General features: G+C 47.8%; 50 protein-coding genes (2 of these 50 cut by a window edge). 36 read left to right on the forward strand and 14 right to left on the reverse strand.

Annotation, left to right across the window (positions count from 1 at the left end):
- From OB236_RS05745 to OB236_RS05790, 10 genes are all read left to right on the forward strand, one after another.
- Positions 1-1,040, forward strand: the 3' portion of a protein-coding gene (locus OB236_RS05745; RefSeq protein WP_262683159.1) for an extracellular solute-binding protein. Its footprint begins 601 nt before the window's first position; 1,040 of the gene's 1,641 nt are visible here — the last part of the coding sequence; the start codon falls outside the window, past its left edge; its stop codon occupies positions 1,038-1,040.
- A 72-nt stretch (positions 1,041-1,112) separates the two neighbouring features.
- Positions 1,113-2,201 (forward strand): sialidase family protein, encoded by a 1,089-nt coding sequence (locus tag OB236_RS05750; protein ID WP_262683160.1) that lies wholly within the window; start codon positions 1,113-1,115, stop codon positions 2,199-2,201.
- 215 nt (positions 2,202-2,416) lie between these two features.
- Complete coding sequence (locus OB236_RS05755) at positions 2,417-2,551, forward strand: hypothetical protein (protein WP_262683161.1); 135 nt, start codon at positions 2,417-2,419, stop codon at positions 2,549-2,551.
- Complete coding sequence (locus OB236_RS05760; RefSeq protein ID WP_262683162.1) at positions 2,548-3,120, forward strand: xanthine phosphoribosyltransferase; 573 nt, start codon at positions 2,548-2,550, stop codon at positions 3,118-3,120. The genes OB236_RS05755 and OB236_RS05760 overlap by 4 nt, the downstream gene beginning before the upstream one ends.
- Positions 3,121-3,133: 13 nt before the next feature.
- The gene (locus OB236_RS05765; RefSeq protein WP_262683163.1) at positions 3,134-4,861 is read left to right on the forward strand and encodes a sensor histidine kinase; all 1,728 of its coding nucleotides are present in this window, start codon (positions 3,134-3,136) and stop codon (positions 4,859-4,861) included.
- 19 nt (positions 4,862-4,880) lie between these two features.
- Positions 4,881-6,440: a response regulator gene (locus OB236_RS05770; protein ID WP_262683164.1), complete on the forward strand. Its 1,560-nt coding sequence runs from the start codon at positions 4,881-4,883 to the stop codon at positions 6,438-6,440.
- Positions 6,441-6,609: 169 nt separating this feature from the next.
- The gene (locus OB236_RS05775) at positions 6,610-7,794 is read left to right on the forward strand and encodes an acyl-CoA dehydrogenase family protein (RefSeq protein ID WP_262683165.1); all 1,185 of its coding nucleotides are present in this window, start codon (positions 6,610-6,612) and stop codon (positions 7,792-7,794) included.
- 38 nt (positions 7,795-7,832) lie between these two features.
- Complete coding sequence (locus OB236_RS05780) at positions 7,833-9,182, forward strand: ABC transporter substrate-binding protein (protein WP_262683166.1); 1,350 nt, start codon at positions 7,833-7,835, stop codon at positions 9,180-9,182.
- Positions 9,183-9,302: 120 nt separating this feature from the next.
- The gene (locus tag OB236_RS05785) at positions 9,303-10,223 is read left to right on the forward strand and encodes a carbohydrate ABC transporter permease (protein WP_076230427.1); all 921 of its coding nucleotides are present in this window, start codon (positions 9,303-9,305) and stop codon (positions 10,221-10,223) included.
- 3 nt (positions 10,224-10,226) lie between these two features.
- Positions 10,227-11,081, forward strand: a complete 855-nt coding sequence (locus tag OB236_RS05790) for a carbohydrate ABC transporter permease (protein ID WP_262683167.1) — start codon at positions 10,227-10,229, stop codon at positions 11,079-11,081.
- A gap of 114 nt (positions 11,082-11,195) precedes the next feature.
- Here the strand turns inward: OB236_RS05790 and OB236_RS05795 are convergent, their stop codons facing one another.
- Genes OB236_RS05795 through OB236_RS05805 form a run of 3 tightly spaced genes read right to left on the reverse strand, consistent with a single transcriptional unit; the run spans position 11,196 to position 12,935 of the window.
- Positions 11,196-11,603, reverse strand: coding sequence for a DoxX family protein (locus OB236_RS05795; protein WP_262683168.1), 408 nt, complete (start codon positions 11,601-11,603; stop codon positions 11,196-11,198).
- A 58-nt stretch (positions 11,604-11,661) separates the two neighbouring features.
- The gene (locus OB236_RS05800) at positions 11,662-12,513 is read right to left on the reverse strand and encodes a M56 family metallopeptidase (RefSeq protein ID WP_262683169.1); all 852 of its coding nucleotides are present in this window, start codon (positions 12,511-12,513) and stop codon (positions 11,662-11,664) included.
- Between the two features lie 2 nt (positions 12,514-12,515).
- The gene (locus OB236_RS05805) at positions 12,516-12,935 is read right to left on the reverse strand and encodes a BlaI/MecI/CopY family transcriptional regulator (protein ID WP_076230423.1); all 420 of its coding nucleotides are present in this window, start codon (positions 12,933-12,935) and stop codon (positions 12,516-12,518) included.
- A 201-nt stretch (positions 12,936-13,136) separates the two neighbouring features.
- Between OB236_RS05805 and OB236_RS05810 the strand changes: the two genes are divergently transcribed.
- The 3 genes from OB236_RS05810 (at position 13,137) to OB236_RS05820 (ending at position 16,240) form a co-directional block, all read left to right on the forward strand.
- The gene (locus tag OB236_RS05810) at positions 13,137-13,982 is read left to right on the forward strand and encodes an SDR family oxidoreductase (protein WP_262683170.1); all 846 of its coding nucleotides are present in this window, start codon (positions 13,137-13,139) and stop codon (positions 13,980-13,982) included.
- Between the two features lie 73 nt (positions 13,983-14,055).
- Positions 14,056-14,478 carry a YkvA family protein gene (locus tag OB236_RS05815; protein ID WP_262683171.1) on the forward strand — a complete coding sequence of 141 codons (423 nt, stop codon included), beginning with the start codon at positions 14,056-14,058 and terminating at the stop codon, positions 14,476-14,478.
- A 307-nt stretch (positions 14,479-14,785) separates the two neighbouring features.
- Complete coding sequence (locus OB236_RS05820; RefSeq protein WP_262683172.1) at positions 14,786-16,240, forward strand: HD-GYP domain-containing protein; 1,455 nt, start codon at positions 14,786-14,788, stop codon at positions 16,238-16,240.
- Positions 16,241-16,371: 131 nt separating this feature from the next.
- On the opposite strand, the gene OB236_RS05825 is transcribed toward OB236_RS05820, so the two are convergent.
- Positions 16,372-17,241, reverse strand: a complete 870-nt coding sequence (locus OB236_RS05825) for an ABC transporter ATP-binding protein (RefSeq protein WP_076230420.1) — start codon at positions 17,239-17,241, stop codon at positions 16,372-16,374.
- Positions 17,242-17,511: 270 nt separating this feature from the next.
- On the opposite strand from OB236_RS05825, the gene corA reads away from it, so the two are divergent.
- The 3 genes from corA (at position 17,512) to OB236_RS05840 (ending at position 20,747) form a co-directional block, all read left to right on the forward strand.
- Positions 17,512-18,462: a magnesium/cobalt transporter CorA gene (gene corA / locus OB236_RS05830; protein WP_076230419.1), complete on the forward strand. Its 951-nt coding sequence runs from the start codon at positions 17,512-17,514 to the stop codon at positions 18,460-18,462.
- Between the two features lie 36 nt (positions 18,463-18,498).
- Entirely contained in the window at positions 18,499-19,722 is a 1,224-nt protein-coding gene (locus tag OB236_RS05835) for a GIY-YIG nuclease family protein (RefSeq protein WP_262683173.1), read from the forward strand.
- Positions 19,723-19,940: 218 nt separating this feature from the next.
- The gene (locus OB236_RS05840) at positions 19,941-20,747 is read left to right on the forward strand and encodes an NAD-dependent epimerase/dehydratase family protein (RefSeq protein ID WP_262683174.1); all 807 of its coding nucleotides are present in this window, start codon (positions 19,941-19,943) and stop codon (positions 20,745-20,747) included.
- 123 nt (positions 20,748-20,870) lie between these two features.
- On the opposite strand, the gene xylA is transcribed toward OB236_RS05840, so the two are convergent.
- On the reverse strand, positions 20,871-22,187 hold the full coding sequence (gene xylA, locus OB236_RS05845; protein WP_262683175.1) for a xylose isomerase: 1,317 nt from the start codon (positions 22,185-22,187) through the stop codon (positions 20,871-20,873).
- 236 nt (positions 22,188-22,423) lie between these two features.
- Between xylA and OB236_RS05850 the strand changes: the two genes are divergently transcribed.
- Complete coding sequence (locus OB236_RS05850; RefSeq protein WP_076230415.1) at positions 22,424-23,596, forward strand: ROK family transcriptional regulator; 1,173 nt, start codon at positions 22,424-22,426, stop codon at positions 23,594-23,596.
- 29 nt (positions 23,597-23,625) lie between these two features.
- Here OB236_RS05850 and OB236_RS05855 read toward each other — a convergent pair whose 3' ends face one another.
- Positions 23,626-25,083, reverse strand: coding sequence for a glycosyl hydrolase (locus OB236_RS05855; RefSeq protein ID WP_262683176.1), 1,458 nt, complete (start codon positions 25,081-25,083; stop codon positions 23,626-23,628).
- 360 nt (positions 25,084-25,443) lie between these two features.
- On the opposite strand from OB236_RS05855, the gene OB236_RS05860 reads away from it, so the two are divergent.
- Positions 25,444-25,647, forward strand: coding sequence for a cold-shock protein (locus OB236_RS05860; RefSeq protein ID WP_076230413.1), 204 nt, complete (start codon positions 25,444-25,446; stop codon positions 25,645-25,647).
- Between the two features lie 78 nt (positions 25,648-25,725).
- On the opposite strand, the gene OB236_RS05865 is transcribed toward OB236_RS05860, so the two are convergent.
- A complete protein-coding gene (locus OB236_RS05865; RefSeq protein ID WP_076230412.1) occupies positions 25,726-26,304 on the reverse strand; it encodes a guanylate kinase in 579 nt (192 codons plus the stop codon).
- A gap of 236 nt (positions 26,305-26,540) precedes the next feature.
- Here OB236_RS05865 and OB236_RS05870 point away from each other — a divergent pair, with 236 nt between their 5' ends.
- Entirely contained in the window at positions 26,541-26,957 is a 417-nt protein-coding gene (locus tag OB236_RS05870) for an HIT family protein (protein WP_262683177.1), read from the forward strand.
- A 45-nt stretch (positions 26,958-27,002) separates the two neighbouring features.
- Here OB236_RS05870 and OB236_RS05875 read toward each other — a convergent pair whose 3' ends face one another.
- From OB236_RS05875 to OB236_RS05890, 4 genes are all read right to left on the reverse strand, one after another.
- Positions 27,003-27,761: a YwmB family TATA-box binding protein gene (locus OB236_RS05875; protein WP_262683178.1), complete on the reverse strand. Its 759-nt coding sequence runs from the start codon at positions 27,759-27,761 to the stop codon at positions 27,003-27,005.
- Between the two features lie 171 nt (positions 27,762-27,932).
- Positions 27,933-28,133 carry a cold-shock protein gene (locus tag OB236_RS05880; RefSeq protein ID WP_076230409.1) on the reverse strand — a complete coding sequence of 67 codons (201 nt, stop codon included), beginning with the start codon at positions 28,131-28,133 and terminating at the stop codon, positions 27,933-27,935.
- A 113-nt stretch (positions 28,134-28,246) separates the two neighbouring features.
- A complete protein-coding gene (locus tag OB236_RS05885) occupies positions 28,247-28,447 on the reverse strand; it encodes a cold-shock protein (RefSeq protein WP_028549128.1) in 201 nt (66 codons plus the stop codon).
- Positions 28,448-28,726: 279 nt separating this feature from the next.
- Entirely contained in the window at positions 28,727-29,188 is a 462-nt protein-coding gene (locus OB236_RS05890) for a MarR family winged helix-turn-helix transcriptional regulator (RefSeq protein WP_262683179.1), read from the reverse strand.
- 332 nt (positions 29,189-29,520) lie between these two features.
- Between OB236_RS05890 and OB236_RS05895 the strand changes: the two genes are divergently transcribed.
- The 17 genes from OB236_RS05895 (at position 29,521) to OB236_RS05970 (ending at position 55,634) form a co-directional block, all read left to right on the forward strand.
- On the forward strand, positions 29,521-31,797 hold the full coding sequence (locus OB236_RS05895) for an AAA family ATPase (RefSeq protein ID WP_262683180.1): 2,277 nt from the start codon (positions 29,521-29,523) through the stop codon (positions 31,795-31,797).
- Positions 31,798-32,138: 341 nt separating this feature from the next.
- Positions 32,139-32,690, forward strand: a complete 552-nt coding sequence (locus tag OB236_RS05900) for a DUF4255 domain-containing protein (protein WP_262683199.1) — start codon at positions 32,139-32,141, stop codon at positions 32,688-32,690.
- Between the two features lie 9 nt (positions 32,691-32,699).
- Positions 32,700-33,536: a hypothetical protein gene (locus tag OB236_RS05905; protein WP_262683181.1), complete on the forward strand. Its 837-nt coding sequence runs from the start codon at positions 32,700-32,702 to the stop codon at positions 33,534-33,536.
- Between the two features lie 133 nt (positions 33,537-33,669).
- Complete coding sequence (locus OB236_RS05910; protein WP_076230406.1) at positions 33,670-35,424, forward strand: phage tail sheath family protein; 1,755 nt, start codon at positions 33,670-33,672, stop codon at positions 35,422-35,424.
- A gap of 61 nt (positions 35,425-35,485) precedes the next feature.
- Positions 35,486-35,920: a phage tail protein gene (locus OB236_RS05915; RefSeq protein WP_076230405.1), complete on the forward strand. Its 435-nt coding sequence runs from the start codon at positions 35,486-35,488 to the stop codon at positions 35,918-35,920.
- A 160-nt stretch (positions 35,921-36,080) separates the two neighbouring features.
- Positions 36,081-36,458, forward strand: coding sequence for a phage tail assembly protein (locus OB236_RS05920; RefSeq protein WP_240418012.1), 378 nt, complete (start codon positions 36,081-36,083; stop codon positions 36,456-36,458).
- 20 nt (positions 36,459-36,478) lie between these two features.
- Positions 36,479-36,652, forward strand: coding sequence for a DUF6760 family protein (locus OB236_RS39765; protein WP_317259322.1), 174 nt, complete (start codon positions 36,479-36,481; stop codon positions 36,650-36,652).
- Positions 36,653-36,659: 7 nt separating this feature from the next.
- On the forward strand, positions 36,660-37,109 hold the full coding sequence (locus OB236_RS05925; RefSeq protein ID WP_076230402.1) for a phage tail protein: 450 nt from the start codon (positions 36,660-36,662) through the stop codon (positions 37,107-37,109).
- A gap of 18 nt (positions 37,110-37,127) precedes the next feature.
- The gene (locus tag OB236_RS05930) at positions 37,128-43,232 is read left to right on the forward strand and encodes a hypothetical protein (RefSeq protein ID WP_262683182.1); all 6,105 of its coding nucleotides are present in this window, start codon (positions 37,128-37,130) and stop codon (positions 43,230-43,232) included.
- Positions 43,233-43,334: 102 nt separating this feature from the next.
- Positions 43,335-43,961 (forward strand): CIS tube protein, encoded by a 627-nt coding sequence (locus tag OB236_RS05935; RefSeq protein ID WP_076230661.1) that lies wholly within the window; start codon positions 43,335-43,337, stop codon positions 43,959-43,961.
- A gap of 6 nt (positions 43,962-43,967) precedes the next feature.
- Entirely contained in the window at positions 43,968-45,062 is a 1,095-nt protein-coding gene (locus OB236_RS05940; RefSeq protein WP_076230400.1) for a phage late control D family protein, read from the forward strand.
- Positions 45,062-45,784, forward strand: coding sequence for a phage baseplate assembly protein V (locus OB236_RS05945; RefSeq protein WP_076230399.1), 723 nt, complete (start codon positions 45,062-45,064; stop codon positions 45,782-45,784). Before OB236_RS05940 ends, OB236_RS05945 begins: the two co-directional genes overlap by 1 nt.
- Positions 45,785-45,812: 28 nt before the next feature.
- A complete protein-coding gene (locus OB236_RS05950) occupies positions 45,813-46,214 on the forward strand; it encodes a GPW/gp25 family protein (RefSeq protein WP_076230398.1) in 402 nt (133 codons plus the stop codon).
- Between the two features lie 61 nt (positions 46,215-46,275).
- Positions 46,276-49,353, forward strand: coding sequence for a putative baseplate assembly protein (locus tag OB236_RS05955; RefSeq protein ID WP_262683183.1), 3,078 nt, complete (start codon positions 46,276-46,278; stop codon positions 49,351-49,353).
- Between the two features lie 66 nt (positions 49,354-49,419).
- Positions 49,420-51,660 (forward strand): putative baseplate assembly protein, encoded by a 2,241-nt coding sequence (locus OB236_RS05960; RefSeq protein ID WP_262683184.1) that lies wholly within the window; start codon positions 49,420-49,422, stop codon positions 51,658-51,660.
- Positions 51,661-51,804: 144 nt separating this feature from the next.
- Entirely contained in the window at positions 51,805-53,913 is a 2,109-nt protein-coding gene (locus OB236_RS05965; protein WP_262683185.1) for a phage tail protein, read from the forward strand.
- 53 nt (positions 53,914-53,966) lie between these two features.
- The gene (locus OB236_RS05970; protein ID WP_262683186.1) at positions 53,967-55,634 is read left to right on the forward strand and encodes a hypothetical protein; all 1,668 of its coding nucleotides are present in this window, start codon (positions 53,967-53,969) and stop codon (positions 55,632-55,634) included.
- Between the two features lie 95 nt (positions 55,635-55,729).
- On the opposite strand, the gene OB236_RS05975 is transcribed toward OB236_RS05970, so the two are convergent.
- The 3 genes from OB236_RS05975 to OB236_RS05985 all read right to left on the reverse strand — a co-directional run.
- Positions 55,730-56,146, reverse strand: coding sequence for a GNAT family N-acetyltransferase (locus OB236_RS05975; RefSeq protein ID WP_262683187.1), 417 nt, complete (start codon positions 56,144-56,146; stop codon positions 55,730-55,732).
- 82 nt (positions 56,147-56,228) lie between these two features.
- On the reverse strand, positions 56,229-57,140 hold the full coding sequence (locus OB236_RS05980; protein WP_262683188.1) for a sugar phosphate isomerase/epimerase: 912 nt from the start codon (positions 57,138-57,140) through the stop codon (positions 56,229-56,231).
- A 93-nt stretch (positions 57,141-57,233) separates the two neighbouring features.
- Positions 57,234-57,671, reverse strand: partial view of an MORN repeat-containing protein gene (locus OB236_RS05985; RefSeq protein ID WP_262683189.1) — the 3' portion only. It continues 1,347 nt past the right edge of the window; the window shows 438 of its 1,785 coding nt (coding positions 1,348-1,785); its start codon lies beyond the right edge, outside the window — the gene reads right to left on this strand; the stop codon is at positions 57,234-57,236.

Here is a 57,671-nt window from a genome sequence, read left to right on the forward strand (position 1 = left end):
CATTTCGCGATAATGACCTGGATGGGAACGGCAAAAAGGATACAATTGCTTATGATATGGGCGGTCGTTCTCAGGCGATCCTTGACAGTATGTTCGGGAATGTAGGTTGGACATTAGAGAAAGATCAGCTCGTTCGCAATTGGGACCGGGCCAAGGCAGCAGCCGCATTCAAAAAACAATTGTACGATCAAGGACTTATCGACAAGGATTATTTAACGAAAAAAGGCTCGGGCTATATGGGTCTGGATGCAGAAGGTATCATTGCCGGTAAAATTGGGATGTGGGGAAGCACAAGCGGCAATACTTCGGATTTTGATACGTATAAGGCTTTAAAGAAGGCTGATCCCAAGGCGGAAGTAACCGTTATTGCGCTGCCGGCAAGCGAATTTGGGCAGTTCAGCCCCATATTGGCTAATCCTGTACAAATCACTGGAATGATTAACGCCGAATCCAAAAATGCAGAAGCGGTCATGAAATACGTTGATTTTATGGCGATGAAGGAAACCGGCCAGACAATAAAGTACGGGCTAAAGGGTGAGGACTGGAAGGAAGGCGCCAACGGCTGCCAAGCCTTTATCGACAAGGACAAGACAGCGCCGAAGATTAAATACACGCCATCCTATACAATGCTCTTTTCACCGATTCTTGAAGGCTCCTGCGGCCAAGTACAGTCCAATTTAAACATCAATGATCCCATTGAAAAAGACGGCTATAATCATATTAAACAAGCATATGAGCTATATTTGGACCCTAAGCGTCCAATGCCCGATCTTACGCATCCCGAGCATATGCCAGCCCTACCGGGTGAGCTGCAAATATCGAATAACAACCTGACCAAAACATTAAGCGATATTTGGACGAAGTATATCCTCTCCGGAAACTCCTCCTCCCTGGATAAGGCATTGGACGATGCCAAAAAAGCATGGGAGACCAACAATGGCAAAAAAATCGAGGAATGGTACGCCAAATGGTACCAGGACAATAAAACAAAGGCGTTCCTTACCAAAGACTATTATGAATTTGTACTAAGTTTTAATTAATGAACAACCCATTAAACAAGAACAATAATCAACCCTACGGGTCATCAATCATTCAATATTGGAGGTCAAGCAATGTCGGGAAGACACATGGAGTACAGTCGGGTGGCTGAATCCGGAATCGGTAATCCTCGCAACGATACAGGGAGCATCCTGGAACTAACGGACGGACGCTTGCTTGCCGTCTGGCACAAATACGAGGCGGGCCCTGAAGGTGGCAGCGATTTCGGACTGTGCCACATATACGCCAAATACTCCAAGGATGGTGGCAGGACGTGGGAGAATGAAGCTCTGCTGGTACCCACTGTACCAGGAGACAACAACGTGCAGGCACCGGGTTTATCCCGGCTCACCTCCGGTGAGCTGCTGCTGCACTGCCTCCGTGGACATCAGGGAGGCATCAGCTCGACCTTGTGTGTGTTCCGGTCCGCAGATGAAGGTCTGACATGGACCGAAGGTACGAGTATTTGGGAGAGAAGTGAGGGCCAGTGGCTGCAGGGAGGTGCTAATCAGCTGAATGTGCTGGCATCCGGTCGTTTGCTGCTGCCTTACCATTATGGCACGGGACATCAAGGCAGCCAGCATAATACGGTTAGCTGTTATTTGAGTGATGATGGGGGACAACGGTGGCGGCGGGCAAGTGGTACGGTGGATCTGCCCATGCGGGGCGCCATGGAGGCGTCTGTAGCAGAGCTCAGCTCCGGCAAGCTTATTATGTCGCTGCGAACCCAACTGGGGGCCGTCTTCTTATCATATTCGGACGATCAGGGCGAGACTTGGTCGCTTCCCCAGACCTCGGGCTTGAAAGCACCCGAATCGTGCACCTGCCTGAGAGTCATCCCTGCTACTGGCGATTTGGTCTTGTTCTATAATGATAGCGACTATGACCCGACAAGACATCATTATGGGCTGCGGACTCCTTTATCCGCGGCATGCTCGCAGGACGGAGGAGCCACCTGGCGCAAGGCGGGGAATATCGAAACGGGACCCTATGAATTCATGAATTTGAACTGTACGTTTACGAGGTCGGGTGCAGCACTCTTAACCTACACGAAAGTGGAAGACCCGCAAATCTTAGAGGTGGATAGATCGCTCCCCTTCAAACGGACAGATATGGACCTGTGCCTGGCGGCTATCGACTGGCAATGGTTTTATCGTAGTTAACCTTACCGATACACATAGAAACTGAACATACGATGTGCTGCTACAAGATCCAAGCCGGAGCGGACTCCTTGAAGCGAAAGCATGCATGACAAGGCGAATAAGAGAGATGGCGTGTACACGGCTATCCCTCTTATTCGCCTATTTACTATTTTTCGTTTAGATGAAGCCTGGTGGTCACGGTATAGAGCTTCGCGGATCATAGCAGGAATATATGCATGAATGTCGAATATTCGAGTGAAATGTTGAAAATAGATCAAACGGGACTTTTGCAAAAGCAAATTTCTATAGAGGTAACAAGACGCATTCAGCACAGCGAAATTCATGAACAAGAGGGGGCATCCGACGAATGAAAGCATTGCAGGATAAGATCAGACAGGATGGCATCGTACTGAGCGATCAAGTATTAAAGGTAGATTCGTTTCTGAACCATATGGTCGATCCGCAGCTCATGCTGGAGGTCGGTCAGGAATTTGTAAGGCGATTTGAAGGGGTTACGTTCGACAAGGTACTTACGCTGGAATCGTCCGGTATCGCGCCCGCAGTCATGACTGCCTTGACGCTGCAGGTGCCTTTGGTATTTGCGCGCAAGCATAAATCATTAACACTTAAGGACGATCTTTATGTGGAGACCGTGTACTCCTTTACCAAGCAGGTGCATAATGAAATTACGATTTCCCGTAAATTTTTGGCGCCAGGTGAGCGCATATTGATTATTGATGACTTTTTGGCCTATGGCGAAGCGACCTTTGGAATGGCACGGATCATTGAGTCGGCAGGAGCGACGGTTGCGGGTGTCGGTATCGTGATCGAGAAATCCTTCCAGGACGGTGCCCGCAGGCTGAAGGAAGCCGGATATCGCGTTGAGTCGTTGGCCCGCATTGCTTCGCTCGGTGAACAGAAAGTGACGTTTTTACCTTAAACGTGGTGGATGAATGAGAAATTTAAAAATCAAGCATAAGCTGTTTATATTCATATCGCTCGGGGCACTTCTGACAAGTCTCCTTGGATGGCTGTTTGTTCAGCAGTCGCAAACGTTGTACGAACAGCTTATTTATCGGGAAACGGTCGATAAGTTCCATTTATTTTCGCAGCGGATTGAAGAGAAATTCAAGGAAATTGATAAGTTGTCGCTGTCTGTGATGGCGGATTCCGACGTGCAGCGGTATTTGAAGGTGATCAAGACCGAACCGGATACGTACGAAGCGTTCGATGCGGCCAATAAATTGAAGCAAAAGCTGTTAACCTTCCATTTGTACGATTATTCGGTATCGTCCATTGTGATCATCGACAGAAATTCCAATTCACATAGTGTTGGGGTCAACGTGGATCGTATGAACTATGCGAATATGGATGAAATTCGGGAGCTGGCTTATGCGCAGGAAGGGGCCAGTATATGGGTTGGCGGCAGGCTGCAGGAGGATGCTTTTTTTTCGGTGCGTGATATTAGAGAAATTCCCGAATTGAATTTGCAGTCACTGGGCACCTTGTTCATTCGTATTCAGGCTGACAAGGCCATCTATGGCTCCGCAGCGGAAAAAAGTACAACCTACGATTCCTCGCTGATGATCGTATCGGGTAACGACATTATATATCCCGGCAACACCCAATTGAAGCTGTCTGACCTGCCTATAGATAAATCGAAAGATTACAGCGTCATTACGATCGACAACAATTCTTATCTGGCCGCGCAGTTTACACTCGGTTATACCGGCTGGACCTTTATCCACCTGATTCCGTACGGCTCGATTTTCAAAAATGTCATGATCATGAAAACGGTGCTGCTCGTCTTGTATGCTGTCACCTTGCTGCTGCTGCTGTGGAGTGGTCTGCGATTTTCGAAAAGCATTACGAAGCCGCTTGAAGCTTTGACCCAGAAAATGGTGAATGTGGAAAAGGGGCAGTTTGCCATTGATAAGGCAGAATTTCCGGTAAACCGAGATGAGGTTGGCCTGCTGAACCATAATTTCGATAAAATGACCGAGAAGCTGGATAAGCTGATCAACGAGAACTATATCAAGCAAATTATGCTGAAGGAAGCGGAATACGAAACCTTGAAGGCTCAGGTGAATCCGCATTTTTTGTATAACACGCTGGAATCGATCAATTGGCTGGCCAAAATGAATGGACAACCGGAGATATCCGGTATGGTCAAAGCGCTTGGGGATATGATGAGGGCAGCAGTGAGCAAGAAGGAATTTGTGACGCTGCAGGAAGAAATAGCGAATCTGAATAATTACATCCACATCCAGCAATTTCGCTTTGAGGAGCGATTGGCCTGCCGTATTGAAATTTCGTCGCAGCTGTATGCCCTCTATATACCAAGTCTGATTTTGCAGCCCATCGTTGAAAATTGTATCAAATACGGGATCGAGGCTGCGACGGACCAATGTGATATTACGATTCACGCTGAAAAGCGAGAGCTTCCAGATCGTCTCGTCCTGACGATTCAGGATACGGGACCCGGTATGGATACGGAATATTTGGAAAAGTTAAAGCACAATGAAACGACTGCTGCAGGCACAGGGATAGGCTTGCACAGCATTGACCAGCGTCTCAAAATATTGTTTGGCGACAGCAATGGTGTTGAAATCGAGACCGGACCCGAGCAGGGGACGATCATCTCTATAACCATCCCTTATCTGACCGATATCCCAATCTAATCCTTAATGAGGTGGACGTATGAGTGAATTCACGGTGTATTTAGCAGATGATGAGCGGGTGATCAGAGAAGGCATCGCGATGCTGATCCCTTGGCCGGAATTAGGTCTCAAGTTTATCGGGTCCGCACCAGACGGTATTCAAGCCTATGAGGAAATTATTCGACTGCGGCCGAATCTGGTCATTACCGATATCAAGATGCCCAAGCTGAACGGACTCGAGCTTATTAAGCGTGTGAAGACACAGCTGCCGGATACTCTTTTTATCGTACTGTCGGGGTATGGTGAATTTGAATTTGCAACGCAAGCGATGCAGTACGGTGTTAAGCATTACCTGCTGAAGCCGTGCAATGAACAGGAGATTATTCACGTATTACGTGAGGTAATCCAGGAAATGGAAGATCAGCAAAAGCAGGGCGATCTGCTTGCATCCATGCAGCGGCAGTTAACAGAAGCGATGCCCAAGGTTCGGGAGCAGTTTTTGCGGGATTGCCTGTTGAACCGTACCTATATACAGCAGGAAATGGAGCAGTACAAGCTGCTGCTGCAGCTCGAGCATGAGCAGGTTCGGCTGCTTTTATTTGAGCTGGAAGGCCGCTTTGAATATATCGAGCTGTATACACTGAAGACGATTTCCGAGAAGCAGGGGGCAGTCGGCCAGATTGTGTTGAGCACGATTGTCGGCAACCAGCTGCTGGTGCTGATAGAGGACGGGGAGCTGTCGGCTGCAGTCGCTTTGACAAGCCGTATTCAGCAGGCTTTCCGGCAGATGTATCCATTGAATGTCACATTGGCAATCAGTGATTCAGGACGTATTGAGGACATTGCCAAGCTGTATAAAGAGGTTCAAAAATATGTGAAATATAAGTTTTATCTCGGAGAAAACGGGATTATTACGAGCGAATTCGATATGCACGCGCCACTGTCTTCGATAGAAACGGTAAGCTATGCCTACGATTCTATCGTGCTGGCTGTGAAAATTGGTGAAGCGGACGACGTTCGCAAGGAGCTGCAGGCTTTCTTCGATCATTTGCATGAAGCTCGTGTAGAAATCAATGTAGCGATCAGCTTGTGCATTGAATTGATCACCGTAATTGTCAGAGAGACGTTATTATCACCAATGAACGAGCCATTTAAAAAGATTGTGCCGATCCTAAGCATGTCTACCCTTGATGACATTCACCATTATATTGAAAAGCTCTCTCTGGCCACGGCCAAGGAGCATTTTGAGGCCTACTCGGATAAAAAGCATATGCTGATGACACGGATGACGCAGCTCATTCAGGAGCATTTGGCTAACGAGCAGCTGTCGCTGCAATGGCTGGCCAAAAACTTCTTTTTTATGAATGCCGATTATTTGGGCAAATTATTTCGCAAAGAAATGAAAGATAAATTTTCCCCGTATATTACGAGGCTCAGAATCGAGCGAGCCAAAGCTCTAATTACCGATAAACCGGATATCAAAATGTATGAGGTCGCCGAGCAGTCGGGATTTGGCAGTGACCAGCAATATTTTGGCAATGTGTTCAAAAGACATACGGGACAATCCCCTCTGGAATTCAAAAAAACGCTCAATCGCTAAGCAGCGGACAGAAATATGCTCATCTTTCTTATTCGTCTTCACCTGTATAAACACTGTTTTTCACAAAAAAGTATCCGTTTTTTACATACTTTTTTATACGTAAAGGGAGTAAACTTAATTTAATTCCTACTATCCCCATAAGATTTAGGAGCGAGGAGCAGAACTGACGATGACCAAACCTAATGTATCGGATAGCTTCATCCGCAATGAGCGGGAAGCGGAAATTGCCAAGCGAGCCGACCAACTGGCAGTGAAGCTGGCCGAAAGAGCACCTAAGCATGATGAAGAGGGCTCATTTCCATTTGAAAATTTTGCGGACTTACATCAGGCCGGATATTTGAAGCAGACCGTGCCCAAGCAGTATGGAGGAGACGAAATTTCCTTGTATGAATTGGTGCTGGCCCAGGAACGATTAGCCCGCGGCGATGGTTCAACCGCGTTGGCTGTTGGCTGGCATATGGGTACGATGCTTCAACACCGGAATACCCGCCCTTGGCCAGAAGCGTTATATGAATGGTTTTGCAGGGAGGTCGTAGAAAACGGAGCCATGATCAACCATTTTGCGAGTGAGCGCGCGACTGGCAGCCCAAGCAGAGGCGGAAAGCCCGAAACGACTGCAGTCAAAACTCCAGACGGCTGGCTGATTACTGGCCGGAAAACGTTCAGTACCTTAAGCCCGATCCTGGAATACTTCACCGTATCTGCCAGTATTGCGGACACGGATGAGGTCGGTGAGTTTTTTGTTCGCAAGACTTCAGGGGTCCACATAGAGGAAACATGGAACACGCTTGGCATGAGAGCAACAGGCAGCCATGATCTGATTCTGCAGGATGTGTTCGTCCCTGACGACAAGCTGATCAGCAGATCGGGTTCAATACCGGACAAGAAGCGGATTGACGATGGCAACGGCTGGCTGCTGCACATCCCCGCCTGCTACATAGGCATCGCCCATGCAGCCCGTGATTTTGCGATCCAGTTTGCTCGCAGCTACAGACCGAACAGCTTGCCGGGGCCGATCTCCGAGCTGCCGAATATTCAGCAGCAAATCGGGCAGATCGAAGCGGACCTGATTACGGCGCGTACGCTGCTGTATACGGTAGCTGACCGTTGGGACCGGTATCCGGAAGGACGAATTGCTTTGAAGCGGGATCTGGGATTAGCCAAGTACATCGCAACGAATCATGCTTTGCGAATTGTCGATCAGGCCATGCGGATTGTCGGGGGAACCAGCTTGTCGCGCAGGCTGCCCTTGGAACGAATGTACCGCGATGTTCGTGCTGGTCTGCACAATCCACCGATGGACGATGTCGTATTGCGCAACCTGGCGCAGCGCGCCTTAACCGAAGAACGCTAGAGTCCAAGATGTACCAATAAAAAAAGGGATGTGTATGTATGCGTAAATCGATGAAACTTAAATTCACCTCCACCTTGCTGATCCTGGCAGCTCTTGCGGGCTGCTCGCAGCCAGCAGCAACCAGCACACCGGCGGCTGGCGGTAAAGCCGCAGAACCCGCAGCGGCCAGTACACCTTCAGCAGCCAAGAAAGACCCTGTAACCTTGAGAATTACCTACTGGGCCGGCTCGCAGCTGACGGTTGATAAGACCAATGCGGTAGTGGAGCTGTTCCAAAAAGCCTATCCGCATATCAAGGTCGAGTCCGAATATTACGCAGGTGATGCCTATTGGGATAAGCTGAACGTGCAGGCTGCTTCCAACAGCATGCCGGACGTAGTGCGGATGGATTACTCCAAGATCACGAACTATGTGAATAAAAATTTGCTTCTGCCCTTGGACGACTACATCCAGAAGAAAACGATCAACATGGAAGGTGTTAATCCGATCCATATCGACGGTGCCAAGTTTAACAATAAAGTATACGGAATTAACATCGGAAACAATGCACTGGTATCCTTTTATGATCCAGATGTTTTTGCCAAAGCGGGTGTGACACCACCTACTCCTAACTACACATGGGAGCAGTACGAGAAGGATTTGAGAACGTTCAAGGATAAGCTGGGCATTTACGGCGATACGCATATGAGCCAAACCCATTTTGCCGTATGGCTCAGACAGCAAGGCAAGAAAATGTACAACACCGCCCAGGATGGACTTGGCTATGAAGACGATAAAGTGTTTGTCGATTTCTTCGAGCAGCAGCTTCGTTGGCAGAAGGAGGGTCTGATCTCACCGCTGGGTGTTGAGCTGGAAGTGAGAGGCCTGGAGGATGGTCCATTCCCTAAAGGACAGGCGGCCTACGGCAGCTTGAGCTACTGGAGCAACCACGTCGATATCATGGAAACGCAGCTGAAGAAAAAAGTAGGAATGGCGATGTATCCGGGCTCTGGAGATGGTAAAGGCATGTACATCAAGCCTTCGTTCTTCCATTCCATTGCCAAAAGCTCCAAGCATCCTGAAGAAGCGGCCTTGTTCATTGAATTTTTCACGAACAATATCGATGCTGCCAAATCGTTAAATGCATATTTTGGAATGCCGTATCACCCGGCTGTGCTTGAAGGCATGAAGAGCTCCTTCTCGGATACACAGAAGAGAGTTGCCGAATACCTCGCGACTGTTGAGAAGCATTCAAGCCTGATTGATCCTCCCGATCCGACGGCTGCTGTAGAAGTAGGCAAAGTGTTTAAGAACGTCAGTGACGAAATCTTCTTCGAGAAAACGACGCCTAAGCAAGGTGCGGAGAAATTCAGAAAAGAAGCGAATGCGATTTTGGCGAAAAAGAAATAAACAGATAAGCACAAGCCTGCGATGGTAACCGCAGCATATAGGTAAAGTGAGCAAATGCACGACAACGTGAAGAGATAAGCGCGGTTAGCTTATCTCTTTATGTCTAATGGAAAGTGAGGTGTGTACAAGTTGAAGGTCCTACCCAAAAAACGTTGGTGGAGTTCCGATAACATATCGGGGTATGTGTTTATATCTCCGTGGCTGTTCGGATTTCTTGTGTTCTCACTGCTGCCTATTCTGGCCTCGTTATATCTGGCCTTTACGAAATATGATATTTTGTCCGAACCGGAGTGGGTGGGCTTCGATAATTTTACAGAGATGTTCACCGCAGATCCGAGGTATTGGAAATCAGTCCAGGCAACGCTGATTTTCGTATTTGTCGCTGTACCATTACGTCTGTGCTTCGCATTGGTGATCGCGATGCTGCTGAATACGAAGCTGAAGCTGCTCGGATTTTTCAGAGCCGCCTACTATTTGCCCACCCTGATCGGGGGCAGTGTGGCTGTTGCTGTTATGTGGCGGCAGCTGTTCGGAGCTGCGGGAGCTTTCAATTCGTTCCTGACCGCAGTATTCGGTATTGTGGCCAAAATATCCTGGATCACCCAGCCGTCCACGGCGCTGCTGACCCTGGTACTCTTGTCCGTATGGCAATTCGGATCATCAATGCTTATCTTTCTGGCTGGTCTCAAGCAGGTTCCAGCGGAGCTGTATGAAGCAGCTACGGTGGACGGGGCAGGGGGCTGGCAGAAATTCAAACGCATTACACTGCCGCTCTTGACTCCGGTTATTTTTTTCAATTTGGTGATGGGTGTCATCAACGGTTTCAAGGTATTTACCGAGGGTATGATTGTGACCGGCGGAGGACCGCTCGATACGACGTTATTTTATGCGCTGTATTTGTACGAAAAGTCGTTCCGTTATTATGAAATGGGCTATGGCTCAGCGATGGCGTGGGTGCTGCTGCTGACGATTGGTTTTTTGACGGCGATCCTGTTTGCCAGCTCCAAAAAATGGGTTTATTACGAATCGAAGGGGGACTAAAGGATGGTGGGCCAACAGCGTCAACTACAACGGCTGCGCAGTGTAATCCTGCACCTCTTCGTATTCGGCTTCGCTTTGATCATGATCTATCCGCTGGCGTGGATGCTGTCCAGCTCGCTCAAGGATAATTCGGAAATTTTCATCAATGCGCACCAACTGCTTCCCTCACATTTTAATTTTAATAACTATATCAATGGCTTCAAGGGGTTTGCGGGCACCTCATTTATCGTATTTTTTAAAAACTCGCTGATTATCACCTTGTTTTCCGTGATCGGAACCGTCATTTCCTCAACGATGGTAGCCTACGGCTTCGCCAGAATTCGGTTTCGCGGCTCGCGCTTCTGGTTTGCGTGCATGATGCTGACGATGATGCTGCCGTCCGAGGTATTGACGATTCCCCAATATATCTTTTTTCAAAAAATAGACTGGATTAATACGTTTCTGCCGCTCATTGTGCCGTCCTTTTTTGGTGGGGCGTTCTTTATTTTCCTGATCATTCAATTCCTGCGCGGCATTCCGAAGGAGCTGGACGAATCGGCTACGATCGATGGCTGCGGAAGGTATCGAATCTTTATGCAGATCCTGGTCCCGCTGCTCGTCCCGCCGATCATCACTGTATCCATATTCAAATTTTACTGGACCTGGGACGACTTCTTCAGCCCGCTGCTGTATCTCAATTCACCGAAGCTGGCTACGGTATCGCTCGCTATCAAGAATATGTCCGACCCGACGGCACAAACCGATTGGGGGGCGATGTTCGCGATGTCCGTGTTGTCGCTGCTTCCGATTGTGGCCGTGTTCATTGCCTTTCAAAAGTATATTGTCGAGGGTATCAGTACAACCGGATTAAAAGGCTAAAAAAACAAAGAACTGCACATTCCCGGACGGGTAAGGCAGTTCTTTGTCTATTAAGAGGCAAGACCGAGTACAGTAAGGCCGTATGCGGTCGGTATAATTAAACGGTTGGAATCGTTATGCGGTAGGTATGTGAGATGCAGCCTGATTCGTGAATATGCGGTCCAACGCCAGAAGCCTGCTGCCAGCCAACAACAAGTGAATCGACATCACAAGTAACGCAAGCTCAAATTCAAAGCCACCGGCAAATCCCATAGCATACTTGGCTGAGATAATAGCTGTAATCATAATCACGCTGAAAATCGCTGCAAAAATACGTGTTCCCAAACCAATAATCGCACAAACACCTCCAATAATTTCGAACGCTCCCACAGGATAGGCCAGATAGCCAGGAATGCCCAACTGCTCGAAAAATCCTATCGTGTTGTCGATACCTCCCTGGTACTTCATCAGACCATGGACAAGAAATATAATGCCGACAGTAACTCTGGAAATCAGGATTCCTATTTCTGCTTTGGTATTCATATGAACGCCTCCTTTTATTATTAGCACTATATGATGTAGTGTTACACGTTAAAAAAAATTAAAATAAATTGAAAACAAACAAAATAGAAATCAGTACGATAATCTGCAGCGAGATTAGAGTCGAAGTGATCGGCGGTTTAAAGGAAATCTTCGCTTGTGGGTCGAGAATTTGGTTAATTCTATAGTTTACCGATGTATCGGCAAAGGAGGCATAGGTAAAGGGCATTGTGAACACCGTACCTCTTTTTACCAATTTAAGCAAAGCACTGCCCAGCTCTACAGAAGAACCCAGCTGTTGAATCGCATATTGGTCTGCCACAATCTCTCTGGCAATCTTATAGTGGTGAAGCATCCATTTCAATAGAGGGATATACCAGAATACCGACGCACACAAAGACAGGATCAACGTTTTTAACGGGTCTGCGCTTTGTTGGTGCTGCCTTTCATGATAGATGACAGCTTGGATCTCATTCTTGTCCAGCAGCTGCAATAAACCCGTAGTCATGAAAATTCGCGGCTTTAGATAGCCCATCGTAAATGCCATAGGCTTGGTGCTGGAGACCAGATGAATATCGGCAGCTCCTGGAACGTCAAGCTTATACATCGGTTGAACGGAGCTCAAGTTAGTTTGATCACGAAGCAGCTTGCGATACATGTGTTGAGACAGGAACAACTGCTTGCCGAGCAGCCATACGCACATCGCGAACGTATATAGGACCAGCCCACCAAGAAAATAGCTCGTCTTTAAAAAGCCCAATGATCTGAGCCAGCTGTTGCATAGCTGAAGGATATTAAAGCTGAGTTCTCGTCCGAACAGAAGATGCAGGGCGTACATGCCCATTTGTGTAAGGATAAGGCCAGCAATCAGAAGACACGAAACAAAGATAAGTCGGGATCGGTTTGTCCACATGGTTAGTTGTCCTTTTTGAGCGCCTTAATTTTTTGTTCCAGCTTGGCGATTAAATCTGCATCGACTTCTTCCAGCGCATCCAGCATATGATTGACTACAAGCGGCCCAAACTCCTCGATCAGCTCATGGGTTAATTCCTTGGATTGGTTCTCCAGAAAATGATCTCTGCTTACCATAGGCTGATACAAGCCGGTTCTTCCTTCTGTTCGCTTGGTCAGAAAGCCTTTATCAACCAAACGATTCATAACGGTCATGACGGTATTAAAATTAAGGGGCTTGGTCTGGTCCTGATCCAATTTGGCTTGAACGTCTTTAATGGCTAATTCGGAGCTATCCCACAGTATATTCATGATTTTCGCTTCCAAAGGTCCAAAAAATCGATTTAAACCCCTCTCATGATATTTAAAATTTTGTATCTTCACTTTACAACACCTCACACTACTTATTGTAGTTACCTGAAAACCAACTGTCAACTTCTCTGATCTGCTGTTGTGACAATGCCATCACTACGTGTGATTATGTATGTGACAAGGTTTATCATGGGTATGATTGGGGTATGAGAATGTAAGGAGTTAGAAGCACGGTTATCTGAATTTCAATCCGGCAGGTGAAGGAGAGCTTCCATGGCCAGTTATCAACCTATCATAATCGTTACAGGTGCCAACTCGGGTATGGGCTTGGCCACTACAATTGCACTGGCTAAGCAGGGCTGTAGAGTCATTATGGCATGCAGGAGTCCAGAGCGTGGCGAACGAGCACTGCAGGAGGCGATAAAGCAGAGCGGTTCCCAAGATATCGAGCTGATGCGCTGTGACTTGGCTTCCTTGGATAGTATTCGTCAGTTTGCAGCCACCTTTCTAGCGAAATACACACAGTTGGACGCACTGATCAATAATGCGGGCGTATTTGCCTTAAAGCGGCAGGTGACCGAGGATGGTTTCGAAATGCAGCTCGGTGTGAATCATCTGGGACACTTCCTGCTGACAGAGCTGCTGCTGGATTCACTGATTCGTGCCCGGCAGGGCAGGATCGTGGTTGTGTCCTCAGGTGCTCATAAGGTGGGCTCCATCTACTGGGAGGACCCCTTTTTCACCAAGAGCTACAGCTTCTGGAAAGGCTACGCACAATCGAAGCTGGCTAATATACTGTTTACCCAAGAACTTGCCAGACGGTTGAAGGGAACCCGTGTAACCGTCAATTGCGTACACCCCGGAGCGGTGGGCACGCGCCTTGGCGTTGATCGCAATACGGGCTTTGGCAAATCCGTGCTGGCATTGTTGAGTCTGTTTTTTCTCACACCTGAGGAAGGGATGCAGACCGCGCTGTATTTGGCAACAAGTGAAGATGTGAGAGGAATCTCGGGTGAGTACTTTTATAAGAAGAGAATAGCGCCAGTTTCCGCAAAAGCAAAGGATGCAGAGCTGGCCCGAAAATTATGGATATGGAGCGAGCAGCAGGTTAGCTCATGATTCGTTTCCCGTATTTGTCGTTAATAAGGGGTAGAGGGACAATCTTTCTACCAATCTTGAAGGAGATGCGCCGATGGACAATTCCAAATACGAGAAGCATTATTCGGAGGACGATTTTTGGGGGAAGCTGAAGAAGGCCGCCAAAGACGCGGGACTGAAAGTGGTTTACGCAGGATTACTCCTTTATTATGCACTGCAAAGTCCGAAGACACCGATGAAAGCAAAAATACAAATTTACGGGGCGCTCGGCTATTTGATTTTTCCATTTGATATTATACCAGACATGATTCCGGTTGTTGGGTATTTGGACGATTTGGGTGCGCTCATGCTGGCGGTAGGTGCCGTGGCGATGAGTATCGATAAAGAAGTGAAGCATAAAGCCAGGATCAAGCTGGTTGATTTTTTTGGAGCGGATGCGGCTCGTAATCAGGACATTATTGACGTAGATGCTCATCTGGTAAAGGATGAGGTTAGCGTAAGCCTTTCCAAGGAATAACGACATAATTTCAAACCAAGATCCTGGGATTCAGTGTAAAGCCTGAGTTTCAGGATTTTTGGTGTAGGGACCGATGCAGGCAGCAATATGAGCTCTTTTTTATAACATTAGAATTTATAAGTTTTCAGCAGAGCTGATGGATTCTTATGTTTCAAGAAAACCTACCTTTGAACCGCGGTCGCTCATCTTTGAAAGGCCACGATAGAGGTTTTCTTATAAAAATTTGATTAAGCAAGTACCTTAAATTAACAGTAGGTCTTATGTTACAATAACAGCGTGATAGCAAGTGTAAAGGGGACAACAACGGATGAAATTTCGAGAATTGACAGGCCCATTGGTAGCGATTACATTACCTTTTCTTGTATTCAACTTGTTAAAATTCAATCCTTTGCTTGATGTCCGGTTTGCGGTACCCCGCGGGCATTTTTATATTGTCAGCTCTGTTGCCTTGCTTGCGAGTATTATTGCGATTGCTGTAGGCATCTCGGGGAGTCGCGTGCGCAATATCAAAATCAGCTTTTTGGCGATGGCCTTTATTTCCTTGGCGGAGATTTTTTCCGTTCATGGCTTGTCCACACCCAATATGCTTATTCATATGTCTCATTTGCCCGGAGTGGCCGCACAGGGGAGTGTGCTGCTAGCCTCCTTCTGGTTATGGTTATCTTCGGTTTCATCTGATAATGGTTTCATTGTGCGCTTGTCCAAATGGAGACAATGGTTAGTGCCGGTATGGACGGTTGGCTTGGGCTTGATCGGAGTTGCTGCTCTTTCCTTTTCTCATCTGATAGAGTGGATACCGCTCGACGGGCTTGTCTCCAAGTGGCTGTCGACAGGAGCGGTCATGGTCCTGAATGGAATGACGATGTATCGTTACCATCAATCGTACCGCTATTCCCGTTTCCCGCTTCAGGCTGCGATTGTCTACAGCTGCTGCTGGATGATTAATGCGCAGTTGATTATGGTGTTAGGTGAAACCTGGCTTCTTAGCTGGTGGCTGTATCATTTTCTGTTGTTGGCGTCCATGATGGTCATGCTGTACGGATTATTCAAGCAGTATGCGGCTAATCAATCGATGACCCTGGTGATCCGCTCCTTATTCACTAATGATCCGGTTGAACGTATAACGAGCTGTCTGTCTCCAAGCGTGAAAGAGCTGGTGCTGGCTACGGAGATTAAGGACATGTATACAGCAGGCCATAATTTCAGGGTAACCATGTACGCCTTAAGGCTTGCCGAAGAAATGCTGTTGAAGCCGGAGCAGCTCCGTGCTCTCTCACAGGGAGCGATTGTTCATGATGTCGGCAAGAACACGATTCCTGATGCGATATTGAACAAGCCCGGGCGCCTTACGACGGAGGAACGTATCATTATTGAAACACATCCGGTGAAAGGCTATGAAATGTGCAGGAATCTGGGGTTTATGAAAGAAGAGCTTGATATTATCCGATCTCACCATGAAAAATGGGACGGGACCGGATACCCGGATCGTCTGCAGGGGGAAGAGATTCCCCTATTGGCGAGAATTGTTGCAGTCGCTGATGTGTATGACGCGTTGACCTCAACCCGATCCTACCGGAAGGCTTGGTCGCATGAGGAAGCCATATCCTTTTTGAAGGAGCACAGCGGCAGTCATTTTGATCCGCTATGTGTACAAGCCTGGGTTAATGTAAGCAACAGAGACCCTGAAGTGTACCGATTGCCCTCTAGCCTGACCAGTCCGTTATCGACGAGTGTCCCTTCTAGCCATAAAGGGGCGTTCTGATACCCGGTTCATAAAGCAGGCTTACTCGGTAATGTCTATTCGACACGAAGTCATGATGCCATTCATACGAACGCTAAAGCAATAAAAAAACCTCGAACCGCCTGGCTCGAGGTTTTACTGGTGGAGTTCGACTACCTGCCCACAGATGCAGGCTCTTTGTGGCTGGTTGGCTCGCTTCCGGCTGCTCCCGCTGGGTAAGAGGGCTGTTGGTGAGCTTCGTGAGCCAATCCATATGGCAGGCAAAGTGGAACGCCTGTACGTGGATCAGGGATAATATCCGCTTCGATGCCAAACACCTCACGGAGTACATCGAGGTTCATGACTTCAGCCGGGGTACCGTTGCTGATGACGCGTCCCTTTTGGATGGCAACCATATGGTGGGCGTAGCGAGCCGCGTGGTTGAGATCATGAACGACCATTACAATTGTACGACCTTCTTCGTCGTTCAGCTTCTGCAGCAGCTTAAGTACTTCAAGCTGATGGGCCATATCCAGAAAGGTCGTCGGCTCATCCAAAAACAAAATGTCGGTTCCTTGTGCCAAGGCCATGGCGATCCAGGCACGCTGCCGCTGTCCACCGGATAGCTGGTCTACAGGACGATCATAAAATTCGTTCATCCCTGTCATTTCAATCGCCCAGCGTACGGCTTCCTTATCTTCCTTGGTCAGGGAGCCGAAGCCCTTCTGATGAGGGAAGCGACCATAGGTGACAAGCTCGGATACCGTCAGTCCATCTGGCGCAATCGGGTTTTGCGGCAATATCGCCAGCTGCTTGGCGACCTCCTTCGTAGCTTGACGATGAATCGACTTGCCGTCCAGAAATACGGTTCCCCCTGTTGGTTTCAGCATGCGGGCCATCGCTTTAAGAATCGTTGATTTGCCCGATCCATTCGCACCGACAAGCGCCGTGATTTGTCCCGAAGGGATGCTAATATTTAAATGCTCGACTATGCTAATGTCTCCGTAAGCAATATCTAATTGTTCCGTGTATAAGCGTCCCATCTGTATCCGCTCCTTATGATGATACCGATTCTCATTATCAATAAGATTATATCTAATTCCGAGTACAAATGACAACCCTCAATTTCATCAGATATTCATTTAATTCAACATTATGTACCGTTTAGGCATCTATTTGTCCAAATTGTCGCCTGATACAAGCGTATGAGGTAACCTATATCTCTCAGGCTGGACGGTTGCTAAGCGGAACACGCAAGGAGTATAGTGGAAGAGACAGGCAGCTGCAGCAATTAAGGCGAGGAGCAAGTGGTTATGATACGAATAATGGCTGTTGATCATCAATTTCAAGTGATTCCTCAGGCTGGCTTAAAAGACCTGTCGAGTCCGAATGTAGGCTGGTATTGGGTGGATTTTGACATCCCTACAGATGAAGAGGCACTAATGCTGGATACCCACTTTCATTTTCACCCGTTAGCAATCGAAGACTGCTATCATCTCTTGCAGCGCCCAAAGCTGGATCATTACGAGACCGTCAATTTTCTGGTGCTTCATGCCGTGAACGCGGTGACCTTGGCTGCGGAAGAGGTCGATATATTCTGGGGCGATAACTTCATTGTTACGTTCCACCTGTCGCCATCATGGGAAATCGACGAGGCTTGGAGCCGGGTCGAGCAGCAGGAGGCCATCCGTCTTAAGGGGCATGCTTATGCGGCCTATCTGGTGATGGACAATATGGTCGACGAATATTTTCCCTCCGTATATCAAATTGAGGACCAGCTTAATGAAATCGAAATCAAAGGCAGAAGCGCCACTAATCATCTGCTAATGAACGAAATATTTGAAATCCGAACGAAGCTGTTGAAGCTGCGCCGAACGATCGTACCGATGCGGGATCTACTGTATCGGATGGTCAGCTCGGATAAAATAGACGGGATCAAGGAGCAACTGATTTATTTTACGGATATTTATGATCATCTATTGAAGCTGTCGGAAATTATTGAGGCGACCCGTGACATGACCGCTGATATGCGGGACAGTTATGTATCGCTGAATTCAACCAGGATGAACACGATTATGAAAACCTTAACGGTCATCACGACGATTTTTATGCCTTTGACCTTTATTGCTGGCATATACGGGATGAATTTTGCTTATATGCCTGAATTAACGTGGCACTGGGGTTATTTTATGATTCTGCTTGTGATGTTCGGAATTGGGTTTGCCATGTTTCTATGGTTTTATCGCAAGGGCTGGTTCAAATAGCTTTAATCCAGTTCACTAACAGGAGGACTTCTATCGATGTCATTCGTGTTCCATGCCGGGGAATATCCGGAGGCTCCAGGGTGTTATTTGATGAAAAATGCCGCTGGCCGGATCATTTATGTCGGCAAATCGAAAAACCTGCGCAGCCGTCTGCGTTCCTACTTTCAACAGCGCAAGCATCACAAGAAGATTGTGCAGCTCGTTCAGGAAATTGCCGCGATTGAAGTGGTGCTGGTCAACAATGAGCCGGAAAGCCTGCTGCTGGAAAATAATTTAATCAAAATTCATAAGCCCTACTACAACAGGGCGCTTAAAAAAGATAACAGCGGCTACGCGTACCTGCAGCTGACAGCAGAGCCTGTTCCGCGATTGGACGTCTTTTACCGAAACCGCAAGTCAACCCCGGATCATATGGATACACCTCAGCGTTATCCACTGCATTCAAGGAAACAGCAGAAGCGTATGGTCTCCCTATCCGCTGGATCAACTGCACGTGAACTGCCACATCTACCCACAGTAATGAAACAGGCTGCCGGTCCGTCAGCAGTATCCCTGAATCAGCAGCGCTTTGGTCCTTATCCGAGCTCCCGCTTTCGGAATGCTGTGCTGGAATTTGTCACCGATCATTTTCGTCTGCGTACTTGTCGGACTTTGCCAAAGCGAGCGTGTCTGCTGTACCATATTGGCAAATGCAGCGGTGTTTGCGAAGGCTGGATCTCCGAGGAAGCCTACCGCGATACGGCATCCCAGGCAGCAGAGCTGCTTGTTAACAACGGGGAGGCGCTGATAGCGGCGATGTACAGCAAAATGGGCGATTATGCCGAGCGTCTTGAATTTGAAAAGGCAGAGAACATGCTTCGCCATATTCGTATTCTCGAAAGACTGCCCGTCAAGCAAATTGTCGACCGCGAGGTGATCGTCAATCAGGATGTGCTTTACTTCGGAGAGGGCCAGGTAATGATCGCCAAGGTGCAGGAAGGGATGCTGCGCGATTTTTATATGCAGGAGCTGACCGGGGCTGATCAGGAAACGGGCGCGGCTTGTGACAGCTTTCTGATCTCGCATTATCGTACCGAACGGCCGGACGAGCTTATCGTGAACCGGGTTGTCGATCCCCGCAAGGTACGTGCGTCGCTGCGGGCAGCAGGGAGCAAGCCTTTGCTCATCACCCAGCCGAAGCACGGATTGAAATACGATCTGCTCAAGTTGTGTAAGGACAATTACGAGTATCGGATGCAGCGGGATCAATATCATTCTTAAGATCGAATTGTAAAAGTTCATAAGGTTAAGTGCATTCTGCTGCAATCATCTACTATATACGAATTGAGGGGCTGCCAGTAGCAGCTCCTTTTTGCTGTCGGATGAAGGGGTTACCTTACCTCTGAATTGCAGATATCATAACGCAAACCTGGTGGGAATTGGGTAATACTATGCATGAGGCTACAACAGGTCAAGGCGTATCGATCAAATAGGAGAGGATGATATCGATGAAGAAATTGTTGATTACCGGAGCAAACGGCAAGTTGGGGGAGAGTCTGCTGCAAGGACTAAGGGAGCAAGGGAAATATGACATCGTGGCTGCAGATTTGCAGCCTGACCCTGATCAAGGGATCGTGAAGCTTGACGTCACCGATGCCAACAGGCTTCAGGAGCTGATGCAGGGAGTAGACGTCGTGCTGCATTTTGCCTGGGCTCAGGATGAGGAAGACTTTCTTGGCAAGGTGCTGCCAATCAATGTGACGGGTGCCTATCATGTATATGAAGCGGCGCGTGCCCATGGTGTGAAGCGGGTGATCTTTGCAAGCTCGAACCATGCAACCGGATTCTACAAGGTAGGTGAAACGGTAGAGCCTGATGAGCCTTATCGGCCCGACAGCTTTTATGGACTAAGTAAATGTTATATTGAATTGCTGGGGCGGTTCTATGCGGACAAATACGGTATTTCCTCATTTAATATACGAATTGGCAATTTTCCGGGTGACGACAGGCCGCACTCCGCGCGCTCGGCACACATCTGGATATCGAGCCGGGATATGGTTCAACTGGCCGCCTGCTGCATTGAAGCCGACAGCTCGATCGATTTTCTCAGTCTGTACGGAACTTCTGACAATAGCGATAATTATTACGATATCGGGTATTTGGAGAAGTTGATCGGTTATAAGCCGCAGGATGATGCCAGCGAGCTGCTTGCTGAGTCACGGCACAGCCATGAGACAATCGCCCAGGATGAGACCGCTTTTCAAGGTGGAGGTTTTGTGGAGAAGGAACAGCCTGCTAAATCATAGGAGCAGCTGTTTGAGCTCACCCTCAAAAATAGCCATCAAAAAAAGGAACGTATCAGGCTGTACTCAGCTCGATACGTTCCTTTAAGTATTGTTATGCTATGCATGGATAAGAACAAAATTAACTTATACGTTAATGATGTATTGGTTAAGAACGGAGCGAAGCAGCTCGACACGACCGGATTTGTTCGTGATCGGGTTATTTTGCAAGGCATAAGCTTCCAGCGTATGGAAGTTTGCTTTACCGGATACGATATCGGCGCCTATGCCATTTGTGAAGGAAGCGTAACGCTCTTCAATGACATTTTCGAAAGCACGATCTTCGATCAGCTTGGCAGCTACCTGCAGCCCACGCGCGAATGCGTCCATACCGTTGATGTGCGCGTACACGACATCGATAGGCTCGAATGAGGTACGACGTACCTTGGCGTCAAAGTTGACACCACCGCGGCCGATGCCACCTTCGTTTTGCAAAATTTCATACATGGCCAGTGTCGAAGCGTAGAGATCTGTCGGGAATTCGTCCGTATCCCAGCCCAGCAGCAGGTCGCCTTGGTTAGCGTCTATTGAGCCCAGAGCACCATTAATACGGGCAACGCGCAGCTCGTGCTCGAAGGTGTGTCCTGCCAGTGTAGCATGGTTAGCTTCCAGGTTCAGCTTGAAATGCTTCGCCAGGTCATATTTTTGCAGGAATTGCAGCGTGGTTGCCGCGTCAAAATCATACTGGTGCTTGGATGGCTCCTTCGGTTTTGGTTCGATCAGGAACTGAGCATCAAAGCCGATTTCCTTCGCGTAATCAACAGCCAATTGCAGGAAGCGCGCCAGATTATCGAGCTCCAGACCAAGGTCCGTGTTCAACAATGACTCATAGCCCTCACGGCCGCCCCAGAATACGTAGTTTTCCGCGCCCAGCTCTTTACCGTGATCCAAGGCTTTCTTCACTTGTGCAGCAGCATAAGCAAATACATCAGCGTTGGAAGTTGTTGCAGCGCCGTGCACGAAGCGTGGATTGGTGAACATGTTGGCTGTATTCCACAGCAGCTTTTTGCCGCTGGATTGCATGTGTTGTTTAATCAAAGCGACGATTTCATCCAGATTGCGATTTGTTTCCTGCAGGGTGTCGCCTTCCGGTGCGATATCACGGTCATGGAAGCAGAAATAATCGACATCAAGAATGTTCAACAGCTCGAAGCAAGCTTCAACGCGTGCCTTGGCCAGCTCCATACCGGATAATTCGTTCCAGCCGCGAAGTGCAGTACCTGCACCAAAAGGATCGGAGCCATTGCCTGTAAAGGAGTGCCAGTAAGCCACACCAAAGCGCAGGTGCTCACGCATTGTTTTACCCAAAATAACTTCTTCAGGGTTGTAAAATTTAAATGCAAGCGGATTTGTCGAGGATTTCCCTTCAAACTTCACAGTACCTACATGATCAAAATAGCCCATTGTTTTTACCTCCAGATATGAATTGATAAGGAACGGCAGCAGCGTACAAATACACAGAAACACATAGATGGATATCAACCTGAATACCCGTCAAGAGTATGGCTCTGTGCAAGAACGCTTTCAAAACCATCATAGCATTCTCCACATAGTTTGTAAATCCATTAAACAAACTTAGTGTGTGCACATCGTTTACTTTCATGCTAAAATAATGCCAAACCATCCAGATGGGGGCTATCATGAAACAAACCGGAGATTTGAACCTGGTCAAAAAGATTAACAAGTCTATCGTACTTCACTATATACGCAACTATTCACCTATATCACGAGCACGAATCGCTGAACAAACGGGACTTACGAAAGCGACGGTTTCCAGTCTGGTCAACGAGCTGCTGGAAAGCAGTCTTGCCAATGAAATCGGTACGGGCGAATCGAGCGGCGGACGTAAGCCGATGATGCTGCTCTTTAATCGTACAGCCGGTTATGCGCTCGGCATCGACCTGGGTGTGAATTATATACGTGCTGTGCTAACTGATCTGGAGGGCACGATTGTAGAGCAATATAAGGTGCAGCATGATAACACAGTGTTGGAGCTGGCTTTGGTTGAGCTGAAAGCTTGCATCCGCGAGATGATTCGGCGTGTTCCACAGAGTGTCTATGGTATCGTCGGCATAGGTATTGGAATCCCGGGAATCAGTAACGGGCAGGGTGATGTATTATTTGCGCCTAATCTGGGCTGGACCGATGTCCCCCTGCAGCGTATCATCGAAGAGGAATTTGGCATAGCCGTCGTGATCGATAACGAAGCTAATGCGGGAGCGGTCGGAGAAAAGGAATTTGGAGCAGGCCGTGATGCAGCCGATCTTGTATACATTAGCGTCGGTATAGGAATTGGCGCCGGTATTATTATCAAAGGTGAGCTGTTTCGAGGCTCTTCCGGATTTTCCGGAGAGATCGGGCATATGTCGATCCAGCACGATGGCAAGCCATGCCGCTGCGGGAACGCGGGCTGTTGGGAAATGTATGCATCGGAAAATGCATTATATGAAGCAGCGAGACATGTATTGAATACTCCATCAATCGATATGGAAACTTTGCTGTCGCTTGCGGAAAAGGGTGAGTCTTCCGTCATCAAGCTGTTTGAACGGGTAGGTCACTTTCTCGGTGTAGGCGTGGTGAACATTATTAACGGATTTAACCCTGAGCTGATTATTATCGGGGGGCGCCTCGCAGAGGCGGGCCAGTGGCTGCGTCCGACCATGCTGCAATCACTGGAAGGGCGTTCGCTGCCTTATCCGCGTGAACGGCTGCAGATCGAATTTTCCCAGCTTGGGAGCAGGTCGGCGGTGCTCGGGGCGTGCTCATTTGCGATTAGCAAGTTTTTTGCATCGACGAAAGTATCGGTGGAGTAACAGGATAAGAGTTCAACCCCAGCTCATCTTTATTTGAATGGGGTTGGAAGGGCTGGAGTAGCGGGCGGAAAAGGGTAGGGTAGTGGACGTTTGCCATAAATCGCTTCCGAGGGCAGCTTGTCCAAGGTAATGACATAAGGATGGTTGTATACCATACGCAGGTGATAATCGGAATTGATTTTACCATCCATCAAAAATTTTTCGTGCCACGTATTAAAGTACATCCATCCGACCTTGTTTCTTTTGAGCTGACGAGGGTCTGGAATCGGTCCATTTTCCGTATAAGCAACGAGTTTTTTCCCATCTCCCATTGCGACGACAGTATCATACACACTCATCAGAGTGCTGTAATCCCCAGCTTTAATGTAACGATCGATTCCTAAAATATCCACGTATTTATTTCCCGGATACCAGTCCTTGGAATATTTGGTGTCAGACGTCGTCCAGACCCAGATGAGATTATTAAGCCCATGAAACGTAGTAAACCGTTCAAACATGATAGCATAGAGCTGTTTGGCTATTTCGGGTCCTTTTGAACCCCACCAGAACCAACCGCCTTCAGCTTCATGCAGCGGACGCCACAAGATCGGGATTTTGGCATCTTTAAAGCGTTTTAAGGTTTGCGCCATTTGATCCAGGTCCTTCAGCAACGCATTATGCTCAGGAGTGCCGGGCTGAACGGCTTTGGCGGCATCAAAGCTTGTGTTGGAGGTCATAAATTCGCGTTCATTCATCGGGGCAGACCAGTGCCACTCCACGGAAACGAGGCCACCGTATTTGGCCCATTCTATCGCATTGTCCCCAAAATCGGTAGCTGTAAAACCTGCGACCGCAGGCAGCTTGCCTGTTTGCTTATAGATGTAGTTGGCTTCATTCGATGAGCTGCGCTGCTGCCCGGCAAGAATACTTTTTCCATATTGAGAAGTCAAATAATTCATTAAGGCTTGAGCTTCAATCGATGGCTGAGGGCTAACCAGCTTGTTCGATACAGGGGCAATGGCAGGGCGTTCCTGCAAGGGACCGATACGGATATAATCGACATCAAAGTAGCCCCAATACGTAGTGATTTCCACGATATTGTCACCCTCATCGAGATAAATCTGACCAAACTCGATATCTGTAAATACCTCGGATTGGGGAAACATTTTTTCACCGGCAGTGCTGCCGTTGATTTCAATATTGTTGGTTTTATCACCACTTGGAGCAGCATATCGGATATCCAGAGGGTAGAAGCCTTCTTGATCAACATGTATGGTAAATTGCAGAGAATCGCCTGCGACTTCAAAGCCGGTTACGTAGCCGCTGCCTGAATAATCAGGTAGCTCCTGGGAAACGATAGTTCCAATCCGTAACGCATCCTCTGCTTCGTATACCGTATAGGAGGCAGGATCTTCGAACTCGGCGTATGCTGTACTCCAGGCTATACATAGTAAAATAAGGGTGATCCCCCCGAACTTACGTAGCGAAGTCAATGTAAAAACGTGCATGGTCCGTCTCTCCTGTTCGTAAAGTCTCTTAATGGAAGTGGTTTGGGATGAGGAGACATCGGCTGTAGTGAGCTTGTCCATATTTTCCCTTAGTTTACTTGGAAATAGTCAGTAAATCAATTAAATCAGGCGATTTTCGACAGGCGCCAATCACGTTTGAAAAATTACATATATTTCATAAAGCGCTTGCTTTTTAAATCGGGTCATGATATTATAAAAACATTGAAATAGATGGAACCTTAATTCAGATATTGTAAAGGGTTTTCATTTCTATAATGGAACTTTTCACAATGTGTGAATTTTTATTTTTTTAAAGAAATAAAAAAAGATCATGTTAAATATTTTTTGGAGGTAATACACATGGCACAAACAGGTACAGTAAAATGGTTTAACGCAGAAAAAGGTTTCGGTTTTATCGAAGTTGAAGGCGGAAACGACGTATTTGTACATTTCAGCGCAATCGTTGGCGACGGCTTCAAATCTTTAGACGAAGGCCAACGCGTTGAGTTCAACGTGGTACAAGGCAACCGTGGACCACAAGCGGAAAACGTTGTTAAACTGTAATTCAAATAAAAATGCTCTCAACTTCGGTTGAGGGCATTTTTTTCGTTCTCATTTTATTATGATTTCAGCGTCCCTTATTTAACTTGTGGTTGCTGGTATGTGCGATAAGATGGCGTCCTTCACCTGCTGCGTGGTAGCGGCTAGCTCAAGATTTTCAAAAACATGCTCACATTCCTTGCGATACGAAACCTCCTCAATATAATGATTCAGATAGTGACTAATAACCTCATCAGATACATTACGGGCCTCAAGTCTTTCCAGGATCAATTGTTTGTTCGCATAAATGAATAGACGAATTGCTCGATCTTTGAATTCATATTTGAATTTGTTGGCTCCTGATCGATTGACGATTACATAGGCGACAGAATGATTGGCGAATGCAGCTTCCACATCGGATCTTTTGATCCCATAAAAATGATTATCGATTTCGGCAGTCTGTATGAATTCACCGCGAATATCGGCATCGATAAATTCTCTGCGGGTGGTGAAGTAGTACGCCTGACCATTACTTTCGTGAGGTCGTGGTTCACGGGTGGTATGAGAAATAATGTACTGCAGCCCAAGCTCCTTGCCTAGTTGATGTGCAATGGTTTTCCTGCCGGCTCCGCTAGTTCCTACAAAAACCAATATTGTACCCTGCTCGATTCCGATACTCATACAATGACCTCCCAAAAATCATTTTTCGAAGAGGATGCCTTGTTTCAGTTGCCCAGGATGCTATTTCCTTCTACTTTTATTATAGTACAAATATTCAGAAAATTAAATAAATAGTTTACGCTTTCATAGCTTATGAGACTTGGTATGGACAAATGATGGGACGAAACGTAGTATGGTGAATAGGGTCTGCAACATGACCTGCTCCGAAAATTTAATCGAGGCTGGAGAGATGACAAATGTCCATAAATTGTATTTATTGTAACCGTGATGAACGTATTGATAATCTAATGATCGAGATTGGGCAAATGCGCGTGTCTACGCTATTTTTGTTCAAGGAGCAGACTCATAAGGGTCGTTGTGTCGTGGCGCTTAATGAGCATCAGCAGGAGTTTTTCCATCTTTCCCAGGAGAAACAGGATGCTTATATGCGCGATGTTGCCCAGGCTGCCAAGGCGATTGAGTCGGCTTTCGCACCGGGTAAAATCAATTATGGTGCATTCGGTGATACAATGCCGCACGTGCATTTCCACGTCGTACCGAAATATGAGAACGGAGCCGCATGGGGCAAAATGTTTGAAATGAACCCTGGGGAAACGTATTTGACAGACGATGAATATAAGGAAGTCATCAATAAGCTGAAGGCTGCCCTATAAGGGGGTGTTCAAAAAGCCATCTTTTGATCACGTACTATAAATGCTCTAATAGGCGATCGAAATGGCAGGAGTTGCTATGGTGATACGCTGTTGACCGGTAATGGAATCCCGATGAACCGCCACCTGGAGGTTCATTTTTTGTTGTGTGTCGGCCGCCGATTCCTCAACTATTGTGGAATGGTAGGAAATGCTCAAGCTGTTGGCGTCCTGATAACGGGCCAGTTCCTGGGCATGAAGGCTATTGGTTACGTTCAGTTGTAGAGAAGGGCTTAACCCGGGCTGTTGGGAAGATGTATCAGCATCTATATTTCCTTGAATCATCACGTTCCAGTTGGACTGAATTCCGAGGGCTTGCAGCTGAGTATTCCATTGCTGTTGCAGATCGTGCAGGGTGTTAATTCCGTCTGATTGTAGCGTTTCGGCAGTCAGGCTTAATTGTGTGCTTCCATCAGGAAAGCCGATCCACAGCAGGGTAGCCTGAGTTGTAGCCGTATCCTTTAGCGTGAATCTGTAGAGTAGTACGTCCTGCTTGCGTATCGGGTTCAATGGCGCTGTAAGCTTAAATATGGTGCTTATGTTCTGGGCCGTTTGGGCAAAATCACGCTCGTCCTTGTAGGGAAGATAGGCACTCGTGTGTTTTACGATTACCTTTTTATCTGAAATGATGACGGATTCAGCCAATGGGAGCAAGCGCTGCAGATCTCCATCCGAGTGCGGGCGCAATGTCCAGCCTTGAGCTGCTGCTTCAAGTGTCAGTACGAGGGTAATTAATACTATGAATGTCCAAATGATGGTTGCTCTCATGGCTCTGTCCTTTCGATTGCAATCTATCACTCTATGAAAAAGGGATTCTAGTAAAAGGATAGGCAATAGTGAACAAAAATATACATGATAGATAGGGTTGCATACAAAAAAGGCACCTCCTCCATTGGAGGGGTGCCTTTCGGTTATGAGCGAATCTTCATTCGCGCCGTATTAGTTTACTTTGTGGTGATTGTTGAGTAAAGGGAGCATTTTCGAATTTTTGACCATCTCTGATTTGCATATAGGGCAAAGCGGGCTTTTTTGCAAAGAAAAGTTTTCTCGCATCCAGCACGAGCATCCTTCTTTACTGCACACCCAAACGGATGTCTGCTCTTCTTGAACCGGTTCCATGTTTTTCTTGGAGAAATACAATGTAGAACCCCTCCTTCAGTTTGTGCGCTGCATTCCAACATGAGAACTATGGATGGTCGTGAACTGAAAAAGAACTGCCCACGTCCGAGCAGTTCCCCCCTCATCATGAAACCTTACAGTTTCACTACGTTTTCTGCTTGAGGTCCACGGTTGCCTTGAACAACGTTAAATTGTACGCGTTGTCCTTCATCAAGGGATTTATAGCCATCCCCTGTAATAGCACTAAAATGTACGAATACATCTTTGCCGCCTTCAACTTCGATAAAACCGAAGCCTTTTTCAGCATTAAACCATTTCACTGTTCCTGTTTCCATCTTCTTAAAAACCTCCAATAAATGTTTACTCTTATTTGCATGAATAAGAAAATTCACACATTATAAAGATTACCCCAAAATTTACTGTAATAATCTTTATAAGATGTGAATTTAACAGATACAATATTGTGAATGTTCTGATTATACCATAATTTCAGTACCATCACAACCAAATACTGTTCATTATACTTCGGTTGGAACATGCTGGGGGGGAGCTGTCCATACTTTATTGTATCCAGATTTGTCCAAATCATTCCACTTTTTTTAGTCGTCTGCTGGCTAGGGTGACGGGTTAACCGATTTCGGAATTTTGCCGGCAATTTGCTCAAAAATATCCAGAAATACGGTCAGCTTATCCGCATCCAGATCGTTTAAATAGCTGCCGATAATTTCTCTGCGCAGCTGCTGAAGCTGCTCCAAAACTTCATGTCCACGATCGGTCATGTCGATGAATACGACCCTGCGATCCTTATCGTCATGACGACGCTGCACGACCCCTTGAGCGATCAATCGGTCGATCATAACAGTAATGGCACTTGGTTTGACTTCCATTCTGCCGGCGAGATCGGTCACTTTACAGGGACCTGTTTTGGAAATGAAATGCAGCATGACGAACTGTTGTCCGGTTAGCTTTAGACTGGTATGTGATGTGAGCTCAGGTCCGAGCCTGCGTACGATCGTCCAAAGAGCGGTTTCAAACCGCTCGGTCTGACTAGTCTTGGTTTCATGGCCGGAATCCATTGTATGGGTAGCACCTCCGTGAACTATTAATGATGTCGGCGAAAAACTGTTGGCTCTCCCGGGACTTGTTAATCTGGCTGCTGCTCTGCTTACGATTACTATATCATGCGAGTCATTATTATGTAATCAAATTACAGTTAAATCCAGGCTTCGTCAAGTTGAAGCAGTGGGTTCAATCCTTTCACGATATTAGCTGGCTGTGCCTCCCGTGTCATCCGGATAAGTCGGGTGTATTCCTGTAGTCAACCCTAACAATGTTTGGTAAGATGAATCCAAAGCGACCAACACAGGTGAGGATTTGAAATACAAATGGTTACATTTAGGAGAGTATGATGATCAACGGACGATTTGAGGAGCTTATCTCAGCTGAGCAAGGGAAGCTATGGGACGAAAGAGGATATGCAAGCTGCTGGGAGCATTATGCTGACGAGCTGCAATTATTGGATTTGAGGCTGCAGTGGTTGTATTTACGAAGGAAGAAAAGGATGACGGAATGGCAGGCTGATCCTTTTAATGGCATGTTTGTTTCCGAAGAGGAATTTATGGGCTTGATTAACGCTGCAGCCTCACTGCCTGAGTATGATCAGGAAGCTGAGCTGCTGCTGGATCGGCTGCATGAGGCTGAAGAAGCGGTGGATCGGAGGCTTGCGCAAAGTGGGTTGACGGGCATCTTTCTGCCGCTTCCTTATATAGAACGGATATTTGGTATGCAGGAATGGGAGCGTCAATGCATCATGATCGCGTTAGCCGTGGAATTGGACCGTAAGTATGAACGGATCTTTGGCTTCCTGATCGATGATCTGACTGCCAAGCACCCGAATATTAGCTTGCTGCTGCAGTTGGCTTGCCACGATCTGGAAGAAATGGGTGCCGCCCGTTTATCGTTATCCCCATCCGGAAAGCTCGCCAAGTATATGCTGTATAAGGAAGCGGGAGAACAGACAACCCGTTCCTTACTCTCGAAGCTCGTCTTTCTGGATCGGCGGATGGTCCGGTTTTTGCTGGATGAGACGGTACTTCATTCTGAGGAAGAGCTGTTCCGTGTTACTCAGCGTCATGCGCTGGACACGCCATTGCAGCAGCTGCGTACCGGTTTGGAGCTGCAGGATCAGCTGCAGACATTTGTAAGGGAGATGTATGCCCCGGGCAGAAAGGAACGCAAGCGGATCGCTTTTTATATATGGGGCCCGTCAGGTGCTGGGAAAAAGCTGCAGGTACAGCATTGCTGCCGTTCCTTCGGCAAGCCTGTGCTGTTCGCAGACCTCTCCGCCATGCTGCTGCAGGACAAGCCCTTTGATATGCTGCTGGATGAGGTGCTGAGGGAAGCGATATTGCATCAGGCGATTCTCGGACTGACCCATGTGGAGGTGTTATTTCCCGAAGAGCCGGACCTGCTGTCCCGGCAGCGTCTTGAGGCGGTATACCACTGCTTGAACAGCTATAATGGACTGCTTTTTCTATTGGCAGATAGGCACCAACGATTGTCCTCCGAGTTGAAGGATCGGCTGGTCATTGATCTGGAGATCCCGATACCGGACGACGAACAGCGGCATAAGTTGTGGGAAAGCTTCGCCTTGGAGCACGGACTCGATTATAAGGTTGATTGGGTAGTATTCGGCAGCAAGTTCCGTTTCACACCCGGACAAATCAACAGAGCGCTGATGCTGGCGCAAGGCTTTTCGGCCTGGAATGGCAGCGGTAATTCGGAAAAAACAGCTCATTTGGACAACCGTTCTGGGATTGATGTGGTTGAGGCTGCGTTGTACAAGGCATGCTTCATGCAGGTGCAGCATCGTCTGGCCAAGAAAGCGGTGCGGATTCAGCCCAAGTACGCGTGGGAGGATATTATTTTACCGACTGAGCAAAAGGAGCAGCTTCGCCAAGCCTGCAACCAGATGAAATACCGCAGTATCGTATACAGCAGATGGGGCTTTGAGCGTAAGCTTGCATATGGCAAAGGACTAAGCATGCTGTTCGCAGGTCCTCCGGGAACGGGTAAGACGATGTCTGCCCAGGTTGTCGCCAATGAGCTTCAACTGGAGCTCTATAAGATTGATTTATCCCAGGTCATCAGCAAATATATCGGTGAGACGGAAAAAAATCTGCATGAAATTTTTGAAGAGGCCCGTCTTAGTAATGCGATCCTGTTCTTTGATGAGACCGATGCGCTGTTTGGCAAACGTTCCGAGGTCAAGGATTCCCATGATAAGTATGCTAACATTGAGACCGCCTATCTGCTGCAAAAAATGGAGGAATATGAAGGGATCACGGTACTCGCCACCAACCTGCTGAACAATATCGATGAAGCTTTTATTCGAAGGATTAGCTATATTATTAAATTTCCTTTTCCTGATGAGGAGCAGCGCGAGAAAATTTGGCGATCGATGTTTCCGAAGGAAGCGCCGATTGGTGATGACGTCGATTTTAAATATGTGGCTTCCAAATTTCAGGTAGCTGGCGGTTATATTAAAAATATTGCCGTATCCTCCGCCTTTATGGCCGCAGATGCGGGGACTGTTATTGGGATGCGACATATTTTGCAGGCAGTCAAATATGAAATGCAAAAGACTGGTAAAATATGGAATAAAGATGATGTTGATATGTATTAAATAACGATAGGGGCGTTTATCTCAGGATCTTGGAGATAAGCGCCTTGTTTGATTTGATAAAATTGTGATATCTCTCACAATTCATTTTCGCCATTACGTGGTACGATAAGCATGTATGACGGTTATCGAGCATTTCTGCCATTATTTGAAAGTGGAAGATGTGGACTATTGTTATTAAATAGTTCAAATGAACCATGAGAAGTAGTAGTCAAGCCTTGGAAATACAATTATAATAGAAAAAGGATCTTAAACCGACATGAAATTCTCTATTATTACAAGGAGATCTGGCGAATGCTGACATATAATGTGAGGAGTGATTTCCTATAGGCGATTATACGGTTATTGCCGATGTTGGCGCCTCTTTGCTGAAGCTGCTCAGAGAACATATGACACCAGATCCAATTCCTCAGCCGGAGTTAATTGGCTTGGCGTCCCCTGCGGATAAGGGTGATCTCTCCCTTTCACTATTTTTGTACAACATTCTGGAAAGCGGCGATAACCGCCAAACCCGGATGGTTGCACGAGGGACGGATTCTATCCAATTTCCTCCTATGACTGTCAATTTATATTATTTGCTCACGGCCCACTCTTCTGCGGAACTTCAATCAAGAATCGTCGATGAGCATCGTATTTTGGGTAGGGCGATGCAGGTGCTATACGATAATTCTGTGCTTCGCGGACCTGCTTCTGTAGGTACCTTAGCAGAGGCTGGCGAGGAAGTGCGTGTGGTTATGGATACGCTCACAGGTGAAGCTTTGACGAGAATGTGGAATTTCGCAGATCTTCCTTATCGTCTTTCCATAGGGTACGTAGTAGGCCCAGTACATATCGATTCGACAAGGATCAAAACAACGAAACGGGTTACAGAGCGAGACTTCCGGATTCAAGGGTAGGAGGACCGAATGGAGCCAACTCGAATATCAATGATGAAAACCCGTGTCTCATTAGCAGTATGCCTCTTGGACTCATTCACCTTAGGTCCCCCACTCGGCAGCAATACAAAGATTGCTTTGGAAGAGATGCTAGCTAAGCCTGTTGTTAAAGCACAAGGTTATTACATTTTTACCGACCTGCAGGAAGGTATGTACCGATTGCGGGTGCTTGTTCAGCATTATTTCGAAGAGTACGTTGATATTAGGGTAGGTCCCAAGGACCAGTTGGTTCATGTCTCTCTCACACCTCGTCCATCCTATCCCTTTCATGATAAAGCGACCTTGCTTCGCGTCAATGTCAAGAACGCCGGGGGAGCTCCTTGCTCGGGTGCATCACTGCTGGCTGTCCCGTTGACTGAGGAAGTGTCGAGAGCAAGGTTGGCCCAGGACCATGCAGGACGAGGAGAGAATGAGCTGATGCTTGGTTCTGTAACCGGAAAAATCGGAATCGGTGATCGATTCCTTATTCGCGGACGCAATGCGAAGGCTGATGAGGAGCTGTGCTGCGTTGCTGCTGTGCTGGAGCACCAGCGTAAAGTGCGTTTGGTCGAGCCATTAAACGGCTCTTACAGTCGGGGCTCGCTGCTGCTGCCTGTCGTAAAATCCAGATCTGACGAGCAAGGCGAAGCTGTTCTGGCCTTTGCCAACTGCAGAGCCAAACAATTCGATCTAAGACTTGATATTACCTATGGCGATCTCTCCCTTTTGAAGGAGGTGAACCTTGCGGAGGGCGGAACGACATTAGCTGGGAGCTTATGCTTGGATCCATCGGTAACACCTTCAAAAGCTTCAAAAGGCAATACCTAACATTGTTAGCAGATCGGATTTATCCATCTTCTATAATCCACAAGCAGAGAGGAGAGAACTGGTTTCATTCTGCAAAGGAACCGATTTCGGCTTGTAAAGGCGAGACGGTGCAGATCGATGAAACCGGGGAATAATGGCTGAGTATTTATCACCGGGAGTCTATGTAGAAGAATTCGATAGTGGCGCACAGCCGCTGGAAGGTGCAAGTACAAGCACGGCAGGCTTCATTGGGTTGGCACAAAGAGGGGAGATCGAAGGCGTCCCTCTGCTTATTACCAGCGTAGCCGATTTTCACCGTAATTTCGGAAGTTATTTATCCGAAAATGCTTTTGGAGACTACCGTTTCTTGTCTTACGCGGTGGAGCACTTTTTTCTCAATGGCGGATCACGTTCGTATGTCATGCGGGTAGCTCCTTCCGACGCGAAGCTTGCTACCAATCAGGGCGGGGATAATAAAGAGTCGAAGGTACTTAGCATAAGCTCGAAAAACCCGGGCGCTTGGGGTAACCAGATTCGTCTTGTCGTGGTACCATCGAGTAAGGCCAAGACACAAATCTTTGACATTATTGGCGAGCCTGGGGAATCCAAGCAGTATCGCGTAAAAAATAATGCCGGCTTTAACGTCGGTGACGTTGTTGCTTTCGAGAACGCAGGTGACAAGCAATACAATCGTGTCGTCTCTTCCCTCGACAATATCATTGAACTGGAAAGCGTATTGGATGGCGATGCAGATGTTATTGATGTTAACCTGCTGCCAGCGAAAGTTCTGACTACAAGCGAGTTCACACTTCATGTATTTTATGGCGATGAGGCTGAATCGTTCGAGAAATTGTCATTGAATGTAGCTGCTGCAAACCATGTTGAGAAAATCCTGGTTCGCTCCAACATTATTTCCGTGAAGGATATCAGTAGAGAATTTGGTGATCTTGGAGCGACTGCTCCATTTGAAGCATTATCTGGTGAGCTGGAGGAGACAGGCAAGTTCCTGATCTCGCTTGCAGGCGGCAGTGATGGCTCTGTGGCCAATCTGGCAGCTTCCGATTTTATGGGTCAAGATCGTGGCCCTGGCAAAAGAACCGGAATCCAATCCTTTATCGATAACGATGTCGTAAGCATTATGTCCATCCCGGGTGTAACGGACCCTAATGTCCAATTGTCACTTGTAGCGCATTGTGAAAACCTCGGCAGCCGTTTTGCGATTCTGGATGTGCCGCGCGAAAAAACCAAAGTAGCGGACGTTATGACACACCGCAATATTTTTGACAGCAACTATGCAGCGATGTACAATCCTTGGCTGCAGGTGTTTGATCCGCTCGATAAACGCAATATTTATATTCCGCCGTCCGGATCGATGGCTGGTATTTACTCGCGTTCCGACCAAACTCGTGGTGTGCAAAAAGCGCCTGCGAACGAAGTTGTACGTGGCGCCGTAGGTCTGGATTGCCAGTACAATAAAGGTGAACAGGATATTTTGAATCCACAGGGCGTGAACTTGATTCGTGCTTTCCCGGGACAAGGTATTCGTGTATGGGGTGCCCGTACAACTACATCGAATGGTCTGTGGAAATATGTCAACGTAAGAAGGCTGTTCATCTTTATCGAAGAGTCGATCAAGAATGGTACAAACTGGGTTGTGTTCGAGCCGAATGATGAACAGCTATGGGCTCGTGTACAGCGTACGATTGAAGCATTCCTTACCCGCGTATGGAGAGACGGAGCTCTTATGGGAGGCAGTCCGAGTGAAGCATTTTATGTGAACATCGGTCGCTCAACCATGACGCAGGATGATATCGATAATGGTCGTCTGATTTGCATTATTGGAGTTGCGCCTGTAAAACCGGCGGAATTCGTCATCTTCCGGATAACTCAGAAAACAAGAGAAGAATAGTTTTCTCTAAACTTTGAGTAGGGAACTTGTCATGAACCATACGAAAGGGGAAAAGTGAATTATGACTGGCGAGCGTAGAGATCCATATAGAAATTTTCGATTTAGAGTAGAGGTTGAAGGTATTCAACAAGCTGGATTTAGCGAAGTATCAGGTTTTGATGCGTCTCTAGCTGTAGTGGAATATCGTGAAGGTAATGAAACGATTACGGCGCGCAAGCTTCCGGGATTGGCCAAATACGGCAATATCAGCTTGAAGTGGGGAACTACCGACTCCATGGATATGTATAATTGGATGCAGGAGTCGATTGAAGGTAAAGTTGCACGCAAAACCGTTACGATTATTGCGATCGATGAAGAGGGCGGCGATGTAGCAACCTGGCAGGTTATCGAGGCATGGCCTTCCAAGTACACAGCTCCGAACTTTAATGGTACAGGCTCTGAAGTAGCAATTGAATTTTTGGAATTGTCGCATGAAGGCATGACACGCACGGCGTAACAATTACATGAGGGAACAAGAGGAGGGATAGGGCGTTTACCGCTGGTCCCATCTCTTGTTTTCTTAACTTATGCTTACGAAGTAAGCGTTCCTAAAGGAACGCTCAGCTTATGCTTACGAAGAAAGTTTTGCGAAGCAAAACTCTTAGGAGGAAACCCAAATGGCATTCAAGACAGAATACGAATTCGATCTACCCAGAGGTTATGTGGATGACAGTGGTACCCTGCACAAAAGAGGAATTATGCGGCTTGCGACGGCAGCTGACGAAATTTTGCCGATGCGGGATCAACGCGTACAACAAAACCCCGGTTATCTCACGATTATTTTACTGACACGCGTTATTACGAAGCTGGGCGATCTGAGAGCGATAGATACTCGGGTTGTGGAGAAGATGTTTACCGCTGACTTGGCTTTTTTGCAAAACTTTTACCGTGAAATCAATGAAATGGAAGTGCCCAAGGTTCATACTATTTGTCCGAAATGTGAGCATGAATTTGATGTGGATGTGTCTTTTATCGCCGGGATGGAGGAGGCATAGTCGGTTACCCCATTGACAAGATTTACGAGGAGGCCGGTTTCATCGCGTACTATTTCCACTGGCCTCACGATGAGATCATGTTGATGGAGCATCGAGAGCGCAGGAAGTGGTGTGACGAAATTTCTAGAATCAACCGCAATATGAATGATGATAAACCGGATAATAATCCGTTTGATGTATTCAATAAGAGGTGAAAAACAGATGAGCGAGGCCTCTAGAAGAAATGAGATTAGTGCACCCCTGCGGTTTGAGGTCGAGCTGGATGGATTGTTTGTGGGCGGTTTTACGGAAGTAACAGGGCTCAATTCGGAGATCGAGCTTGTTCCTTATTCAGAGGGCGGCTTGAACGATTACGTCCATTATTTCCGCAAAGGCGTAAAAAATCCGAGGATTGTACTCAAGCGGGGAATTACGAAATCAAGCGATCTGTGGGATTGGTACGCGGATGCTCTAAAAGGTAAAATTGTCCGTCAAAGCGGCTCGATTATTTTGAATCATATTTCAGGCAACGAAATTTGCAGGTGGAATTTTCTTGAGGCTTATCCTGTGAAATGGAGCGGTCCTGATATGAACTCAACGAGTACAAGTGTTGCTATTGAATCCATTGAACTGGTGCATAACGGCTTGAAAACGGTTTTCAGCAAAAAATAATCGGGTAGGGGGACTGGCATGAAATCCCGAAAATCACATATCCCCCATACGACAGCCGGTAAGCTCGGCAGGTTGAACGTTCCACAGCGTAAGCAGGACGACGGCAGCGGCACGGCACGTCTTACTCGACTTTTTGCTGACAACATTATAGGTAAATACGGTTTTTGGCGCCAGGATTATTTTGGACGTCTGTCATTGGTATTTCGCGAAATGGCAGGGGCTGACGACGAAGAGCGGGACGACGGTTCGGCGAAATGGCGGCACATGGTCGAACAATTAAAGGCCCAACTGGCGGCACTCCAGCATAGTGGAGCGAAGCAAATCATAACTCGTACGGAAACGGTCCATCGGCTTGAGCGGTTGATTCATTATTACAGCGGTATGGCGGGGACAAACCGGAACAAGCAGGCCTTGGTCCAAATGAAACCCTCTGGAGCAGCACCGAAGGCCATGCAGAGCGGCGTCATTCCGGTTGAAAAAAGAAATCAAACCGCGGTTAGCAGTACCTCAACTACTGCGACGGGCAAAATATCAACGGCTCGTTTGAAGCCTGATACCCGTACAAAACTTACGCCAAGGGATGCAAAAGCGACAAAAGGTAGCAAAAAACAGCTTCAACAGGCCGAGCAGAACGATCGAACTCGTCGCCAGGTAGCGAAGCAAACGAAGAACAGCAATACTGAATTGGTCAACAGGAAGGGCAAACGGCCGGAGCATTCTCAAGCTACAGGACAGCCGCAAGCGTTGGAGCCGAGTCAGGTCCCGTATACCGGTCACATTCAGGAAAATCAGCAATTAGCGCCATCGGATCGAGTACCCGTACAACAGCAAGGACTGCAAGATGAAGGGTCATCTTTAGTGCATGAACATAAGCGGGAAGAACGCATCCCGGAAGAGCACGTTACTCAGGATCAGCAGCAAATTACAGAAGCCGTACAGAATCAGACTGTAAATCAAAAGCCTGATGCGGCAACAAACGAAACAATTGAGCTTCAAAATCGACAAGTGATGCAGCATGCGCCAATCGTTCCTAGTAAAGAGTCAGCAGCGAACGTTTCAGAGCTTTCACTTCCAGCCAATCCATTGGAATTGACTACAACACAACAGGGTGCTGTAAGATGGGTGCCGGATAATAGTAAGCAGCGAAGCATGCAAATCTCGCAGCGTATAGGGCAGATTGTGCATAATAAGGAATTGAACTCAGGTTCAACAATACCTCTTCGAATGCTGACGCAGAATGAGCAAATTAGCTATTTGCAGCGTCGTTCTTCAAACACTGCCACGTACCCTATGGTTTGGCGAACCAGTGTGGGTGAAACGGGCGGTACGACTAGTAATAAGACAGCAGGCCGGCAACTGCAATGGCAGCAGGCAACACCTGATCAACAGAGCTCTGCCAGAATGAGTCAACGCGTAGTCTATCAAGCTCGCAGTGATAAAGAAATCCAAACAGCCATGATTCAACGGCAGTATGAAGGAATGCTTCCTCTTGGTCGCAGGCATGCTTCACTATCAATCTTGTCTATGATTTCGCAGGCAACGTTGCCAGCACGGACCAGACAAAGTGGGAACATTCGGCACCAATCTTCAAGTGTTAACCAGCAAAGACGCACGACGGAGATTTATAGTACTAGCTTAAACCAAAGATTAAGCCGTGATGGTCGTAACAATAGTTTTATTGAAAATGATAATCATGCTGGGAAGAGATGGAGAGGTGAATCCATACGTCATCAGGGGAGTGCGGATTCCCTCAGTCCAATCACCCAAAGGAAGACATCTTCTTTCCAGCTTGCACATACAGCTAACACGTTATACCCTGTATCCGCTAATCGTAAATTGCGATTTGAACAGTCAGATCCATGGCTTCCAGGTAACTACAGGCAGTACCCGATCATGCAGGCTGCTTCCCATTCTGCTGGAAGGAATCTTCCACAGATAGAAGATGGGGGCGATCGTGCAAGCAGTCCACCTGTCGGCACAATTGCAACATACCGAGCACTATCGATTCAACGACGACAAGAGACATCTGAAAAAATACTTGCTCCACAGAAGCATGAACCTGCACATGAACAACAAAGTGATGCTTATCGAAGGGTTAACTTGGCCAATCGAGTCATGCAGCAATCTCCTAATTACGTTAGGCAAGAGCGGGCAACTCAGGGTTTGAATAACCGTACAAGTACCCTATATGAAGCATCAGCCTTCGACAGGATGGCAGGGCAACGTCAACCGATTTTTCGTAAATCCGATAACGATAATCACGGGTCCGATTACCAGATGACTTCACCCTTGCCGCCACTATCCTTGATGCTGCTTAAGGGTTGGAAGCCGGCTGTTCTAGACAACAACCGTGGGCATGAGCTGAGCGTAAGTACTCAGTTAACAAGTAAGCCAATGACTGCTCTAAGCTATACGCAAACAAATGTGAGACAGCCATATGCAGCCCAGGATAATAGGCTCAGCCTGCAACGGAATTCAGGAACATTGGCAGATAATGCTGCAGCAAAGCCAATGACTGCTCTAAACTATACGCAAACAAATGTGAGACAGCCATATGCAGCCCAGGATAATAGGCTCAGCCTGCAACGGAATTCAGGAACATTGATAGATAATGCTGCAGCAAAGCCAATGACTGCTCTAAACTATACGCGGACAAAAGTGAGACAGCCAGACACAGCTCCAGGCAATGGTATTAGCATTCGACGAAGTTTAGGTATATTGGGAGAAAACGTTACAACAAAGCGAATGAATGCCCTAAGGTATACACAAGAAAATGTGAGGCAGCCAGACACAGCTCTAGACAATAGTATCAGCATTCGACGAAGTTTAGGTATATTGGCAGATAACACTGCAACAAAGCGAATGAATGCCCTAAGGTATACGCAAGCAAATGTGAGACAGCCAGACACAGCTCTAAGCAAAAGTCTCAGCATACAACGAAGTTCAGGAATATTGGCAGGAAACGCTGCAACAAAGCGAATGAATGCCCTAAGCTATACGCAGACAAATGTGAGACAACCAAACGCAGATCAGGATAGTAGTCTCAGCATACAACGAAGTTCAGGAACATCGGCAGAAAAAGCTGCACCTACTCAAAATTTGGCAAGGACTACTACATTTAGGGCCAGGGCTCAAGCAGCAGATCGAGAAGGTGGGCCGGATACACTGCCGGGCTTCAACGATATAGCTAGACGTAAAATATCAAGCCTTAACGCCAGCAATGTCATATTAGCCCTGCAGCTTCCTGTGATAACTGCTTTAAGAGAGCTGCAATGGATCGGCGTAGACCACCCGCTTATTCAACAGAGACAAAGCAGAAATACGACCGAGCAGATGAAGACAGGCAACCGTAGTCGAAGAGGACAAGCATTAAATCATAGGTTCAATTCGGTTTCGGAGATTCAATCCGAATCGAGTGCTGCAAGATGGGGCGAGTCCAATCATAAAGAGGGCGCACTGACAGATCGTGTTTCAAATGCTCTAAGGGGCGGGAATGCGAAGAACGGGAGTCCGAATCTATCTGAACGCCTTTCCTATCTTTTGAGGAATCGACACGCTACCATGAGTAAGCTACCCGTGACAGAACGACATATTGCGTCACAGGTATTAGCCCGCAATCGAACAGCGGCTCAAGTCAGAGCATCCAGTCCGCTCATTCTTGCGGCCACGTTGCAGCATTTCAGGCAACCGGATGACCTGTCTAGCGAGTTTTTGCAAACCGCTAAGCTATCTCAGAGGAACAGTGTTGACCCTTCAATCGTCGACAAGGCCGACAGAGCGGAATTCTTCAATCAGACCGATCAGGTGCGTGGTAAGCGTAATGACGCCGCAATCCGAACAAATGCTCCTAAAAAGTGGATCGAGCCTTGGCAGCCTTCATCTGGATCAGGCTCGGGTCTGCCCGAACTGGCTAAGTTAGAAGCGGGGATAGGGTACGCATTAAGATCAGGGCTAAGTCCACGTGCCAAAGAAGAGCCCTCATCACTGCAGCGGACAGCGAGATCAGTGAGTGGCACACATATGCAAAAGCCTGCAGATCGATCAAATACAGGGTTCGCGAATGGTGAAGGACCTATAATTAGCAAGCAGGCAAATTATTCAGCAGTTGGAAATGTAGCAAGGAGATCCTCCAACTCAAACGCAGGGGTAATACCAGGCGCGATGGTCGGACTTATGGCGATGCTTGGGGTATCACAATCAGCATCAAGTTTGAAACAAGGATCAAATGCAGCACCCATTTCACCAGAATCGAGGATGTTACCTGCTTTCTTACCGAGGTTGGTAAACGGTGAAGCGGGAGCATTTATTCAGCGAAATCGGTTTGCAAAAGGAAGTTCAACCTTTAACCAAGCCCCATTACGTGAACGGGGGTTGGCAAGAAGAGCAAACAACGAAATCAGAACTTTGAAAGCACTGAGTATGGCAAGAAGCGATTTTCATATAAACAAATCGGATAAGTCTGCTGTACGTTCACATATAGCACGAGACGCTGCAGGAACAACATCAAGCTTGGCACTAAGAGCAGCATCGACAAAAGCAAACGCGGTTCCTATACACAGCACTAGAGCATTATATACATCTCAGCAATCCTTGCAGCCATCGCTGGACAATTTTGCAGGGAAACGTTCTATGACACCGCACCAAGACATCATTTCTGTTTCAGGTGCAAAATCTGCGATAAGCGGACGTTCGCAAGCTTCGCCTTTAAAGGAAATAACGCATATCCAGACTCGCAGCCTCAGCACTATTCATTCAAGCATGGGTGCAGCGCCGATATTGATCGAGCCAGCGGGTATTCGTAAGAAAGACCATATTGCTACTGCATCGGGTTATCAAGGATCAAGCTTGCAAATGTCTCCCATCAGATCTACCTTACAAGGTCAGGGAGCTCCTGCATTAAAGGGTTCTGTTGTACAAGGTTCTACCTTAAGTAGACCTGTCTTACAAGGCTCAGCCCTAAATAGACCTGGTTTAAAAGGATCTAATGGATCTGTTTTTCAAAGAACAGCTTTGCACAGTGCACCTAATGAACAGTCTGATGATCATGGCTCACAAGTGTTTCAACGCACAAACAGTTTATCCAGTGCAGTGCAGCGCAGATTGCAGAATAAGAGTCGTATCATTACAGATAGCACGAATCATAGTGACCATATGGGACAGGTGTCCACAGCTGCCACAATGAACACCGGAGGTACGATTCAATGGCAGCAGGATGTTCGCAGCGACATAAGCATAGCAGACCATGCCAAACAGCGAATGCACAATCCTACAGCTGTCAGGCCGACGGGTGCAGTAGAGCAGGATCGCAATAAGCCTGCATTCGAGGGGGTTAAGGGGCGTTCTGTCTTAGTCAGACAACGGGGTGTCAGTAGAATCCCTTTCGCAGATGGCTCCGGACAACCTGTACCTGTACGGATGCTTCGTAAAGCTGCAACGCCGCCTGCATCCGAGCTGCTCACAAAGAAGTCGGGAATGGTCGGGATTAGGAATCAACCTGACCAGGGGACAGAAGCTCACAGACCCATGCTGAATACGAACAGCGGACCTCAACTATCTGTGAAGCGCATTTCGCAATTCAGGCCGCAGGCCGTCTTTAGCAAGTCCTCGCAGCCTACAGGCTCAGAGAGCAAGGAAGGAATTGCTTCGGACAACAACCAGACAGCGACAATTCAATTCCAGGGCAAGCTGCGATCTTTGGCACAAGCTCCTACTTCTGTAAGACCACATAAGTGGGAGGATACAGCCGATCATCATGGGCAGCCAAGATTCGTCAATCCCGGAATGGGCGCAGCACCAGGAGATATTTTCACACATTCACAGCAGCAATCGGCAGCGCTTGGAAAACCGAGTGCACTACTGGAGCATAAGCTGCCAACTTCCGAATCGAGCCAGTCTGAGGATCTGAATACACCTATTCTGGAGCTGTTAAGACGACAACGACAGCCTGAATCCGAGGAATCCTCGGAAACCATACAGTCCATGGAGCCGCTTGAACTTACAAAAGAACAAATTAATGAGCTGATTAAGCAGCTTCCACAGCTGGATGTCAATCATATTGTAGATAAGGTAACACGTGAGCTTGAGAAACGGATGCGGTTTGAACGTCAGCGGCGTGGCAGGTAACCGTGTAGTTATGCCAGCTTTATCCCATCGGGTTTTAGAACAAAATAGGATGGGCACGAACCAGCAAACGGTACCAGGATGCAAGGAAAGGGATGGAAACCATTGTCACTTACAAAAGCAAAGATCATTGTCGATAAAGGAACTCGTAAAGAAGAGATCGATGTCATGTTCAATCCAACTGAATACGACCACAATTTAAGTAATAAGTATTCTTGGAAAGTGGTTCCAGGTCTTTCTATGCCGATCGGTCAGTTCGTATCCGGAGAGACCAGCAACCTGTCGATGGATTTCTTTTTTGATACCTCGGAGGCTGCTACTGACGTTCGCAATTATACCCGCAAAATTTCCGAGCTTCTCAATGTGGACAAGGATTTGCATGCGCCGCCGGTATGCCGATTTGTATGGGGCTCAATTGATTTTAAAGGCGTCGTTATCTCGGTTGGTCAGAAATTCACGATGTTCCTGGATACGGGAATTCCGGTTCGTGCCAAGCTGAAAGTGGTCTTCCATTCGTGGCAGACGAAAAATGAACAGCTCAAAGGGATCCCGCGTCAATCCGCGGACCGCACCAAGCAAAAATTATTAAAGCAGGGGGAGCAGCTGTGGCTAATGGCCGCCTCCGAATATGAAGATCCGGGTTTATGGCGCGAAATTGCTCGGGCCAATGGGATTGATAATCCGTTGAAGCTGGACCCGGGCCGCAGAATAACCGTTCCAAGGCTGGAGTGATCAACAATGGCAGAGCTTAAGCTGGATAGTGGGGAGTTTACAACGGACCAGCTGGGAAAAAAATATCGCGATTTTTTTTCCCCGGCTTTCGAAATCTTGGTGAATGGCAGCAAAATAGCCGATGAAATTGCGATATCGATTTTAAAAGTAGAAAGCAGTCTGGAAGGGACGGCAGATTCGTTTTTCTTTCAGATAACGAACGCTTTTGATTTGGAACAACGTGAATTTTTATGGCTTAACGATGTATTTGTGCTTGGTAAAGCGGTAGAAATCAAGCTTGGATACGTGGATAAGCTAACGACGGTTTTTCAAGGGTACATCACCTCCGTTACAGCTGATTTTTCGGACGACACGACACCCAATTTACTCGTTCGCGGAATGGATATGTCGTATCTGATGATGAAAGGCTCCAAATCGAAGTCATGGACTCAAAAAAAATATAGTGATATTGCCAAGGAAATTGCTGGTACGTACGGCATCAAGACACAGGTGGACGATACAACGACTATGTACAATACCGTATCGCAGAATCAGATTGATGATTATCACTTCATTCAATATTTAGCCGATTTGGTGCATTATGATTTTTTTATAGTTGGGAAAACGATGTATTTTCGCAAGCCGCTAACGGAAATGACGCCAGTTGTCGAATTGCAGTGGGGCACGTCGCTGCTTTCGCTGTCGATAGATATGAATCTTGCCGATCAGATTACGGAAGTAACGGTACGTGGCTGGGATAATAAAAAGCTGGAGGTAGTGGAAGCTACAGCTACAACCGTAACCAAGCTTGGCTCTAATTCCAAGACGGGCAAAGATATTTTGAAAGCACAGGGTACTTATAAAGAGCATGTGTATACCAACATCGACTCTCAGGATGAAGCGAAGACGCATGCCGAGGCCTTATTGAATAAAAGATCCATGAAGCTGATCAATGGTCATGGGGAATGCATGGGTATTCCGGAAATACGCGCAGGACGCTACATCAAGCTTAGTGGAATCGGCAGCAAGCTGAGCCAGCCCTATTATATTATTTCAACGCTGCACATTGTTGATGATTCCGGCTATGTAACACGATTTCAAGTTGGGGGGAATGCGGTGTGATGAATTACCCGGATTTTTCATTCCGTGGGATGTCCGAGCCAGTCTTTCCAAAGATTGATGGCGTGATGGTAGCAATTGTGACGGATAATAAAGATCCCGATGGATTGGCCAGGGTCAAGCTGCAGCTCCCGCTGCGGGAAACGGAGACGGAAACCGACTGGGTTCGAATAGCGACTCTGATGGCAGGTAAGGACAGGGGAAGTCTGTTTATTCCTGAAGTGGGGGATGAGGTGCTGGTCGCTTTCCATCTGGGCGAAATTCGCCAGCCATTCGTGATCGGGGTGCTCTGGAGTACAAAGCAGCCTTCGCCCAAAGCCAATGATAAGAACGATATCCGTCAATTCAAATCACGTGCAGGTCATGTGCTGACCTTTGATGATAATGATAGTGACGGCAAAGTGACGATCAAGACGAACAAAGGGCAAACCATCGAATTTTCGGATAAGGCAGATACGATAGATATTCAGGAGCAGAGCGGCAATAATGCGATTCAGATCAAAGGCGGCTCGGCTAACGAGATCACGATTAAAAGCAGTACCTCGACCATTACATTGAATGCGAAGGGTGATGTGAAAATCGAGAGTACCAAGGCGATTAATATCAAATCAACGCAGGTTAGCATAGAAGCATCCGCAACGATGGCCTTGAAGGCAGGCGCTTCACTGGATATCAAATCCGATGGAATCATTAACATTAAAGGTAGTCTGGTCAAAATCAATTAGCAGAGATGATGGAAAAGGGGTGAAAGCGATGAGCGAACAATTTCTGGGACGCGGCTGGAAATTCCCCATTCAGGTGGACAAGGCAACAGGTCGTATCATGATGTCGGAATATGAACAGGATATCGCTGAAGCGATCCGCATCATCCTCGGAACCTCTTTGGGAGAACGTACGATGCGACCTGATTTTGGCTGCGATGTGATTAACTTTGCATTTGGGAATACGGACGCCACGACCTTACGACTGCTGGAAAGCAGTATTCGGGAAGGTATCCAGAACTGGGAGCCCCGCGTGCATGAGATCGAGGTTCAGGCCATTGTGGACAATGGAGACATAGGTAGAGTCAATATAGGTATTCGATATACAGTGCGTACGACTAACAATTTGTTTAATCTGGTGTATCCTTTCTATATCCATGAAGGCTCGAAGTAAACAAGCGGGAAAAAGGTGGAAGCATCGATTATGACAAAGCGGACAGAGAGGGGGTGGATGCATGCAGCCTCCCAAAATTGATCAGCGTGATAAGCAGGACCTGATAGCCCAGATGAAGGAAATGGTTCCGTATTACACACCGGAATGGCGATTTTCGCCTGAGGACCCGGACCCGGGTAGTGCACTATTTCTAATATTTGCCGATATGTTTCAGGAAAATATTAAACGAATGAACCGGGTGCCGTTTAAAAACCTCGTTGCCTTTATGAACCTGTTTGATGTGTCTTTGCTTCCGGCACGGCCGGCCAGCACGTTTCTGACGTTTCGCTTGAATTCGGGAGTTCAGCAGCCCGTGCTGATTCCAGCGGGTACGCAGGTAGCAGCTCCCGGTGCAGAAGGTGACATTTTATTTGAGACGGAACGGCTGCTGCTGCTCACCCCTGCAGCACTCATTGCCGCTTTTCTGACCAGCAAGAAGCACGATAGCATCCTGCAAATACCAGAGCCATGGGTGGCTGCAGCGCAAGCCGGATTAGCGGCACCAAGTCCGTTGTTCCAGCTGCCGGATGCAAATAATCTTCAGGAGCATGTGCTTTATTTGGAGCATGGCGATATGTTTCTACTTCACGAAACAGCCCGAATCGAGCTGGAGGTCGTTCATTCGACGAAGCCCCATGAGGAGCTGAGCCTGAGCCAGCGGCTGGCAGACCCTTCGTTAGCAGAATGGTTGTATCCTACAGATAACGGCTGGGTACCCTTTGACCGTGTTGAATCAGAGGGAAATCGGGTCATTTTACATAAAATGCAGCTTGGTGAAGTGACCCAGCAGGAGCTGTCCGGCCGAAGTGGACGCTACATTCAATGCCGGATGAAACGGGGCAGCAGTCATACACCCTCACTTGCCGATCAGCGGCTGGAACTGGACCGTATACATGTGAAAACCGAGTATGTGGACAGCCTGGCCCGGGGCGGGATTGCGCCGGATATGATGTTTTATAATGATATTCAGGCGAATGCAGATGATGGTTTTTACCCGTTTGGGGATCAATTCATTCCGTACGGTACCTTCTACGTATCCAGCGATGAAGTGCTCAGCAAGCGTGATGGCATGATCACGATGACGTTTGCCCTTAAAGTCATTCCTAACCGGTTTCAAACGGAGCAGGAGCAGGTTGTGGACTGGAAGCTTGTCATGAAAAAATCCAGCTTTGAAAGACCGAACCCGCCGATCGTTGCGATTGCCCAGGTGATTTGGGAATATTGGAATGGGAGTGCCTGGGTCAGACTGGACGCTGGCAGAGAGGCTGAAAGCTTATTTTATCGACCTGGTGAAGAGCTGCAGCACAAGCAGGTATCGTTCCGGTGTCCACAGGACCTGGAGGAAACATTTGTTAATTCCCATCTGAGCCATTGGATTCGGGCGCGTATTTTGCAAATTGAAAATCTGTACTCGGCGCTGCCAGTATACCTTTCTCCATGGTTGGAGGGGGTTAAGCTAACTTACGCATACCCGGAGCGGTTGTATCCACTTCGGAGCTGCCTTGCGCTTAATCATACGGTCATGATAGATCAGACCTTGCAAAGCCAGGGGCATTCGGGGCCGTTCCAGCCTTTTTTTCATATGGAGGTGAACCATCCGGCACTGCACCTTGCGTTCGATGTACCTCCGGTTAAAGGACCGATCTCGATATTAGTATCCGTACAGCCGCAGAAGCTGACTGAGAAAGATATTCCACTGCTCGAATGGGAATATTGGAGGGCGGGCTATTCAGGGGAAGGCCCAAGATGGTCAGTGCTCAAGGTGATTGATGATACAAACGGATTAACGAGGACGGGGTCGTTGCAGTTTGCGGGTCCAGCCGATTTTCAACGAACCTCCTTGTTTGGTAAGGATGGCTATTGGCTGCGTGCGGTAAACAGGGACGACAAATATGATGATTTCTCGGGTAATGTGGCGATACCAGTTGTAAATGGGATGTATGTGAATACGGTAGCAGCCGTTCAGCAGGAAACCGTACATAACGAATACCCCGATCCAAGAGCAGGTGAATTTGCCTCCGAGTTTCAGCTGAGCAGAACTCCTGTTGTCGCGGAAACGGTCTGGGTCGATGAGACAGGTTCGATGTCCGAGGAAGAGGTGCGGCTGCATTTGGAGCAGGGCACATTGGAGCTCGATGTGATCCGCGATACGGACGGGTATATTTACCGGTTATGGGTAAGATGGTTTCCAGTAGCACATTTGAGTGACTCTGGTGGAGAGGACCGCCATTATGCTATTGATCGGGCCTTTGGCCGAATCCGGTTTGGTGATGGGATTCACGGTAAGTTACCCCCCAAGGGTGGTCTGGAACAAATAAAGGTTACTTACAAGGTGACTCGCGGCAAAGAAGGCAATGTTGGGGCGGGACAGATTGCCAGCTTGCAAAACTCGATTGCTTTTGTAGGCGGAGCTATGAACCCGGAGGCTGCGGCTGGCGGCTGCGATGCGGAGAATCAGGAATCAGCCATGCGTCGTGGACCACAGCAGCTCAAGCATCGGGGCCGTGCGGTAACAGCAAAGGATTTCGAGTGGCTGGCACGGGAGGCTTATCCAAACATTGCGCGGGTTACCTGTCTGGCGAATTATAATGCGCGGGTGGAGAAGGAAATCGGCTGTATTACTTTGGTCATCCTGCCTCAAGAGGGTGTTGGGGGCCTTGCAGCCTTTCCTGAGCTCAAGCGGCAGGTTGAACGTTATGTGCTGCAGCGCGCTTCGAGTATGGTGGCTTTGCCTGATCGCATTCAGGTCATCCAGCCGGCCTTCATCGAGGTATCCGTAACCGCATATGTGGCTGTTGAGGGTATGGATGCCGTCGTACCGACAGAGCTTGCGGCTATAGCCAAGCTGCAGCAGTTTCTGGACCCGCTCGCGGGTAACTATGACGGAAAAGGCTGGGAAATCGGTCAGGATATCCATCTTTCGATGTTTTATGCACTTTTAAAATCGATTCATTCGATCAACCATGTCGAAAAATTGTATATGTCGGTATATAAAATCGAGGATCATATACGTACCGAGCTGGACGTTAACAGTCTGCCCTCTCTTTTGCATGGAATTATCATCAGCGGTATGCACAAAGTAGTCGTAACCGCGCTTTAAAACAGTTTGTTGTTCAAGTCACAAGGGACTCGTCGATAATACTTGATACGAAAGGAGGTATAACGATTGCTGCCCATACCGAATTTGGACGATCGTTATTTCGATCAAATTGTACAGGACGCCAGAAAGGCGATTCCCAAGCTATTTCCCCAGTGGACGGATGAAAATGCACACGATCCGGGGATTACCCTGATCGAGCTGATGTCTTGGATGACGGAGGTTCAACAGTATTATTTGAACCGGATTACAGAGAAGAATGAGCGTAAATTTCTCAAGCTGCTCGGTATTCATCTCAAGGAATCGTTTTCTGCAAGAGCACAGCTGACCTTTACGGGGATGCAGGAGCTTCAGGTGCTGCCCAAGGGTACGAGGCTTGCCGCGATGGATCAACTGTTCGAAACGGTCGAAACCCTGCAGGCGGTCCCTTCGACTCTGGATAAAATTATAGTGCGTACGGCTGTGGCGGCAAGCGATTATACCTCTTCCAATGATCATGCGAGCATTGCTTATTATGCCTTCGGACCGGATGCCAAAAGCGGAAGCAAGCTGTATCTCGGTTTTGACCGTGAGCTCCCGACAGGGATTCCGATTTCCATATCGTTTAAGCTGTTTGATGGTTATCCCGTCCCTGTGGGGGTAGCTGCCAATGGGATGTCCGAGATGATTTCCTCGGTAGGCGTTTCGTGGAAATATGTAGGCTCTGAGGATGGTGAAGGATGGCTGCCGGTTGAGCTGCTTCGCGACACTACGATGCACTTGTCACAGACTGGGCAGATTGTGCTATGTCTGGATAAGCCGATGAGACCGATGCTTGTGCATCCCGCTAACGACAAGCGGCGGTATTGGCTGTGCTGCACGCTGGAAAGCGATGGTTATGAGCTGGCGCCGAAGATCGAGCAGATTCATATAAATACCGTGGAAGCTGTACAGCGCACTACATGGAGCGAAGCGATAGTATTCGATAGCTCAGGTGAGGCCGGAATGATATGCAGCCGTGTCGCCCATCTTCCCTATTACGGATTGAACCTCGTACAGGTTCGTGAAGCCGGAGGCGATTGGCGCGATTGGCAGGCTGTTACGGATATCCGTAACAGTGGGCCCGATGACTGCAGCTATGAGCTCTCCCATGATCCTCTGCTGAAAACGACCGAAATTCGTTTTGGTGATGGACAGCACGGAGCCATTCCGACCATGGGCAAACAAACGATTCGGCTCATCTCCTATGTTCCCGATTTTGAGCTGGACCGTTGGATTGGTGGAAGCAACGGGCTTCCTCAGCAGGAATTTGAGGTTAAACGAGCGCAGCGGTGTTTGAAGGATTCCCTGCTGCTTCAGGTCGGACGGAGAGAGCCAGGGATATCCGGCTTTATCTGGGAGGATTGGACACGTGTTGAGGACTTTGATCAATCCGGTTCAGAGGACCGGCATTATGTGTGGGATGAAGCCAATTATGTATTCCGCTTTGGCAACAATGAGGAAGGCTGGATTCCTCACGATTCGGAGCAGGACAACCTGCGGCTCATATCACTGCAAACCGGTGGTGGCCAAAGGGGCAATGTCAAAGATGGACTGATCTCTGAATTCGTCACGGATGATCCTGAGCTTCAGGGAATCAGAGTAACCAATCCCACTCCCGCCTCGGGTGGCACTGAAGCCGAATCCGTAGAGGAGGCCAAGCATCGCGTACGCAGAGACCTGCATACGCCGTACCGGGCGGTGACAGCTGAGGATTATGAGGCCATTGCTCGTGCAACACCTGGGCTTCGTGTCGCAAGAGTAAAAGCCATACCCCTCTATAAGCCTGGCATGGTGGAGCAGGAGCAATCCAAGTCGGCAGCACAAATGACAGTCGTTGTCGTTCCTTACAGCGAGAGCTCACAGCCAAAGGCAGGCGTTGGTTTTCTGCGAACAGTAAGAAAACATCTGGAATTGCACCGATTGCTGACAACCGAGCTGCATGTGATACCTGCCGAATATATTAAGATTACGGTACATGCGGTTGTGGTCGTTGAACCGCAATTGAAGGAGGAGCCAAGGCGCATTCTTCATGAGCTGTACGGGCTGCTGCAGCCCTTGGACCGATCGGATGGGTCAACAGGCTGGACGTTTGGAAGGGCCGTATATAAAGGTGATATTTATGGTGCGATCAGCCGTCTGAAGGGTGTAGTTTATGTACAAGACGTATGGATCGATTTTGAGGGCTCAGGGGCGCGTAAAAATGCGAGCGGTGACATCCTCATTCCTCCGTACGGGTTGGTAACCTCTGGTGAGCATCAGGTAGAGCTGATTAGTAAAGCTGACGTATAGCCGTGAGTCTATCATATGAAATGCGGGGGACTAGAAATAGCGATGCCAACACATGCGTTGTTGGTTGGCTTCTGAAGGCGGGAAATCCGTCCATGCTCAACGATTTATGGATTCAGCAGGCTGTTGACAAAGGGGGTGAAAGCCGTGCAGGACCCGTATCAGTTTTTCTCATTGAATAAACAATCGGATTGGGATAAAGGACTTTATTACAATCTCCATATGATAAGTGGGGGGCTTGGGCTTCACCAGACCGAGAAGTATGGAATCCATAAGGTGATCCAGCCTGAGGAGATGGATGGTCCGCAGAATCCACTTGATTTTGCTGTAGGCCAGAATGGCAAGCTGTTTGTCATGGATGAGCGAGCAGTGATATGGTCCTACGACGCAGAGAATCAATATACGGAGCAGCTATTTCGTCAAGGGCATGATTTATTCAAGGCCAGTGCTGTATTGGCTGCGAGCAAGGACACGCTCTATATCGCGGACCCGAACAGCGAGCGACGTATTGCCGCTTATTCGGTTTCGAACAGCCAGCAGGTCTGGGCTGCCCAGGAATGGCAGGGTAAACCATTGTATCCGCTAGCTATTGTGTCCGACTCACAAAAAAGGCTGTATACCGTGATCCCGCTGGATATGATTATTGGGATGAATGGAAATGAAGAAGTGCCGGAGGGAGGGCGACTGGGGATTGTGCAGTGGGGCTCAGGGGGAGATGTTATTCGTGTCTATCAGCACGATTCGCTCCGACTGGAACAGGCGACGGCTGCCGCCGATTTACTCAAAAGATACTATACCGCGGTTAACGCTGTGGGAGCCGTATACCTGTTCGATACGGAGAGTAAGCTGGTCATATCCTTTGACGAGGATGGGACGTTGGCTGTACAATTCTCGATTGCTCCTAAAGGCACGTATGCGGGTCTTTCCATTGATACGAATAATAATATATATATTGGCGACAGCCGGTATGTCGGTCCGGATGAAGAGGACGAGCGTTTTATTCTGAAGTACGGGCAGCAGGGTGAATTTCAAGCCAAGGTGTCAGGGTTTCGTGGACGGACGGACAAGCTTCTCCTCGGTCCACGGGACTGGATGTATGTGCTGGATGGGTTAACGGGTGAAATCACCCTGCTGGAGCTGCAGCCGAGAACGATGGAACTCGAGGAAACCTCCCTGACGGAGGGAATTTATTTCTCCCATGCACTGGATACACGTTCCACAGAAACGGAATGGCACCGTGTACAGCTGGAAGCCTTGATCCCCGATGAAACGCAGGTGCGGCTATACTATTACACATCTGATCGCAATGAAGAATGGTTGGATGGTAATTTTACTGACCTCAGTGCGTACTTGAAGGAGCCCATCATTCCGCTCAGAGATAAGCTGAAGGCAACAAGGGATCTGTGGTCGGAGCCGATTACAAATCCGCGTGATGCGCTGCTTATGAATGCCACGGGCCGCTATTTGTGGCTGAAGCTAGAAGTCGTTGGCAGTGAGCGGCGTACGCCGGTTTTGACCAGACTTCGTGTCTATTTTCCACGTAAGTCGTTGATCTCATATTTGCCTTCGATTTATCAGGAGCAGCAGGATGAGAGCCGGTTTTTGGAACGGTTTCTGGCCTTGTTTGGATCGTACTTTCAGGATATGGAGGAGAAGATTGATCACATCTCCAAATACTTCGACCCGAATGCTGTTCATGGGCAGTATTTAACCTGGCTGGGTACGTGGCTGGCCGTTCATGAGGATGAATCGTGGGGCGAGGAGAAGCTGCGCCAGCTGATCAAGCAAGCACCAGAGCTCTACAAGCTGCGAGGTACCAGACAGGGCCTGCTGCGTATGCTGCACATTTACACGGGGGCAGAGCCGTATATCATCGAATATTTTCAAATGAAGCAAATGCAGGAGAAATCGGAGCTGCGCGAGCTCCTGTCCCGTCTATATGGCGATAATCCGTATTGCTTTTGTGTGATGCTGCCGCAGGAATGCGTGCAAACCGATAAACAGCGGCTCATTATCGAATCCATCATCAATGATCAAAAGCCTGCATTTACCGAAGGCAAGCTCACCCTGCTGCAGCCATGGATGTACATGGATATGCATTCCTATATGGGGATTAACACCTTTTTATCGGAACCAACGCTGCTGACACTGGATCAGAAATCGTCGATGCCTTACAATACGGTCCTGATTGATCTCGAACGTGACAAGCGAATGGACATTCATACCCGTCTCGGATTGGATTCCGAATTAGAATAATTAAACCATCTGTGAATATGAATCAAAATAGGGGAAGGCGAGGGGATTGTGGGATGAAAAAGACACGTTATTATCCATTTGAGCGCAATCGCTATTTTTATGGAAAGCTATTGACCGTTCGTGACTTTGAATCGGAGCAGAAATATTTTAACGACAAACGGCGTTTGATGAATCGGCTGCTGCATGGTACAGGTGTGATTACAGGCTTGCAGGTCATCGCCGTCGATGATAAGTCGGTGTCTGTGGAAATGGGAGCCGCTATTGATGCGTTGGGCCGGGAAATCATCATTCCTTCTCCGGTCACACTTAAGCTGTCGATGATGCAGGGATTCTCGAACAATGAGTATGCCAAAAATGTGTATCTTTGTCTGGCCTACGATGAGAAGGGCAAGGAACCGGTTCATTCCGTAGCGAATGCGGCTGTTCGATCCGATGAAATCAGCGAATATAATCGCATGCTGGAAAGCTATAAGCTGTTTATTCGCGAGGAAGCCCCCGATCCTTCTGTATTCCCTATTGAGAGCATCATTGAGCAGACCAGTGTACTGTATCAGGATGGACACATTCGTATACTGCAGCGAACACCACGTTATGTGAATCCGGGACAGCTGTTTGATGTGACTTTTGTAATCGAAAAGACACTGCAGGCAGCCAAAATATCCTTTGAGTTCGAATTGGTTGGACAACAGCTGCAGGCTGAGCATGACGCTAAAGTGACGTTCAACGAACCTCAGGAGCGCCAGGAAACCGAATATGAGGTAACGGTTAAGCTGCGTGCAGACAGCTCATCGCGAGGCAAGGCGACTGTCGGGATTAGACAGGATCATGCGGTTCTGCGAATAGGCGATAAGCAGGTCAGCCTGTCCTCAGCTAGAGCCAATGAAGTGATGATCATGGCTGGGGCTGTTGATAAACAGTGGGTAGATGATTTTGTGAACCGTTCGCTGGAGGACTCCCTGGATTCCCCTTCCGATCCTTGCATTTACCTGGCCCGAATCAGTCTACTGCAAATGGGACCGACCTATATGATTGAAAAAGTCGATCAGGTTCCATTCAACGAATATGTGTACAATGCCTCTGCCCTGCACAAGCTGAAAAGCAAGGATAGCTCTGCCCCGGCAACGCCGTTCAGCGGTTCGATTACGGCCAGATCCAGTCTCAGGAAAATAGCGGGTAACCAAGAGCCTGAGCTTAACGTTACCTTCAATAAGGACAAAGGTGAGTTGAACTTTGACCTGGGGCTTCCTGAAGTACAATCCGGCGATCAGGTACGAACGGGTGTCGTTGAAATTCCGATAGCTTCCTTGAATAAATTCGCGGCTTCACCTTTTGGCCGTGGGGGCAAAAGCTATGTATCCGCCGAGATCGAGCATGGTCTTGGCCGAGGCAGTCTGTTCATTTATACAGGGATTGAGGAAATCAATGAAGACTATATTTCCGACATTCTGAGCAGCAGTGAACGCTTGTACTCTGGCTCTACGGATGTATTCAAAGGCAGCGAGCATGAGCCGAGTGGTCCAGACGTCAAGATTGGAACGGTATTGTATCCGCAAAAGGGTACGTTTCGCATCGGTGTGAGGCTTCAGCAGCCTACGGAAGCGACACAAATCAATATCCGTTGGTGGGCCTTCAAAAAGGCGACTGAAAGCGGAGCGGGCAGCGACGATACCGTCGATATTTCTTCGTTGGAAGCGGCGAGTGGACGGGAAGAACAAGCTTAAGAAATTGAATTTATTAAGTGCTTACAGCTAGCAGATGACAAGTTATGTATGTAAAGGTCGGCCTTCCGTAAGGGGAAAGGCCGACTTTCCTATCTTTACTCTGCAACCGCTGCACGTCTCATAAATCGGTCAGCAACCCGACTAAACCCATACGATTCATACAGAGAGTGGGCGTCTTTGGTACCCAGGATCCCATTGATTCCTTGCAAGGCTTCGGAGTTAATAATCGTCTCGACCAATTTTTTCCCGATACCTTGACCGCGATACTGTTCGTCAATGAACACATCACACAAATAATACATCGTAGCCCCGTCTGTAATGACTCTTGCAAAGCCAATCTGCCGATTCTGATCATAGACGCCATAGCAGAGCGAATGTTCGATAGCTTTCTGCGTTTTCTCAATCGGCCGCTCGTTGGCCCAATAGCTTCTGGACAAAAATCCACCGATAATGTCGATATCCAGTCTTGTTTTGTCATCGCTAATTGTATACGTGTTGAAGGTTACTTCCAATTTGCAACACTCCTCGCAAATAAATGTAATGGTGAGATAACTCCATGAAATACTTATTCCCTACGAATGTTTGCAATTCCTTTTAACACTTTAATGACGATTCGGTTGTTAAAATCTGAGCTACCCATTGATAGCAAGCTTCCAATTGTTCATCACTAATGAGTTGGGAGCGATGCTCGAACATGATTTTGATGTTCGGGTTCTTTTCTTTGATGATAAGTAAATAGTCCTCTATTGGCGCCCAGCCGTCATCCGGACTTAAATCGGGCAATACGGGGAATTTCTTTTGCTCGATACGATCCGTTACTTTGATATTAGATAAATGCAGGAGATGTGCGTATGGGGCATACCTGCGAATAATGGCTCTTGAGTTGAAGTTTGGATCGATGCACTCCTGTAGATACAGCCTGCTCGTATCCAGGCATAATCGAATGTTCGGATAACGCTGCAATAAGGATTCCAGAAAATCCGTTTCGTAAATATAGGGATTCAGAGCGTCAAATTCCAGTACAGGAATGAACGCATAAGCTTTGCCTTTTGCAGCCAGCCATTCAAATAAATATTGACTCTTTTCCTGAAACTCTACATTTGAAAACTCACTCTCATACACATATTCCCGTCTATCCTCAAAATGCCAAAGCGCCCAATCTACATGGTCGTCCAAAATTACAGGCTTGGGATAATGAAACAAGATATAGTCCGGGTGGACAGCAGTCGCATACTCCAATTCCTTTTCTACCGATGCAAAGGCTTGTTGGCGTGTGGCATCATCCTGCGATAAAAATAAAGCATCCCTTAACGGGTACGCACCGGCGCGCAGCGGGAAATGAATACCAACCTGGAAGCCTCCTCGTCTGGACTCATGAATCAGATTTAACGTATCCTGTTCCTGCTCAAACAGGCAAGCCTCAATGCCGTAAAAATTATTGCGAAAGTCGCGATGAAATTTTCTGAAATCAAAGCTGCCATATTGGCCGATCATAAATGTGTTCATCGGAGAGCTCCTTCTTAGCGATTTAAGAAAAAAAGGGATGTCACGTAAGGTCTTATTGACCTTAGGGGACATCCTCTAGCTGCTGGATACGAGTTAATTCGCCGGCTTTGTCGGTATAATTTCAAGCTGGGTAGCGATATTGCCAGTTACGCGGTGAGTGAAAGTAAGCAGGTAATCATCCTTATAATAGCTATTGGTATAGCTTCCCGGTTGGTCAGCCCGTTTGAGCTCCAGGATCCGGTAGCCCAGTGCATTAGGCTGCTTGGGGTCGGTAAAGGTCTCTACAGCAGGAACAATAAGAGCCAGCGGCTTGCTTCCCCATAAGGTGAACGAGGTGACGGTAGCCTCCTTGGGGTTGGCTGGAGATGCGCTGACAATAAAGGTCATCTGATAATTCGGATAGCCTAGCTGCAGCTCAATAATATCGCTTACTGCGGCGCCAGTTCCGCCGTTAGTCGCATTGCCGCCAGTAATTCCGTTCACACCGGCAGTGCTATCCGTGCCTGTACCAGGCAAGGTTGTTCTTGCCGT

Source organism: Paenibacillus baimaensis (assembly GCF_025567575.1).

Excerpts from the sequence above, each read along its gene's own strand:
- OB236_RS05855 (WP_262683176.1), bottom strand. The coding sequence starts at position 25,083 with ATGCACGTTTTTACATTGACTTCGCTACGTAAGTTCGGGGGGATCACC.
- OB236_RS05870 (WP_262683177.1), top strand. The coding sequence starts at position 26,541 with ATGTCCATAAATTGTATTTATTGTAACCGTGATGAACGTATTGATAAT.
- OB236_RS05795 (WP_262683168.1), bottom strand. The coding sequence starts at position 11,603 with ATGAATACCAAAGCAGAAATAGGAATCCTGATTTCCAGAGTTACTGTC.
- OB236_RS05820 (WP_262683172.1), top strand. The coding sequence starts at position 14,786 with ATGAAATTTCGAGAATTGACAGGCCCATTGGTAGCGATTACATTACCT.
- OB236_RS05755 (WP_262683161.1), top strand. The coding sequence starts at position 2,417 with ATGAATGTCGAATATTCGAGTGAAATGTTGAAAATAGATCAAACGGGA.
- OB236_RS05970 (WP_262683186.1), top strand. The coding sequence starts at position 53,967 with ATGAAAAAGACACGTTATTATCCATTTGAGCGCAATCGCTATTTTTAT.
- OB236_RS05865 (WP_076230412.1), bottom strand. The coding sequence starts at position 26,304 with ATGAGTATCGGAATCGAGCAGGGTACAATATTGGTTTTTGTAGGAACT.
- OB236_RS05840 (WP_262683174.1), top strand. The coding sequence starts at position 19,941 with ATGATATCGATGAAGAAATTGTTGATTACCGGAGCAAACGGCAAGTTG.
- OB236_RS05815 (WP_262683171.1), top strand. The coding sequence starts at position 14,056 with ATGGACAATTCCAAATACGAGAAGCATTATTCGGAGGACGATTTTTGG.
- OB236_RS05810 (WP_262683170.1), top strand. The coding sequence starts at position 13,137 with ATGGCCAGTTATCAACCTATCATAATCGTTACAGGTGCCAACTCGGGT.
- OB236_RS05750 (WP_262683160.1), top strand. The coding sequence starts at position 1,113 with ATGTCGGGAAGACACATGGAGTACAGTCGGGTGGCTGAATCCGGAATC.
- OB236_RS05875 (WP_262683178.1), bottom strand. The coding sequence starts at position 27,761 with ATGAGAGCAACCATCATTTGGACATTCATAGTATTAATTACCCTCGTA.
- OB236_RS05790 (WP_262683167.1), top strand. The coding sequence starts at position 10,227 with ATGGTGGGCCAACAGCGTCAACTACAACGGCTGCGCAGTGTAATCCTG.
- corA (WP_076230419.1), top strand. The coding sequence starts at position 17,512 with ATGATACGAATAATGGCTGTTGATCATCAATTTCAAGTGATTCCTCAG.
- OB236_RS05770 (WP_262683164.1), top strand. The coding sequence starts at position 4,881 with ATGAGTGAATTCACGGTGTATTTAGCAGATGATGAGCGGGTGATCAGA.
- OB236_RS05915 (WP_076230405.1), top strand. The coding sequence starts at position 35,486 with ATGACTGGCGAGCGTAGAGATCCATATAGAAATTTTCGATTTAGAGTA.
- xylA (WP_262683175.1), bottom strand. The coding sequence starts at position 22,187 with ATGGGCTATTTTGATCATGTAGGTACTGTGAAGTTTGAAGGGAAATCC.
- OB236_RS05885 (WP_028549128.1), bottom strand. The coding sequence starts at position 28,447 with ATGGAAACAGGAACAGTGAAATGGTTTAATGCTGAAAAAGGCTTCGGT.
- OB236_RS05850 (WP_076230415.1), top strand. The coding sequence starts at position 22,424 with ATGAAACAAACCGGAGATTTGAACCTGGTCAAAAAGATTAACAAGTCT.
- OB236_RS05825 (WP_076230420.1), bottom strand. The coding sequence starts at position 17,241 with ATGGGACGCTTATACACGGAACAATTAGATATTGCTTACGGAGACATT.
- OB236_RS05940 (WP_076230400.1), top strand. The coding sequence starts at position 43,968 with ATGGCAGAGCTTAAGCTGGATAGTGGGGAGTTTACAACGGACCAGCTG.
- OB236_RS05930 (WP_262683182.1), top strand. The coding sequence starts at position 37,128 with ATGAAATCCCGAAAATCACATATCCCCCATACGACAGCCGGTAAGCTC.
- OB236_RS05905 (WP_262683181.1), top strand. The coding sequence starts at position 32,700 with ATGGAGCCAACTCGAATATCAATGATGAAAACCCGTGTCTCATTAGCA.
- OB236_RS05780 (WP_262683166.1), top strand. The coding sequence starts at position 7,833 with ATGCGTAAATCGATGAAACTTAAATTCACCTCCACCTTGCTGATCCTG.
- OB236_RS05925 (WP_076230402.1), top strand. The coding sequence starts at position 36,660 with ATGAGCGAGGCCTCTAGAAGAAATGAGATTAGTGCACCCCTGCGGTTT.
- OB236_RS05895 (WP_262683180.1), top strand. The coding sequence starts at position 29,521 with ATGATCAACGGACGATTTGAGGAGCTTATCTCAGCTGAGCAAGGGAAG.
- OB236_RS05945 (WP_076230399.1), top strand. The coding sequence starts at position 45,062 with ATGAATTACCCGGATTTTTCATTCCGTGGGATGTCCGAGCCAGTCTTT.
- OB236_RS05955 (WP_262683183.1), top strand. The coding sequence starts at position 46,276 with ATGCAGCCTCCCAAAATTGATCAGCGTGATAAGCAGGACCTGATAGCC.
- OB236_RS05765 (WP_262683163.1), top strand. The coding sequence starts at position 3,134 with ATGAGAAATTTAAAAATCAAGCATAAGCTGTTTATATTCATATCGCTC.
- OB236_RS05910 (WP_076230406.1), top strand. The coding sequence starts at position 33,670 with ATGGCTGAGTATTTATCACCGGGAGTCTATGTAGAAGAATTCGATAGT.
- OB236_RS05835 (WP_262683173.1), top strand. The coding sequence starts at position 18,499 with ATGTCATTCGTGTTCCATGCCGGGGAATATCCGGAGGCTCCAGGGTGT.
- OB236_RS05800 (WP_262683169.1), bottom strand. The coding sequence starts at position 12,513 with ATGTGGACAAACCGATCCCGACTTATCTTTGTTTCGTGTCTTCTGATT.
- OB236_RS05980 (WP_262683188.1), bottom strand. The coding sequence starts at position 57,140 with ATGAACACATTTATGATCGGCCAATATGGCAGCTTTGATTTCAGAAAA.
- OB236_RS05950 (WP_076230398.1), top strand. The coding sequence starts at position 45,813 with ATGAGCGAACAATTTCTGGGACGCGGCTGGAAATTCCCCATTCAGGTG.
- OB236_RS05860 (WP_076230413.1), top strand. The coding sequence starts at position 25,444 with ATGGCACAAACAGGTACAGTAAAATGGTTTAACGCAGAAAAAGGTTTC.
- OB236_RS05890 (WP_262683179.1), bottom strand. The coding sequence starts at position 29,188 with ATGGATTCCGGCCATGAAACCAAGACTAGTCAGACCGAGCGGTTTGAA.
- OB236_RS05920 (WP_240418012.1), top strand. The coding sequence starts at position 36,081 with ATGGCATTCAAGACAGAATACGAATTCGATCTACCCAGAGGTTATGTG.
- OB236_RS05760 (WP_262683162.1), top strand. The coding sequence starts at position 2,548 with ATGAAAGCATTGCAGGATAAGATCAGACAGGATGGCATCGTACTGAGC.
- OB236_RS05775 (WP_262683165.1), top strand. The coding sequence starts at position 6,610 with ATGACCAAACCTAATGTATCGGATAGCTTCATCCGCAATGAGCGGGAA.